This window comes from Paenibacillus sp. 203, assembly GCF_037027525.1.
Lineage (GTDB): Bacteria > Bacillota > Bacilli > Paenibacillales > Paenibacillaceae > Paenibacillus > Paenibacillus polymyxa_B.
The window spans coordinates 173014-230684 of the sequence record NZ_JAXCHD010000004.1; the positions used below are offsets into that span (position 1 = coordinate 173014).

Annotated in this window: 53 protein-coding genes and 1 riboswitch (2 of these 54 only partly in view); of the genes, 51 read left to right on the top strand and 2 right to left on the bottom strand. The window is 46.7% G+C overall.

The features are described 5' to 3' along the window. The 22 genes from WA407_RS10155 to WA407_RS10260 all read left to right on the top strand — a co-directional run. Window positions 1-41, top strand: the end of a protein-coding gene (locus tag WA407_RS10155; protein ID WP_336077306.1) for an XkdQ/YqbQ family protein. The gene continues 937 nt to the left of window position 1, outside the view; only the last 41 of its 978 coding nucleotides appear in the window; its start codon lies off the left edge, out of view; its stop codon occupies window positions 39-41. Beyond that, on the top strand, window positions 34-441 hold the full coding sequence (locus WA407_RS10160) for a hypothetical protein (RefSeq protein WP_254350949.1): 408 nt from the start codon (window positions 34-36) through the stop codon (window positions 439-441). The genes WA407_RS10155 and WA407_RS10160 overlap by 8 nt, the downstream gene beginning before the upstream one ends. Then, window positions 434-898 carry a DUF2634 domain-containing protein gene (locus WA407_RS10165; RefSeq protein WP_336077307.1) on the top strand — a complete coding sequence of 155 codons (465 nt, stop codon included), beginning with the start codon at window positions 434-436 and terminating at the stop codon, window positions 896-898. The genes WA407_RS10160 and WA407_RS10165 overlap by 8 nt, the downstream gene beginning before the upstream one ends. After that, window positions 898-2049: a baseplate J/gp47 family protein gene (locus tag WA407_RS10170; RefSeq protein WP_336077308.1), complete on the top strand. Its 1152-nt coding sequence runs from the start codon at window positions 898-900 to the stop codon at window positions 2047-2049. Before WA407_RS10165 ends, WA407_RS10170 begins: the two co-directional genes overlap by 1 nt. Next, on the top strand, window positions 2042-2716 hold the full coding sequence (locus WA407_RS10175) for a YmfQ family protein (RefSeq protein ID WP_069291309.1): 675 nt from the start codon (window positions 2042-2044) through the stop codon (window positions 2714-2716). The genes WA407_RS10170 and WA407_RS10175 overlap by 8 nt, the downstream gene beginning before the upstream one ends. A gap of 1 nt (window position 2717) precedes the next feature. Then, complete coding sequence (locus WA407_RS10180; protein ID WP_336077309.1) at window positions 2718-5309, top strand: hypothetical protein; 2592 nt, start codon at window positions 2718-2720, stop codon at window positions 5307-5309. A 12-nt stretch (window positions 5310-5321) separates the two neighbouring features. Further along, window positions 5322-5933 carry a hypothetical protein gene (locus WA407_RS10185; protein WP_336077310.1) on the top strand — a complete coding sequence of 204 codons (612 nt, stop codon included), beginning with the start codon at window positions 5322-5324 and terminating at the stop codon, window positions 5931-5933. Between the two features lie 61 nt (window positions 5934-5994). Further along, window positions 5995-6261 (top strand): hypothetical protein, encoded by a 267-nt coding sequence (locus tag WA407_RS10190; protein ID WP_235307579.1) that lies wholly within the window; start codon window positions 5995-5997, stop codon window positions 6259-6261. A gap of 41 nt (window positions 6262-6302) precedes the next feature. Continuing rightward, window positions 6303-6434, top strand: a complete 132-nt coding sequence (locus tag WA407_RS10195; RefSeq protein WP_268819832.1) for a hypothetical protein — start codon at window positions 6303-6305, stop codon at window positions 6432-6434. Window positions 6435-6486: 52 nt separating this feature from the next. After that, complete coding sequence (locus WA407_RS10200) at window positions 6487-7254, top strand: putative phage tail protein (protein ID WP_235307580.1); 768 nt, start codon at window positions 6487-6489, stop codon at window positions 7252-7254. Between the two features lie 41 nt (window positions 7255-7295). Then, a complete protein-coding gene (locus tag WA407_RS10205) occupies window positions 7296-7685 on the top strand; it encodes a phage tail-collar fiber domain-containing protein (protein WP_336077312.1) in 390 nt (129 codons plus the stop codon). A 15-nt stretch (window positions 7686-7700) separates the two neighbouring features. Further along, window positions 7701-8651 (top strand): phage tail protein, encoded by a 951-nt coding sequence (locus tag WA407_RS10210; RefSeq protein WP_235307582.1) that lies wholly within the window; start codon window positions 7701-7703, stop codon window positions 8649-8651. Window positions 8652-9052: 401 nt separating this feature from the next. Beyond that, window positions 9053-9499 carry a phage holin family protein gene (locus WA407_RS10215; RefSeq protein ID WP_235307583.1) on the top strand — a complete coding sequence of 149 codons (447 nt, stop codon included), beginning with the start codon at window positions 9053-9055 and terminating at the stop codon, window positions 9497-9499. A gap of 157 nt (window positions 9500-9656) precedes the next feature. Next, window positions 9657-10622 (top strand): glycoside hydrolase family 25 protein, encoded by a 966-nt coding sequence (locus WA407_RS10220; protein WP_235307584.1) that lies wholly within the window; start codon window positions 9657-9659, stop codon window positions 10620-10622. An 843-nt stretch (window positions 10623-11465) separates the two neighbouring features. Next, window positions 11466-13121: an ABC transporter substrate-binding protein gene (locus WA407_RS10225; protein ID WP_336077313.1), complete on the top strand. Its 1656-nt coding sequence runs from the start codon at window positions 11466-11468 to the stop codon at window positions 13119-13121. A 29-nt stretch (window positions 13122-13150) separates the two neighbouring features. Further along, the gene (locus WA407_RS10230; RefSeq protein ID WP_069291317.1) at window positions 13151-14155 is read left to right on the top strand and encodes an ABC transporter permease; all 1005 of its coding nucleotides are present in this window, start codon (window positions 13151-13153) and stop codon (window positions 14153-14155) included. Window positions 14156-14190: 35 nt separating this feature from the next. Next, window positions 14191-15102: a nickel transporter permease gene (nikC, locus tag WA407_RS10235; protein ID WP_103048940.1), complete on the top strand. Its 912-nt coding sequence runs from the start codon at window positions 14191-14193 to the stop codon at window positions 15100-15102. Window positions 15103-15336: 234 nt separating this feature from the next. Further along, on the top strand, window positions 15337-16479 hold the full coding sequence (locus tag WA407_RS10240) for a hypothetical protein (RefSeq protein ID WP_235307585.1): 1143 nt from the start codon (window positions 15337-15339) through the stop codon (window positions 16477-16479). Window positions 16480-16493: 14 nt separating this feature from the next. Continuing rightward, a complete protein-coding gene (locus WA407_RS10245) occupies window positions 16494-16883 on the top strand; it encodes a hypothetical protein (protein WP_185156333.1) in 390 nt (129 codons plus the stop codon). Window positions 16884-17187: 304 nt separating this feature from the next. Then, complete coding sequence (locus WA407_RS10250; protein ID WP_160790201.1) at window positions 17188-18603, top strand: deoxyguanosinetriphosphate triphosphohydrolase family protein; 1416 nt, start codon at window positions 17188-17190, stop codon at window positions 18601-18603. 69 nt (window positions 18604-18672) lie between these two features. Continuing rightward, window positions 18673-19617, top strand: a complete 945-nt coding sequence (locus WA407_RS10255) for an MsnO8 family LLM class oxidoreductase (RefSeq protein ID WP_336077467.1) — start codon at window positions 18673-18675, stop codon at window positions 19615-19617. Window positions 19618-19630: 13 nt separating this feature from the next. Beyond that, the gene (locus WA407_RS10260) at window positions 19631-20617 is read left to right on the top strand and encodes a TRM11 family SAM-dependent methyltransferase (RefSeq protein ID WP_336077314.1); all 987 of its coding nucleotides are present in this window, start codon (window positions 19631-19633) and stop codon (window positions 20615-20617) included. A 4-nt stretch (window positions 20618-20621) separates the two neighbouring features. On the opposite strand, the gene WA407_RS10265 is transcribed toward WA407_RS10260, so the two are convergent. Continuing rightward, complete coding sequence (locus tag WA407_RS10265; protein WP_336077315.1) at window positions 20622-21578, bottom strand: D-2-hydroxyacid dehydrogenase; 957 nt, start codon at window positions 21576-21578, stop codon at window positions 20622-20624. Window positions 21579-21806: 228 nt separating this feature from the next. On the opposite strand from WA407_RS10265, the gene thpR reads away from it, so the two are divergent. The 24 genes from thpR (at window position 21807) to WA407_RS10385 (ending at window position 53403) form a co-directional block, all read left to right on the top strand. Next, window positions 21807-22373, top strand: a complete 567-nt coding sequence (gene thpR, locus WA407_RS10270; RefSeq protein WP_235307589.1) for an RNA 2',3'-cyclic phosphodiesterase — start codon at window positions 21807-21809, stop codon at window positions 22371-22373. Between the two features lie 111 nt (window positions 22374-22484). Next, entirely contained in the window at window positions 22485-23297 is an 813-nt protein-coding gene (locus tag WA407_RS10275) for a cell wall hydrolase (protein ID WP_025720522.1), read from the top strand. Between the two features lie 135 nt (window positions 23298-23432). Beyond that, on the top strand, window positions 23433-24116 hold the full coding sequence (locus WA407_RS10280) for a metal-dependent hydrolase (protein ID WP_029516186.1): 684 nt from the start codon (window positions 23433-23435) through the stop codon (window positions 24114-24116). A gap of 462 nt (window positions 24117-24578) precedes the next feature. After that, a complete protein-coding gene (gltB, locus tag WA407_RS10285; protein ID WP_336077316.1) occupies window positions 24579-29177 on the top strand; it encodes a glutamate synthase large subunit in 4599 nt (1532 codons plus the stop codon). Between the two features lie 326 nt (window positions 29178-29503). After that, window positions 29504-31141 carry a sensor histidine kinase gene (locus WA407_RS10290; RefSeq protein WP_061830283.1) on the top strand — a complete coding sequence of 546 codons (1638 nt, stop codon included), beginning with the start codon at window positions 29504-29506 and terminating at the stop codon, window positions 31139-31141. 116 nt (window positions 31142-31257) lie between these two features. Continuing rightward, the gene (locus WA407_RS10295) at window positions 31258-31896 is read left to right on the top strand and encodes a response regulator (RefSeq protein WP_235307592.1); all 639 of its coding nucleotides are present in this window, start codon (window positions 31258-31260) and stop codon (window positions 31894-31896) included. A gap of 273 nt (window positions 31897-32169) precedes the next feature. Continuing rightward, on the top strand, window positions 32170-32913 hold the full coding sequence (locus WA407_RS10300) for a YveK family protein (RefSeq protein ID WP_235307593.1): 744 nt from the start codon (window positions 32170-32172) through the stop codon (window positions 32911-32913). Further along, window positions 32897-33535 carry a CpsD/CapB family tyrosine-protein kinase gene (locus tag WA407_RS10305; RefSeq protein ID WP_235307594.1) on the top strand — a complete coding sequence of 213 codons (639 nt, stop codon included), beginning with the start codon at window positions 32897-32899 and terminating at the stop codon, window positions 33533-33535. Before WA407_RS10300 ends, WA407_RS10305 begins: the two co-directional genes overlap by 17 nt. Before the next feature lie 39 nt (window positions 33536-33574). Beyond that, window positions 33575-34468, top strand: a complete 894-nt coding sequence (gene galU, locus WA407_RS10310) for a UTP--glucose-1-phosphate uridylyltransferase GalU (protein WP_013309151.1) — start codon at window positions 33575-33577, stop codon at window positions 34466-34468. 16 nt (window positions 34469-34484) lie between these two features. Further along, a complete protein-coding gene (locus WA407_RS10315) occupies window positions 34485-35183 on the top strand; it encodes a sugar transferase (RefSeq protein ID WP_013309152.1) in 699 nt (232 codons plus the stop codon). Beyond that, complete coding sequence (locus WA407_RS10320) at window positions 35183-36118, top strand: glycosyltransferase (RefSeq protein ID WP_336077317.1); 936 nt, start codon at window positions 35183-35185, stop codon at window positions 36116-36118. Before WA407_RS10315 ends, WA407_RS10320 begins: the two co-directional genes overlap by 1 nt. Window positions 36119-36128: 10 nt before the next feature. Then, window positions 36129-37466, top strand: coding sequence for an O-antigen ligase family protein (locus tag WA407_RS10325; RefSeq protein ID WP_250267660.1), 1338 nt, complete (start codon window positions 36129-36131; stop codon window positions 37464-37466). A 4-nt stretch (window positions 37467-37470) separates the two neighbouring features. Continuing rightward, the gene (locus tag WA407_RS10330; RefSeq protein ID WP_028543109.1) at window positions 37471-38241 is read left to right on the top strand and encodes a WecB/TagA/CpsF family glycosyltransferase; all 771 of its coding nucleotides are present in this window, start codon (window positions 37471-37473) and stop codon (window positions 38239-38241) included. Between the two features lie 5 nt (window positions 38242-38246). Then, a complete protein-coding gene (locus WA407_RS10335; protein WP_254329330.1) occupies window positions 38247-39689 on the top strand; it encodes an O-antigen ligase family protein in 1443 nt (480 codons plus the stop codon). A 5-nt stretch (window positions 39690-39694) separates the two neighbouring features. Next, complete coding sequence (locus WA407_RS10340; protein ID WP_061830278.1) at window positions 39695-41074, top strand: lipopolysaccharide biosynthesis protein; 1380 nt, start codon at window positions 39695-39697, stop codon at window positions 41072-41074. A 22-nt stretch (window positions 41075-41096) separates the two neighbouring features. Then, window positions 41097-41936: a glycosyltransferase family 2 protein gene (locus WA407_RS10345; RefSeq protein WP_023987421.1), complete on the top strand. Its 840-nt coding sequence runs from the start codon at window positions 41097-41099 to the stop codon at window positions 41934-41936. After that, window positions 41923-43110, top strand: a complete 1188-nt coding sequence (locus tag WA407_RS10350) for a glycosyltransferase family 4 protein (protein WP_336077318.1) — start codon at window positions 41923-41925, stop codon at window positions 43108-43110. The genes WA407_RS10345 and WA407_RS10350 overlap by 14 nt, the downstream gene beginning before the upstream one ends. Next, entirely contained in the window at window positions 43107-44255 is a 1149-nt protein-coding gene (locus tag WA407_RS10355) for a glycosyltransferase family 4 protein (protein ID WP_336077319.1), read from the top strand. Before WA407_RS10350 ends, WA407_RS10355 begins: the two co-directional genes overlap by 4 nt. Window positions 44256-44283: 28 nt before the next feature. Then, the gene (locus tag WA407_RS10360; RefSeq protein ID WP_023987424.1) at window positions 44284-45384 is read left to right on the top strand and encodes a glycosyltransferase; all 1101 of its coding nucleotides are present in this window, start codon (window positions 44284-44286) and stop codon (window positions 45382-45384) included. 5 nt (window positions 45385-45389) lie between these two features. Beyond that, window positions 45390-46718 carry a UDP-glucose dehydrogenase family protein gene (locus tag WA407_RS10365; RefSeq protein WP_336077320.1) on the top strand — a complete coding sequence of 443 codons (1329 nt, stop codon included), beginning with the start codon at window positions 45390-45392 and terminating at the stop codon, window positions 46716-46718. A gap of 643 nt (window positions 46719-47361) precedes the next feature. Beyond that, window positions 47362-48738, top strand: a complete 1377-nt coding sequence (locus tag WA407_RS10370; protein WP_013309163.1) for a sugar phosphate nucleotidyltransferase — start codon at window positions 47362-47364, stop codon at window positions 48736-48738. Between the two features lie 155 nt (window positions 48739-48893). Further along, a riboswitch (cyclic di-GMP riboswitch) is annotated at window positions 48894-48974 on the top strand. Window positions 48975-48987: 13 nt separating this feature from the next. Further along, complete coding sequence (locus WA407_RS10375) at window positions 48988-50562, top strand: glycosyl hydrolase (RefSeq protein WP_039269535.1); 1575 nt, start codon at window positions 48988-48990, stop codon at window positions 50560-50562. 48 nt (window positions 50563-50610) lie between these two features. Then, window positions 50611-52908, top strand: a complete 2298-nt coding sequence (locus WA407_RS10380) for a hypothetical protein (protein ID WP_336077321.1) — start codon at window positions 50611-50613, stop codon at window positions 52906-52908. Window positions 52909-53220: 312 nt separating this feature from the next. Beyond that, the gene (locus WA407_RS10385) at window positions 53221-53403 is read left to right on the top strand and encodes a hypothetical protein (RefSeq protein ID WP_039269538.1); all 183 of its coding nucleotides are present in this window, start codon (window positions 53221-53223) and stop codon (window positions 53401-53403) included. A gap of 53 nt (window positions 53404-53456) precedes the next feature. Here WA407_RS10385 and WA407_RS10390 read toward each other — a convergent pair whose 3' ends face one another. After that, the gene (locus WA407_RS10390) at window positions 53457-53825 is read right to left on the bottom strand and encodes a helix-turn-helix domain-containing protein (protein WP_039269539.1); all 369 of its coding nucleotides are present in this window, start codon (window positions 53823-53825) and stop codon (window positions 53457-53459) included. 327 nt (window positions 53826-54152) lie between these two features. On the opposite strand from WA407_RS10390, the gene WA407_RS10395 reads away from it, so the two are divergent. The 5 genes from WA407_RS10395 to gmd form a co-directional block, all read left to right on the top strand. Continuing rightward, entirely contained in the window at window positions 54153-54902 is a 750-nt protein-coding gene (locus WA407_RS10395) for a YveK family protein (RefSeq protein WP_069291330.1), read from the top strand. After that, the gene (locus WA407_RS10400) at window positions 54883-55569 is read left to right on the top strand and encodes a CpsD/CapB family tyrosine-protein kinase (protein WP_061830270.1); all 687 of its coding nucleotides are present in this window, start codon (window positions 54883-54885) and stop codon (window positions 55567-55569) included. Before WA407_RS10395 ends, WA407_RS10400 begins: the two co-directional genes overlap by 20 nt. Before the next feature lie 85 nt (window positions 55570-55654). Continuing rightward, on the top strand, window positions 55655-56353 hold the full coding sequence (locus WA407_RS10405) for a sugar transferase (protein WP_039269544.1): 699 nt from the start codon (window positions 55655-55657) through the stop codon (window positions 56351-56353). A gap of 36 nt (window positions 56354-56389) precedes the next feature. Further along, on the top strand, window positions 56390-57328 hold the full coding sequence (gene fcl / locus WA407_RS10410) for a GDP-L-fucose synthase (protein ID WP_039269546.1): 939 nt from the start codon (window positions 56390-56392) through the stop codon (window positions 57326-57328). Window positions 57329-57348: 20 nt separating this feature from the next. Further along, window positions 57349-57671 carry the 5' portion of a GDP-mannose 4,6-dehydratase gene (gene gmd, locus WA407_RS10415; RefSeq protein WP_013309172.1) on the top strand. Its footprint extends 667 nt past the window's final position, so 323 of the gene's 990 nt are visible here — the first part of the coding sequence; the start codon lies at window positions 57349-57351; its stop codon lies beyond the right edge, outside the window.

Here is a 57671-nt window from a genome sequence, read left to right on the forward strand (position 1 = left end):
GAACGTATGACGATGTGAAAAGGAGGTTTTACCTTGAATAAGGACCCCTATGGGCATTTGGCTACTGCGCTGCAATCTTCATTTCATAAGCATACCAAGCAAGCACTGAGTGGGGTAGGCGCGGTACTAGGAACGATCACCTCCACGGGACTCAAGCTGGACGATTTTAAACATGAGCTTCAGGATTATTTGGTCGCCGAGCTACCGGGGCTGCTGTCTGTACCACGTCATATGTATAAAGGCACCTCAACCGCAGTGGAATCGGAAAATTGGGAAGGCAAAGAGCTGAAAACTTCCTTTTATATCGGGGAAGACGAGCTGGAGGATGTGAATCTACGTTTGAACGAAGGTCTTAAGCCCGGAGATCGTGTACTTGCGGTTCGGGTGAATAGCGGTAACGATGTAGTTGTTGTGTGCAAGGTGGTGAGTGGACGTGGCTAATTTATTTCCCGAAACAGATGATATGATCTGGACAGACATGGATATGACCGACCCGGATGTACTGGAGGATAACCGCGCAGTATTTGGGCGAAGCTGGCGGTTTGATTTTGAAGCTGGTGAGTTTGTTATGAGCCCTAGCCGTAAAATCGTGACTACAGGCGAGAAAGAAGCCTGGGTACAGTGGTGTGAAAAAGCGATTCGCACTCCTCGCTACCGGCATGTGATCTATTCACCTGACTATGGTAGCGAGCTGGAGGAGCTGATTGGTAGCAGCTATGGGCACGGTGTGCAGGAAAGTGAAATTAAACGCATGGTCACGGAGGCGTTACTAGCAGATGCACGTACGGCTACTGTGGATCAATTCACGTTTCGCTGGGAAGGTGAGGCGTGCCATTTTAGCTGCCAGATTACGAACGTGCGAGATGAAACGGAAATTGTGGAAAGTGTGGTGATCTAATGGCAGACTTGCCGGAATATTTGGTAGACCAGACGGAAGAGGGAATTTTAAATCGGATGCTGGAAAAAGTGCCTTCGGACATGGATAAGTCCGAGGGCTCTTTTATTTGGGATGCGCAGGCGCCGGTAGCGTTTATGCTATCCGAAGCGGCAATCTGGGCGCAAGAGCTGCTGCGACGTGGCTTTGCCAGCACAGCAGCCAGCGACAACCCGGATTTTCGCTCGCCGGAGCTGGATTTGCGAACAGCAGAGCATGGGGTGACACGGCGAGAAGCGGTTGCCGCTTCAGGTATGGTCACGTTCACGGGCACAGCGGGAACGACTGTCCCGGCGGGAACCTTGGTGGCGACCCCGGCAGATGATGTATCCGGGGAAGCTTCCATTGAATATGCGACCACGGCATCGGTCACGCTGGATGAACAAGGTGCCGGGGAAGCAGCTATTCGGGCGGTTAATCCCGGGCGTAGCGGCAATGTGCCTGCGGGTGTCATCCAAGTGATGGCAACCCCGGTTAGCGGGGTGGCCTCTGTGATCAATACCGAGGAAACAAAAAGCGGCACAGACGTTGAGAGCGATCAGCTGTTGCTGGAGCGTTTTTATGCCAAGGTGCGGAACCAGGGCACAAGCGGCAACAAGGCGCAGTATACCCAGTGGGCGAATGAAATTGCCGGAGTGGGCGGTGTAGAGGTTGTTCCATTGTGGAAAGGACCTGGAACCGTAGGGTTATATGTACTGGATACGGACAAACGAGCAGCCAGCCCGGATATCGTGGCTGCGGTGCAAAAGTATATTGATCCGACGCAGGATGGGCAAGGAGAAGGGCTGGCACCAGCGGGTCCTGTGGTGACGATCATGCCAGCGACAGAAGTGGAAATTAACATCTCAGTCAAGGTACAGCGTACCAAAGAGAAGCCGTCCACATTGGATGAAATCAAAAAGCTGATCGAAAGCGGTGTGCGGAACTATTTGAAGCAGCTTGCTTTTTACAAGGAAGATCCGTTGGTACGATATACCCGGATTTCTGCTGTGCTGCTGGACATTCCGATTATTATTGATTTCTCTGAACTGAAAATCAATGGACAGAGCAATCAGAATATTGAGATTGGATCAGGTCAGGTGGCAGTGCTGGGGACGGTGAGCGTCAGTGAGTAACAATGGAACGAACAGCTTTGAAGATTTATTGAATAACCCAGACCAGGGAAAACGTGCAAACCGTAGTGACACTTTTGTTAATCGGGTAACTATAGAGGGAGATACAGTGGGCCAAATGAGCAGCGAGCGGGGACGCGAGCTGCTTTCCTATTTGCCTGCCTATTATGAAACCTCACGTGTGATGCGTTCCGATATGGATGCTAAAGGAAGCGAATTGGACGCCTTGTATCTTGCAATGGATGCAACGGTGGGACAGTTTTTTGTACGTACCGCCACATGGGGGTTGGAACGCTGGGAAATGGAGCTGGGGATCGAAACCGACCTGGCGAAGCCATTGGACCAACGGCGTGCTGTGGTGGAATCGAAGCTGCGAGGGGCAGGAACCTTTTCCGGCCGGCTTGTCAAAAATGTAGCTGAAGCGTACGACGGAGGCACGGTAGATGTCACTTTTCATCCCGCCGAATGGGGATTTACGGTCAAATTTATCGATACCATTGGGATTCCGCCCAACGTGGAAGACCTTAAAGCAGCCATCGAGGAGATCAAGCCCGCTCACATGGCGGTGGAGTACAAATTACGCTACCTGACCATTGCTGAAGTTGAGTCTATGACCCTCTATGAAATTGAACATACAACCCAGGATAGATATTTAGGAGGTGGCGCATAGCATGGCAAGCGAAAAGACACCAAATCTTGGCTTAAATCAAATTGACCGCACATCGCCCAAAACCACGTATTTTGACCTGGAGAAGTATTTGGATCAAAACTGGCGAGCTGTAGACGATTTCGCAGGTGATGTGAATGATGGTGTAAATGAGATCAAGAAGCGTCTGGATACAACAGAGCGTAAGGCGGTAACTCTCGAACCTGGGGTGCAAATTGTTCATGCGGAAAAGGCTGCCCCATTTTCGCTGACGGGGCTGAGCGGGCGTACGTTGGTGAATTTGTTGGGAAGATGGGGGAATTTGAGTAGCTTAAGGGGGGTAACACCGTATCAAGCTGATATAGCGCTAGATACTTTGAATAAAGGGACAATGCCTAATTCGTTAAAAGTAACGATCAAGCCTGGATATACCGTTGGAGTGGGGTTTTATAGTAATTTTAAATTTTTAGCTGGGAAATACTATGTTGCAATTGTAAGAGCTAAAGTAGGTAACGCTATAGATGCAGGAATCTCGGCTCCGAATGCTCTGGTAGAATCGAAAGTTGTAGTTACGGATAAGACTAACTTTGCTACGGCTTGGTTTAGGCTGGCACCTACTAGCGATATTATTACTAACATAGATTTGGTAACACAGGGTACTGTAGGACAGTATTCTTATTTTGAGGCTGCGCGTATCTATGAGATTTCTGCAGCAGAATATGCAGCATTAGCAACGATGACCGACGATCAAATTGACAACAAATATCCTTATGTAGATAGTGTAATGCCTGTACGTAATCCATACGCGGTCCGGTATGGGGAGAATTTGGCCCCACACTCTTTTTATTCTTGGGACACTGCGGTCGGAACACCTCTTATTAAAGATGATCGAAGTGTTGTTGTTTCTTCTTCAAATATAATGATATCTTCCATCTACCCATTAGTTCCGGGTCAGGCTTACACGGTTTCCGCTCAGTCGAGTGGACCAACGGGTAGAATACATGTAAATATGCAAAACGAGACTGCGGTTATCGGTAGTGTAACAGGTAGCGGAATTATATCTTATACATTCACAGTTCCGGCAGGTACTAAAGGTGTAGTGATCCGCTTGTTGGGCACATCCACTGCCGAAGTAACGATTTCAGACTTTATGTTCAACATCGGCAGTATTGCCAAACCATTCAAGCAGCATGAAGACTCCATGCTGGCACTGCAAACAGACCTATACGCCGATCCAGTTACAGGGGCTAATGCTGATACAGTGTTTGAATGTGATGGGCAATATTATAAAAGCAAACGTTGGCACAGTATGACGCTTGACGGCTCGCTACCCTGGGGTTACTTCGATTCAGCCGCAGGCTACAAAGTTGTACGGATACCTGCCACTAATGGAATGGTTGACAGTGAGAGGATAACAAAGTTTGACGGTAAGTTGGTTCAGCATGTTTTCCCGTTAAGCGGGCCGGATCAATCCCACCTTAGCCCAGAATCTGGTGTTGTGGGTCTGTCCATTTCTAGCGCAGACAGTGGATGGGGAGATAACTACACACCTACAACAGACGAAATAAAGGCGTATTTTATGGGCTGGAAGATGTATTTGGCTGGTCAAGGAGACGTTAGTAAGCCGTTTAACAATGAGGCAGTAGGGAAGGCGTGGTGTCCGCTTGATTCTATCTACGATTCGAACGGGACCGCAGCAACGCTGTACGTAACTACTTTGCCGACAACAGCGATAACATCCTTGTCGTACGTAAGATATGGAAATTGGTCGGCATACCAACTCGTATACAAACTCGCAACGCCTACAGCAGAGCCTATCATATCCGAAGGACAACTAACGTTCGTTGCGGGAGACAATCAGGTTGAAGTAGGTACGGGAATTGTGTTGCGCGAGCCTGCCGACGTATTTATGGAGACAGGAACTATGTTCGGCAACAGGATGAACATAAATAACGCCAGCTTTAGCGCGCGCTTGCTCAGGAACAGGTCTATACAACCGTTGACGGTATACAAAGATGGGGTCTTAGACACAAGATGGACTAAGGGCGTCGGATGGATCACGAGTGCGGGTACGTTATCGCAACTTTTGAATGCATCGGATAGCGACAGAGCATCGGCCTACAGTGTCACGTACTTTATGGTTGGTCTCTCACCCGTTGTGCCGTTCACAGGAATCTACGCAGCCAACGAAAAGACACTGCTGTTGGATTTGATAGACTGCGTGCAACAAGCAAATTTGCGCCTGTCTGTGGTGGAGAACAAAAAGGCGGACAAGGATAGCCCTTCCTGGATTACACCCACGTTGCTTAATGGCGTTACAGCAGAAACATCCTCAGTGGGTATGTGGCCTCAGTACCTTAAAATGTCAGATAATCTTATTAAGATGCACGGGTCAATAAAGGTACCGACTTCTAATGCAACCGTCACGTGTTTTAGGTTGCCGGAAGGATACAGGCCTAAAATCCTAACGGTATTAACCTGCGCAGCATCTGATGCGGTGTCCGCTGACAAAACTGCCGTAATTGCAATATCCTCTGACGGACGTGTTGAAGTAGTAGGCAGAGGGGGCTATGGTTGGATACGTTTAGATGCCGTTCAATTTATAGCAGAAGTTTAAGGAGGATAATATATGAAAGCAGTACCTAAAGTAAATACAGATGGCCTCTATCTGGAGGACAAGCTAGTGGACGATGCCTTTTCGGGTGTCGTCCCTTTTTATGCTCCATCTTCACTCATACTATCTGACACAGACCAGCAACAAGACATCTATGTGCGTACTACCGATAAATCGAGTGCCATTGATGAAGAGAATACAGAAACCAGCCCTGCTGGCTATACGGTTGGTATTCTAGTTCCACCGAGCTTATATCATCCTCTGTTTGATATTCAAGGCTGGTTGACCTATGAAGCAGAATATAACGAAACTCTGATTGAGGCACAAAAGAAGTACGAGAAAATTAGTAAGGAATCGCAAGCTTCATTTCAGAAGTTGCATGTTGAATGGCAAAACAAGCTGGAAAACGAACGTGGAGACGAACCTATATATTCTGCTCCGGCTTTTTCGACTCCAGAACGAAGAGACCCGACGACATTTTGGAGTGAAGGATTGAGTGAGGAAGCGGTTAAGGAACTGACACAAAAAGCAGAGCAACAGCCAAGTGAGACAGATCAATTGAAGCAGCGTATTGCAGATCTCGAAGTAACGCTGACCCAGCTCATGCTTGGTAACACAGGAAAATAACCATGTACTGACTCCTGTTTAGACGCAAAATTCTTATTTAAAAAGAGGTGAAGTCATAACTATGACTGCTTTAACAGAGACTCAATTGCGTATTTGTGCTTATGCTTGTGTTACCCGCTATGACCGGGGAGAAGGTAATATAGCAGCTATCATTGGATGCTACGCTTTAGATGAAAAACAACGTAAACAAGTGAAGGAAATGATTTTATCCCATCGTTCTGATCTGGTATTGGATAACGTAGAGGAATCGTCATCTATGGAGGTTTCCAGTGCACAGCGAGAACCGGTTAAATGGTATAGCTCTATTTTTCGTAAAAAAACGGTATAGAGCAGAGAGCAAAAATGCCTGTACTCAAAGGAGGAGCGAGCATGTATGAAAGAATGGATCTGATTATAATGGGTTTCTCCAAGCTGAAAATGAACAGACAAAGCAATCTTTTTATAACGATTCAATTTGGTCAGGGGGTAGAGCTGGGGATGGTGAGTATGGATGGATATTGACGAAAAAAAAGAATCTGTTATCCGAGATGTAACCGATGATTTTAGTAAACGAATGTTCAGTTCGCGGGGACCGGAGCTATTTTCCTATCTTCCTGCCTATTACGAAGCATCTCGTGTTATGCATGTCGATATGGAAGCAAAGGGTAGCGAACTAGATGCTCTATACCTTGCGCTAGATGATACGTTAGCCCAGTTTTTTGTTCGCACCGCCACTTGGGGGCTTGAACGCTGGGAAATGGAATTGGGTATCCCGATCCATTTGGAAAAGCCGCTGGAACAGCGGCGATCTGTTGTGGAGTCAAAACTTCGTGGAAGCGGCAAATTTTCAGGGGATTTAATACGGAAAATCATGAGCTCATTTGGTGTCGATGGGGAAGTGTATTTTTATCCGGTTGAGTATAAGTTTGGTATAAGCTTTGAAAATAGAATCCCTGAAAATATGATTGATTTCAAAAAGATCATCGAGGATATTAAGCCTGCTCATCTTGCTCTTTATATGAATAACAAAACAAGGCTTGCATTTCTTCATGAGAATGAAATGGTTTGTCGTATTCGATTACGTTCGAGAGTTCGCTTTTTTGGTGGGAAGCCATGGTATTTAGATGGTGTCGAGTTACTGAACGGAACAGCTTCTTTGTCCGGGTGGACAGAGGAACCTATGCGCTATTTAAACCGTACAAAAATGGTCATCAAGCATCGAATGGATCATCATCAGGAAGGCAGAATGATAATTCGAGACCATTATTGGAAGTTAGATGGAAGTATGAAGCTGGACGGTAGTCAGATGTTAAGCTCAACCGAGAAAGTTATTTCAGTCTAAACCAATATAACTTTTATTTAAAGATAGAAAGGATGGTAAGTATGGTAGAACAAGTTTTGACAGTTACGACTGCATATGCAAGGGAACAAATGGCTCGTGCCCGCGCTGAGGGAGGAACGCTGACAAAAGTAGTAAAAATGGCGTTTGGTAGCGGCGGTGTGGATCAAGCAGGGAAGCCACTGCCTTTGGATGGAACAGAACAGGTGTTAAAAAAGGAACTGGTTCAAAAGGATATTACGAGCTTTGAATTTATTGCTCCTGCAACAATTCGTTATACTTGCTCACTGGCAGAAAATGAATTGGTGGGTGAGACGATTAATGAGCTGGCTTTGGTAGATTCAGCGAAGAAGCTGACGGCCATCCGTACAATGAGCAACAAGATCAAAGATAGTGATATGGAGTTTGTTTTTGAAATTGAAGACATCTATTAAGGAGGATGAAGAAGTATGAGCATACAACAGCCACGCAGATTTGTTACTACCGACCAGGGACATGCAGACATCCTGAATGGACCGATTGATACGCTTTATGCTAACGATCAGGAATTGGCCGCACAGGTTGAAAATATCAAAAAGGACCCGGCTGGGAACGGTGTTGCTTCCAAGGAAGCGTTGGACAATCACGCCAGCAATACAGACCTCCATGTTACAGCAGCCAAGCAAGCGGTATGGAGTGCAGGAGAGGGAAATGCCAAACAATATACTAGGGATTATGCAGCACCTAAGGCGCATACGCATCCTGCAACGGATTTACCATCTGCTTCTACGCAGGCTAGGGGGATTGTACAGCTCGACACTTCTGTAAGCAGTGGAGCTACAGATCGGGCAGCTACACCGAGCGCCACCAAACAGGCATATGACCGGGCAAATGAGGCATACAGCCGGGCAGACCAAGCTTTTACGCAAGCCGTTGATTTTAAAAATAAAATTGTAGGCGCGATCAACGGCAAGTTCGGAGGCGCCAATCCTGACATGAGCAGCGATCAGATAGCAACAGTAATTACTAATGCACCTATAGTGAAATATGCCGAAGGGACAATAGTCCGGAATGGGGATAATATAAGTGTAAATGATGGCTATGATATAGGTCTACCTGCCACGGCTTCTGTATCGTATACAATTCCGGTGGCATTTACCGTAAGTAAAATATTTGTTTACTTGTTGGGATATGCGTACTTCCATTCCGGTGGTTGGAATGGCAAGACCATGCCGAGTGGAATCTCACTGGTAACCCCTAGTTCGAATGGTCGATTATCCAATGAGGTCGGTGAATTCATCGTAAGTATAAACTCAAGTAATCTACTTACGGTCACAATGAATATGAGTTCTGGCACTACGACAAGTTCAACCGGAAGGTATTATAAATTAAATAACATTCAATGGTGGGCAATCGGTTAAAGGAATTATGTGATGAAATCAACGATTGACGACGGCTTTGGACTTTATCCTCAATAAAAAAAGCTATTTAGGGAGCAGGTAGTTTTGCAGTTGGAATATGGACTCTATTTTTAGGCTGTCCTGACTTATGAGGGGAAGTGGCATCATGAATGAACAAATCTGAAAAGCCTTTGCAACCAAATTTGTACATCTTATCCTTGCTGACCGCCGTACTGTTGAAGACGCCAGAAGCATTGCATGAACTCATAAGGCTTATATTAAAGAAGTAGCGCCAGTTATACAGGTGGAAGAACGAGCGACATCGCAAAAATTACTCACACGCTCACACAGAGCGTGTTTTTTATGCCCTTGGACAACCAAGGGCATTCATTTTACACCTAGGTTCAAAAGGGGGAACAAACATGCATGAAAAGATCGATCAGATTTGGCTGGGGTTTTCCACGGGGACCTTGATCGGTTATTTTTTTGGGGGGTGGACCACAATGTTGACGTTGCTGTGGTGGATGGTCGTGATCGACTTTTTCACCGGATGGGCAGCGGCCTGGATTAATGGGGAGCTCAAAAGCCGCCAGGGGTATTACGGTATTTTTCGCAAGGTTACCGTGTTTTTGCTCATTACGGTAGCTCATCTAATCGACGGTATTCTCGGGGATGCACATTACTTCCGGGATGCCGTCGTTTTCTTTTATTTAGCGAACGAGCTGTTGTCCATTATTGAAAATGTGGGCAGAATGGGAGTGCCGATGCCGAATATTTTGCGGAATGCAGTAGCTATTTTTGAGTCCAAGTCGAGTGGAGAAAAAATAAAGCCAACCGACCCTTCCGACAAAAAAAATAAAGCTTCATAAAGTGCCGCCAGTGGCCACTACAAAATAGGCAGACTACCTTTTTGCCCTTTTTTCGGTGTAAAAGTGGAAAAGCCCAGACCGTATGGATGGTCCAAGCATATGGATAACAGAGACAAAGTGAGCTACAACATTATGAATGATAAGGAGGGAACGCCTTATGCAGAATCGCAGCCCTAACGCTGCCGAAGGCATTGACGTGTCCCGATATCAGGGAACAATTGATTGGAAGCGTGTACGAGCCGATGGTAAATCGTTTGCATTTATTAAAGCGAGTCAAGGACAGCGTTACGTCGATCCGACATTTATCACGAATGCAAAAGGGATCAAGGCAGCCGGGATTCTGCTGGGAGCTTACCATTTTGTAGATGCAACCACTGTAAATGCAGCAAAAGCGGAAGCCAGGCATTTCGCCGAGGTGCTGGATCAGGTGGGTGGTGCGAAAGCGCTGGACTTGCCAGCGGTAATGGATTACGAAAATAATCCGGGAGGGCTTAGCTCGGCCGCGATTCATGAGGTTGCGTTGGCATTTTTAACAGAATTTGAACGGGTAAGCGGCCGTAAGCCGATGGTATATACAGGGAATGCTTTTGCCGCCCATTTCAAAGCGCCATTGGGTAGTTATAAGCTGTGGATTGCACGTTATAGTACACGGGTGCCCGGCGACACCACAGCATGGAAGAACTGGGACTTTTGGCAATACAGCGATAGTGGACGGGTTGATGGAATTCAAGGGCCGGTTGACCTGAATGTATACGCCGGAACAGAGGCCGAGCTACGCCAAGCATTTGCAGGAGAAGAGGGGGATGAGCCAATGACAGCAGAGGAAAAAGCGGCATTTAAGGCCCTGCAGCAGCAGGTCGCCGCTCTTGAAAACAGCAAAGATGTGCTCAAGCAGACGTTGAATGAACAAAGCGCTTATATTAAAAAGGTAGATCAGCGGGTAGCTGAACTGGAGGCGCGTCAGGCTATGCCTGTACCGGCCTGGGCGAAGGAAGCGATGGCTGCCGCTGATGCATTTAATCCGGCAAGCCCGATTGTGGATGCGAAACTGCCAAGCAGTTACGATTTTTATCGCTTACTGGTCGTACTGAACCGTCTGGATGTGTTTAAAAAAAATAAATGACCTTTTGCAAATCATATGCCCGGAAGGGATTATTTTCATGTGAACCAAGCCATACACCTGAAACGTAAATTGACAGGCGGTTCAAAGGCAACCGCCTGCACTTATTGTAAAGTAATGTTCTTCATGATTTTTACATAAGCTGAACTCGAACGCTTTAAAAGTGTGAATCATTGGGTGAAAATGCAGCATGTCTACCAGCCCAATCGAGCTGTAAAGGCCCCTGTCTGTTTGTTTATTTCAGAACATACCTGGGAATTAGGATATAAAGGATGGGAATTGTATTGTAAGGGGGAAATGTTCACGCATAAAGTGCCTGGAGATCATTTCTCTATCGTAAAAGGAGCCCAAGCCGTGACTGTAGGTTTGGTGCTGAATACATTTTTGGGGTAAGATCATACTCCTGCTTGGAGGTTGAAGACCCCAAGCAGGAGTATTTATTTGATATGATTGTGTAAATTGGTTTGTAATATTAATTGACATGATGTATAAAAACATATGGTAATGTATGAAAAACCCCCTTGTCTGCTTCCAGATTTTATAGTAAAGTATCCAATAATCAACTTTGTTTGAGCATAATATTCACTGTTTGTGAGTATATATCACACTTTCACCACGACCTGACATACTCCTCTTTCTATTTATTACATCACATCTATTCATTACCCTATAGCATCCTCTTATACCACTAGATTATGAACACTTCTGTCCTACTACACCTATTTGATGAACTCGGAATTTGGGACCACAGCTTGAGGACAAGCTTGTCATGTCAATCTAAAGGAATTGGCATTCATCCGGTATCAACGAATTAACAATATATAAGGTGTGAAAGGGGTTTGCTGCATGAGCAAAAAGTATGCAAAACACAAAATCTGGACCGTTCTGCTGGTGCTTGCGCTAGGAGCTGTTTTGGCGCTTTCCGGTTGTGGGGGATCAGGTGAAGGAGCAAAGCCAGAGGCAGGGAAAACACCAAGCGGAGCAGGAGAGGGCGTGCAGGACACGCTCATTTATGGACGCGGCGGAGATTCCGTGGCGCTAGATCCTGCCATTGTGACTGAAAGCGAGTCGCTAAAAATCGGATTGCAAGTGTTCGACACACTGCTGGAATATAAGGAAAATACAACGGAGATCCAACCGGGGCTTGCAGAGAGCTGGGAAGTATCACCGGATGGACTGGTCTATACGTTCAAGCTGCGTCAGGGTGTGAAATTCCATGACGGAAGTGACTTTAACGCAGAAGCGGTTGTGTTTAACTTTGACCGCTGGGCTGATCCGAAAAGTCCATACAAATTTGAAGGTGACTCGTTTGACTATTATGATTCTATGTTTGGTCCTGAAGGAAGTAGGGTGATTAAGGAGGTTAAAGCGGTAGATGCGAACAGCGTCCAGTTTACACTAAACAAGCCGCAGGCGCCGTTTTTACAAAATATCGCTATGCCATCCTTTAGTATTTCAAGTCCCAAGGCTATTCAGGAGAAAAAGGCTGATTTCAAGAGTAATCCGGTCGGCACGGGGCCTTTTGTATTTAAGGAATGGAAACGGAACGATACCATCACGCTGGAGAAGAATCCAAACTATTGGAAAGAGGGGCAGCCGAAGCTGGCTAAGATCATTGTTCGTTCCATACCCGACAATACCGCACGATTTAATGCTCTGCAAAACGGGGAAATTGACCTGATGGAGGATTTGAACCCAGATGATGCAAAGCAGTTAGAGGGCAATAGCGAATTAGTGAAAATTGAACGTCCCTCCTTTAATGTGGCGTACATTGGCTTTAATTTAAAGAAAAAAACATTCAATAATCCCAAGGTGCGGCAGGCACTGAATCACGCAGTGAACAAGCAGGCTATTATTGATGCATTGTTTGCAGGGCAGGCTAAGCCTGCGGTCAATCCGATGCCACCTACGTTATGGGGGTACAACGATAGTATTCAGGACTACGTCTATGATCTGGATAAGGCTAAATCTTTGCTGGCGGAAGCGGGCTTTCCTAACGGGCTTCCCGAGCCTTTAACCTTCTATGCAATGCCCGTATCTCGTCCTTATATGCCTGACGGCAAAAAGGTGGCAGAGGCCATTCAAGCCGATTTTGAAAAAATAGGCGTCAAAGTAAACATCCAATCCCCGGAATGGGCTACGTATCTGGATGATCTTAAGGCGGGGAAAAAGGATGATCTGTACATGCTGGGTTGGAACGGGGACAATGGCGACCCGGATAATTTCCTTTACACATTGCTGGACAAGGATACGATTCCAGGCAATAACCGTAGTTTTTATGTGAATGAGGAACTCCACAAAATATTGGTGAAGGCGCAGGTTGAGGTCGATCAGGACAAGCGTGCGGAACTGTATAAACAAGCACAAGTGATTATTAAACAGGATGCCCCGTGGATTCCATTGGTTCACAGCACACCGCTGATGGCAGGTAAAGCGAATCTCAAGGGTTTTGTACCTTCTCCGGCAGGTATGGAAGCGTACGGAAATATTTATTTTGAATAGCCCAAACGCAAGTAGGCGGTGAATCTGATATGAACTCATATATTGTGAAAAGACTGGCTATATTGATTCCTGTATTACTGGGCATGACGCTCATCGTTTTTTCCATTATTCATGCCATTCCGGGAGATCCGGCGGAAACCATACTGGGAGATAAGGCTACGGAACAGTCCAAGCAGGCGCTACGTGAGCAATTGGGGCTGAATAAGCCGTGGTTACAGCAATATGGGACCTATTTAGGTGAGCTGGCACAAGGGGACTTGGGCGATTCCATTCGCACCAAGCAGCCGATTGCCCGGGAAATGGTCCCTTATCTGGCGGCTACGCTGGAGTTGACAGTAGCAAGCATGTTTTTTGCCGTTGTAGTCGGAATGAATGCCGGCATCGTGAGTGCCTGGAAGCGAAATTCCTGGTTTGACTATGTCAGCATGGTCATTGCACTGGTCGGAGTATCGATGCCGATTTTTTGGCTGGGCTTGATGGAGCAGTGGATCTTTGCAAATAAACTGCATTGGCTTCCTTCCATCGGACGCATGAATTCCCGTGATCCGGTGGAAGCTGTGACACATTTAGCCGTGATTGATGCGTTTATAGGTGGGCGTATGGATCAGGTATGGACCGTCATCAAGCATTTGATCCTGCCCAGTATCGCACTTGGAACGATTCCAATGGCGGTCATTGCGCGCATTACTCGTTCCAGCATGCTGGAGGTTATGGATGCGGACTATATCCGTACGGCTCGGGCGAAGGGGCTGGCATCTTTTCAAGTCGTGTACAAACATGCGCTTAAAAATGCTGCGATCCCCGTACTTACTGTCATCGGTCTTCAGACTGGATCACTACTGGGAGGCGCGGTACTGACAGAAACCATTTTTGCCTGGCCCGGCATCGGACGGTACATTTTTGAAGCGATCAGCTCGCGTGACTATCCGGTTATTCAAAGCGGAATTCTGATCATAGCGTTCCTGTTCGTCATCATTAATCTGATTGTCGATTTGCTGTACGCGGTGCTCGACCGGCGTATCCGTTATCAGTAATCAAGTCGTCAATTGTTCAAGGGGGAGCTTGTCCGATGTCACAATTTTCAATGGAACCCAACAACATACCGACGACACGCAGCACATTGGCGCATTTGCCTGTCGTGACTGGCCCTTGGAGAGACGCATGGAGGGCTTTCCGTCACAATAAAATGGCGTTCGTCGGCCTGAGCATTATTATCTTCTTTGTCATCATTGCTTTGATCGCGCCGTGGATTGCACCTTTTGACTATAAAGAGCAAAATTTGGTGAGCCGTTTGCAGCCTCCTTCTGCGGAGCATTGGTTCGGTACGGATGATCTCGGTCGAGATTTACTGACTCGCACGCTGTATGGAGCCAGAATCTCGTTGTGGGTCGGTTTCTTGTCTGTTATTGGTTCAATGATTGTAGGAACAGCCTTAGGTTTAATCGCAGGATTTTACGGAAAATGGGCAGATATGGCCATTTCGCGGCTATTCGACATTTTACTGGCATTTCCGGGGATTTTGCTGGCCATTGCTATTGTAGCCATTTTAGGGCCTTCATTGGAAAATGCGTTGTACGCCATTGCCATTGTCAATGTGCCAACGTATGGACGGTTAGTTCGCTCTAAGGTGCTGAGTGTCAAAACGGAGGAGTATATCACTTCTGCTAGAGCGCTTGGAGCCAATAATACACGAATCATCCTCCGCTATATTTTGCCTAACAGCCTGACACCAATCATCGTACAGGGAACGTTGGGGATCGGAACGGCCATCATTGAAGCGGCAGCGCTTGGATTTCTGGGCTTGGGTGCACAACCTCCTGAGCCAGAGTGGGGTAAAATGTTGTCCGATTCGCGGCAATATATCCAGAACGCGCCGTGGACAGTTATCTTTCCGGGGATATCTATCATGCTGACCGTATTGGGATTTAACCTGATGGGAGACGGCCTGCGGGATGTATTGGACCCGAGGGCAAAGCGTTAGAGCAAAAGTGGTGAGGTATATAAAACTGAGAAAGAGGTGTTCTCTGGCCTGAAGCAAATGGCTGGGGACCACCTTTTTTATATTAGATTTTCAAGTTCGATTCGAACTGAAAAAGTACAAGTTAAAAATATGTTTACTATTTAATATCTTTCTTATATATTAATATTTGGAAATTGGTTTTTTCATAAATTTTTCCTATATAGCTAGATTAAATTAACAGAGGAGATTACTTCAATGAGCATTTCATTAAGAATAGAACGCAAATCCGGTGGTGAACCAATCGAGTTTGTAAAAGGTGAGATCATTGGTTTTACTTATAAGAATAATAGTTCCATAAATCTTTCAGCTAAGTCTCCGAACTTGACTCATTCACTACATATTCGAAGCAAAATTCCGCTTCATTCGCTTCCTTCAGTTATAAACAATGCGGATAAATCCAACATGCTGTATACATGGGCAAACACAGAATATAAACCTGATAGTGAGGATTACTATCGCAAATGTAATATCCAAATCGTTAGAAATGAAAATACAATCCGAGATATTACGTTTACACACGCTTATGTAGATGAGTATCAAGAACTGATTGATACCAGCAAAGAGATTCTTGAGTTTGAACTTGTTTTAAAACAAAAAGAAGATCAATTGGGAAAAATTCAGTACAGTCCTCAGTTAAAACCTAAGGAAACAAGAGAAAAGGATCAGTCTGATGTCTCGCAAAAAGTACTGGAAGGCGCATATAGTAAGAATATGTTAGTGTATGCAGGAAATAATACTTTTCCGTTTGAAAATCCGATGGTAGAACTAGAAAAGACTTGGGTGCGAGGCGTAGAGAAGGTAAAGAAATCTACAGATACTGTAATACATTATCCTGATCGTAAAGCATTTGCATCAGTAGCTGTTCCTATAGCTCGAAAGAAGTACGGGGACATTACGGCCAATTTACTTCAACATTCACTTGATTACAACCCAGGAAATTTACACTTTAACGAATGGTCATATGAGGCGCAGCAAATTAAAAAATCTAAAGAACACATCGCAATAGTTAATGACGAAGTCAAAAAAGCTAATGCTAATAAAGCTAAAAGTTTTTCAAATAATGAATCTAAGGGATTAGAAAGTGATAAAGATTTATATAATGCTTTTCACAAGATGTATTATAAAATAAATGGAAACTACGTTGACGGGCAATGGAAAATTACTACAATATATTATGATAAATATAATTTTGAGTATAATTTTAAACAAATGTTTACTGGGAACAACAAACTTGGTTGGGCTGCAGCAAACCTAACAAATTTAATGGAATCATGGGGAACATTAAATGAGTATACGTCTTATGTAACAGTAACTGATACAAGAAAAGCTTGGAAGTGAGGTGTGAATTTTAGATGAAGCGTAGATATATCTTTATTTTGATCTTGATCTCTCTACTAGTTATAATTACTACTCTAATTTTCCTGGTGAATTCTGGGGATGATACGAAGTATAAATACCCATCAGGCAAAGATACCGTAGAATATTTTGGTGACGGGACTTTTCAAATTTTTAGAGGGGGGCCGGACGACCCTTTAATACTTTATAATCATCTTGCTGATCCAACGGAAAATACTGTTGATAATATTGTGTCATATAAGATAAAAAACAATATCGTATATGTGGTTGGTGAAAATAGCTTCATTAAGCTGGATTCAAGTACCAACACATACAAGCAAAAGAAACGGATTTCCGACTTTACTTCCGAAGATAGAGAAATATTCAATAAATTAATGGAAAAATAGAAGTTATCATAAGCAAAAACAAGTCTCGGGACATAGTTGGGACTTGTTTTTTTATTTCTCATCGTCTGACCACTGGCTTGACTTGATAGGCGATAATGCGCTCAGTCCATAAATCTAGCAGATTGGTTTCCAATTGAAAATCTATCCTCTAGTGGGAATGAGGTTCATTATGAATTCTTCCTACTCTTACGAATAGGTGGGGATAGTTTGATGCTTACATATATAACTGAAAGTCATGTGAGCTTTCATGAAGCGCGAAAAAAATGTATAATCACTCCAATTGAGTACGTAGGGAGTGGGCTTTATGACATGGCAGGACAAGAGAGAGCATCGGCAATTTGCGGAACAGACACGAAGCGACGCTTCACGGGCCGCATATGAACGGGACTACTCCCGTTTGATCCATTCACCGACTTTCCGGCGGTTGCAGGGTAAATCACAGGTATTTGGCGCAGGCACGGGCGATTATTACCGCACACGACTGACGCATTCTTTGGAGGTAGCGCAAATTGCGCGTGAAGCATCACGAAGCTTGCTGCGCCGTCATCCCGAAGTAGAGCTGGAACAGGCAGATAACGCAGGACTGATCATTGACCCTGAGGTGGTAGAATGTGCTTCCATTGCACATGACTTTGGGCATCCACCGTTCGGACACAAGGGAGAAGAGGTGCTGGACGGGATTTTGGATCAACTGATTGAAACAAAGGTAGAAAAGATATCCTCTGCCGGAGGCTTCACACCGGAGTCCAAGCGTGGACAGGAGGCCTATGCGCGTGAGCGACGAATTTATGAGCATTTTGAAGGGAACGCGCACAATTTCCGACTGATTATGTTTTTGGAGAAGCGTGAGAACGTGGATGGTTTGAATTTGTCGGACGCTGTGTTACTGGGGATCAACAAATACCCATACCCGGGGATTCTGAACAAAAAAGGGTTGTACCTGCATGAGTGGGAATACATACGTTCGATCCGCGAGGATTGGGGTATCCCTGATGGCAAAAAGACGCTAGAAGCCCAGCTTATGGACCTGTGCGACGATATCGCTTATTCTGCGCATGATCTGGAGGATGGGATTAAAGCTGGGAAAATCGAGGTGCACGAGCATTTCTTATATGATCCGTATTTAATTCGTCTGATTACGGAGAAAATCACCACGTTGGAGGATAGCTTCTGGCAAGGCTGGCAACTGGCTCAGATTGAGCAGAAGGTAGCGGCTGTGCTGAGCGAATTTTTGAAGGTGTGGAATGGCAAGATGCCGATGTGTGAACACGATTATTCCCGTACTCGCCGTGAAGTGAAGGCATACTGGGTCAGCCTGTTTGTCAGTAGCTTGGGTGTAATTGATGATGGAAATTGGAAAAAGGTAACCTTCGTGCGGGATGGAAGCGAAGATTTGGATATGCTGCGCACTGTGAGTGTGTTGAAAAGCTTTGCTTGGGTTACGATGATCCGCGATCTGCGCGTACAGCGACTGCAAAAACGGAGTGAGTGGATGCTTAGACGGCTGTGGCTGGCGTTTCTGGACCCAGAAACGTCCAAATCGATTATCCCAAGCGACTGGCTCCAGCGCTATGAGCGCGACCAAGCCAAGGCGAAACCGATCTGGACATGGGAGCATATGGTCATAGACTATATTGCAGGTATGACCGATGCTTTTGCTGAAAAAATCTATAATGAGTTATACGGTCTGAAGGTGGGTTCCATTTATGATCTGGATTGACCTTTAAATTTCCCCTATATAGTAGAAGGAACTGGTTTGTAATGGATAGCAGGAGGGAGGAATGTGTCTATGCAATCTCGGTCTTTATCTATAAAAAGGTTGAATCTCGGTGTGCTCGATATGGTGCCGTTGCTGCCCGGTAACCGTCCGGAGCAGGCGGTTCAACGAGCTGGTGAACTAGCGAGACAGGCAGAAGCATGGGGATATACACGCTACTGGACCTCGGAGCACCATGATATGGAGGGGCTGGCTTCCTCCAGCCCGGAAGTGCTGCTGTCGCATATCGGGGCAGTGACGAAGACCATTAAACTGGGTGCGGGCGCTATTTTGCTCCCGCATTATAGTCCAGTCAAGGTCGCGGAATGGTTTCATCTACTGGCCGCTCTATATCCTGGCAGAGTCGAATTGGGCCTGGGGAGAGCACCTGGTGGGGGACCTCATGCTTCGATGGCACTGAGCGGTAATTTTCTTCAACATGTGACGGAGCTGCCACAGACGATGGAAACTCTATTGGCTTTGCTGGAAGGTACTTACGAGTATGAACAGGTACCTGTGTTTGCCCGGCCGATGCCTGAACAGCCGCCAGCAGTGTGGATGCTAGGTACAAACCGAAAAAGTGCCGAATATGCCGCCCAGTATTCAACAGGCTATGTATTCGGTCAGTTTATGAGTGAACAGCAAACGGAAGAAATGCTAAGCATTTACCGCTCCAGCTTTCAGCCATCCAACCGGATGGACAAGCCACGTACCATGGTGGCTGTAGGAGCAGTATGTGCCTTGACAAATGAACTGGCGCAGCAATGGGCTGCTCAGATTTCATTGGGCGACCCGGCAATGCGAGCCAGCTGGCTAGTGGGAACGCCGTCGGATATTGCCGAACGGTTACGCGGCTTGCAGATTAAATATGATAATGATGAGTTTCTGTTGGTCACACCGATTCCCGATTATGAGCAGCGGCTTCACTCCTACCATCTAATAGCGGAGGCTGTAAATTCTAGCCTTGATTCCAAATGAAAAGAGATATGACATGAATAAACAGAAAACGAATATCGAAGAAATGAAACCAAGCTACATATATACCTATGCGTGTCATGAAACAGAGCGTGAGTTGTGTCTTTTGGAATTGAAATGCTTGTTCGGTCAGCCGCCCGTACAGGATTCCATCCTGTTGTCCCATCGGCGGCTGGAACCGGGGACGAGCCCGTTTATTCATCTTCGGCTGGATGTAATGACAGATGCGGGAACACTGGAAGAGCTATGCGAAGCAGCCTCTATGTTACAACTTGAGGAAGGAAAGACTTTCAAGGTGTTGTGCCTTAAAGAAGGTGACCATGAGGCCGACTATGACGAGCGGCGCGGGATCGAACGCCGAATTGGGGCACGCATTCATGGCCAGGCGCAAATGAAGACACCGGATATCACCCTTGGTGTTATTCGGATAGGAGAACGGTGGCTACTGGGCACGTGTCAGTATAGCGACAGATCGTGGCAGGAGCGTCGTCAAAAGCCGCAAAATTATTCTACTGGACTACCCGTTCTGGTAGCTAGGGCACTTGTGAATTTGGCAGCAACTGATCTAACAGCCGCAAAGGGAGAGTCAGGCTCATTGAAACTGCTAGACCCGTGTTGTGGTATGGGCAATGTAATGATTGAGGCATTGAGCATGGGGAAGGATATTCGCGGTTGTGATATCAACCCGTTGGCGGTGCGTGGGGCACGAGTGAATTTGCGTCATTTTGGATATGAAGAAGATCTAGTGAAGCTCGGGGATATGAATATGCTCGAAGGCACATACGATGCGGCCATATTGGATATGCCCTATAACCTGTGCTCCGTGCTCCCGGCGGATGAACAAAAGAAGATGCTGCGCAGTCTGAGACGCTTGGCCGCGCGGGCAGTGGTCGTGAGCACGGAGCCGATGGAAACATTGTTATCTGAGTCAGGCTGGACCCTTACGGAGCAATGCCGCATACATAAGACAGGTATGAGTCGGGAAATCTGGATCTGTAAGTAGCGTATTAATACTGAGTTTTGTAGTTAACCAAATTCAGCGGTAACTCCTGATCAGCGGCATAGGCATTCAAATTAGTAAGAAAAATATCCACCGCCCGTTCGGCATATTTGTCCGTATCGCCTGCAATATGCGGTGTGATCAAGACATGGTCCAGACTCCATAGCGGATGTGAAGCAGGTAGCGGTTCTTCCTCGAATACATCCAGTCCGGCAAAGGCAATATGCTTTTGTTCCAAAGAGCGAACAAGCGCATCCGTATGAACGGTGCCACCGCGACCTACATTAATGAAGAAGGCACCCTTACGCATAGCTGCAAATGCTTTTTCGTCAAAGAAGTGATGGGTTTCCTCAGTGAATGGCAATATATTTACCACGATATCCGCTGCTCTCAATGCTTCGTGTAGTTGTTCGTTAGTATACATGTGCTCTACATGGGGAGCTTCCTTGCCAGAACGGCGAACTCCGATCACCCGCATGCCAAAGGCTTCTGCAATCCGCGCTGTTTCCCGGCCAATTTCGCCAACGCCTGTAATCAACAGCGTTTTACCACGTAATTCCGTCAGTTGGCCTTTCGGTGGCTGCCATGTTTTCTGACGTTGCAAGAGAGCTGCTTGCTGTAAATAACGTGTATGCGATAGCAACATTCCAAAGATCTGCTCTGTAATTGGAATTGCATGCACACCACTTGTATTCGTTAGTAAAATGTTACGCTTCTCCAATTCGGTAAGCGGTAGCTTATCAATCCCAGCCGACCAGGTTTGTATCCATTTCAGCTTGCTGTCTGGATGTAATGCCTCTTCGGCAATATGCTTGGACCAGCCTAGAATAACCTCGGCCTCCCGGATTTGTCTAGACTCCAATGACTGAGCTTTGCCAATAATCAACTCGTAGCCCGGAGCCGTTGCACGAACTTGTTTTTTTTGCTCTTCCGTAAGTTGATGTAAGCTTAAAATGTTTCCCATAGTTCATAGCCTCCTCGATTTTTGATTCCTTGGAGTTTCCAATATATTCTGGCGAACCATCCTTTCAAGAATAACAGATTGCCGAAAAAATTGCATAAGGAGGGTAAAAAAACGCTCGCAGTGTCACAATATATAACAACAAATGGCTTTACCCTGATCAGGGACAAACCAAACAGCTACTTTTTGAGATATCCACAATTATCTATTAGGAAAGGAGGTAATAGGTTGATGAAAAATGAATCGCAAAGACTTTTTACAGCTATTGCTCTTCCGAATGAGCATAAGAAGAAGTTACATTATTGGGTAGAGCAGGATTTAAAAGACCTGACTTTTCGCAAATGGAGTGATTTCAGAGATTATCACGTGACACTTCAGTTTTTGGGTGATGTGGAGACCTCGGTTATACCGAAACTTGAGCAGGTTTTAGTTCAAGCTGCAGCTGAGCATGACCCCTTCACACTCAGCATCGGAGAAGCAGGTTTTTTTGGCCGTGAAGAATTTCCGCGTGTACTGTGGAGGGGAGTGACCGGGCAGCGTGATTCACTGGATCAACTGTACCAGTCCATACTCCAGGCTACCGAACCGCTGGGTTTTAAACCCGAGGAGCGACCTTATCGACCTCATATCACCCTAGCACGTTCGTACACAGGAAAGCATGCTATTCCACCGTCTATTTGGCAGCCAAATGACCGATGCAGCGAGCCATGGAAAGTGGGAGAATTTGTTTTATATACAACCCGAATGGGTCAAAAACCAATGTACCATATAATTCAAACATTCCCATTAATGAGGTGAATGCCTTGATCTATCAGCGAATTTAGTGATATAGTGTTTCAGCGTTATTCAAAAAGCGCATTTTAGGTTACATATCTGAGGAATGTGCTTATAGTTAACGGGAGGAACATTATGGAAATCGTTAAAGAACATCGTTGGTTTGCACCTCTATTGAGTGTGCTGCTTGTTTGTATATTGGGGATAGGCCTCTACGCTGAGGTTCAGCAAACACAGAAAAATCATAAAAATACACCTATGCAATCTCTGAGCTGGTCAGGGAACTCTTCGTCTCCTACATATGGCGACAGGATGGGGACCCATAACGGGTCAAACAGGACAAGCCCCATCTTTGTCGCTGCTCATGGGCAGTCAAGCTGGAAAGAAATCATGCCGACTCCGTTACCCGCTTCCCAGATGAAGCAGGCGGAACAAGCCCGGAATAACGTTGCTACAGGCAAGAAAAAGCCTGAGGTCCAGCATAGCAAGTCCGCAATCCTAACCCCTCCTACAACCATCTACTTTACGAAGACAAAAATGCTCACGCAGGATGACAAGGCGTTGTCTACCTGGAGCTATCCTGTCTCCGCTAAAGAACTGCTCCTGCTGCAAAAAATAGTGATGGCAGAAGCAGAAGGCGAACCGTACGAAGGCAAAGTGGCAGTTGCCAACGTTGTCTTAAACCGGCTGCGGTCAGCCCCATTTCCCGATACGATTCAGGCAGTGATTTATCAAAAAGCGCAATTTAGTCCGGTCGCGAACGGGCGTCTTCGTCGTGTTCAGCCCAACCAGGACAGCATCCGTGCGGTTACTGCTGCTTTGAACGGCCATAAAGCCGTGCCTGATAACACCTGTTTTTTCCTGTCGCTTACGTTGGCCCAGGACCTTACGGTTCATCATTCGCGTACGAAGGTGAAAACTATCGGTCATCATACCTTCTACAAATAACAGCCCTTTCTAAACAATAGGGTTCAGCTTTGTGAACGAATTTTAGGGTACTGGTGAAGCCAGTATGCAAAAGAGGTATAATAGGTAAAGGAAAGTAACCAAAATAATGAAAGTGACAAAGGAGGCGTAGATGATATGAAAATCACATATTATGGACATTCAGTTGTACTGGTAGAGGCAGAGGGGAAACGGATTATTATTGATCCTTTTTTGACGGGAAATCCTAAAGCAACCGTACAGGCCGAGGATATTCAGGTGGATGCCGTGTTGTTGACACACGGTCATGCCGATCATTTTGGAGATGCTGTTGAAATTGCCAAGCGCAATGATTGTCCAGTAATCGCGGTCGCGGAACTGGCCGAATATTGTTCATCCTTGGGAGCCAAAGCTCACGGTATGAATCTGGGTGGAGGTCACCACTTTGACGGTTTCCATGTGAAATTCACGCTTGCATTCCACAGCTCATCTTTGACGGTGGACGGGCAAACCATTTACATGGGAGAGCCGGCGGGGATCTTATTGACCATGGGAGGCCAAACCTTTTTCCATGCAGGGGATACTGGCCTGTTTGGCGATATGCGTCTCATTGGCGAAACTAACTCCATCGATGCTGCGGTATTGCCCATCGGAGATGGTTATACGATGGGACCGGAGGATGCACTGCTGGCAGCAAAATGGCTGCGTGCAAGCCGCGTAATACCGGTGCATTACAATACGTTCCCGGGTATTGAGCAGGACGGAGACGGCTTCTGCGATCGTCTGCACAAAGAAGGTATTGAAGGGAAAGCATTGAAGCCCGGCGAAAGTCTCGAATTTTAATACGGATATCTAATTTACGGGAATACACTTGATGGTCTATAAACTCATCAAATCTCCTTTGTCAGCCTTTTCTGTTCCTTAGAGGAATAGGAAAGGCTGTTTTTTAAAAGTGAATATTTATACATAAAAATGAGATATTTTTGCATTGATACGTTGAAGCTGTAATGTAAAAGATTTATTATCACAATCATAAAAACTTTGAATTGCTAACATGATAGGTCAATGATAAAATGATAGAACTAATTAGATTCATCAGTGGAATCGACGTATTTTTCAAGTCAAGCCATTGCATAATTATTGAAAAACATACGCATTCGGCGGACCGTACCGCCTTGAATACGTCACGTGTTTTGTCCCCCATTCCTCGTAGTTGTTCTTTGAGTTACCTCTTGTCGCCACTGTCTTCTATTCGGCCGCCTGTATTTAGGCCAGCATGACTTTATAACAGAAAGGTTGCGTTCCATGAGACAGACAGGTTTACCACCCAAACAGGGACTATATGATCCCCAATTCGAAAAAGACGCCTGCGGCATGGGCTTTGTTGCCCACATCAAGGGAAAACCATCGCACAATATTGTAAGTCAGGCTTTGACCATGCTCGTGAATATGGAGCATCGGGGCGGTCAGGGAAGTGAACCAAACTCCGGTGACGGAGCAGGGATCATGATTCAAGTTCCTCATCTGTTTTTTCAAGAGGAAGCGGAGCGATTGGGCTTTAAATTGCCAAAGGCCGGACATTATGGCGTGGGTATGCTTTTTGTATCCAATGATCCAAAAGTTCGTGAGGTGCATGAGCAGAAGCTAAGAGATATCATCGTGGACGAAGGTCAAAATTGTTTGGGTTTTCGCGATGTTCCAACTTATGACGAAATGCTGGGTAAATCGGCAAAAGCAGCTAAACCAGGCGTGCGTCAGGTATTCATCGGTCGCAGTAGCGATTTGAAGGAAGAGCTGGACTTCGAACGGAAACTGTATGTCATTCGCAAACGTACAGAGCTTGCTATTCGCTATAACCAAGAGGATGAGAACGGTGAGTCGTTCTATATTCCAAGTTTGTCATGTCGCAAGGTTGTATACAAAGGAATGCTCACAACCGAGCAGGTAGGCAAATTTTATTTGGATTTGCAGGATGAGCGGGTGACATCGGCGATCGCGCTGGTCCATTCCCGTTTTAGCACGAATACGTTCCCGAGCTGGGATCGTGCGCATCCTTATCGTTTTATGATTCACAACGGCGAAATTAATACTATGCGCGGCAACGTGAACTGGATGCATGCTCGCCAGGCGCAGTTTGAAAGCGAAGCGTTTGGCGGAGATATCAAGAAGGTAAAACCAGTCATTAACCCAGATGGCTCAGATACAGCCATGTTTGATAATACACTAGAGTTTCTGTATCTGAGCGGACGTTCCCTTCCTCATGTAGCCATGATGATGGTGCCGGAACCTTGGAACAAGCATGAAACCATGGACCCGAAGAAACGAGCATTTTATGAATATCACAGCACCATGATGGAGCCGTGGGACGGACCTGCTGCGATGGCGTTTACAGATGGTATCCAAATCGGGGCGATTCTCGACCGCAACGGTCTGCGTCCTGCACGTTACTATGTGACCAAGGACGATCTGATCGCACTGTCTTCAGAGGCGGGCGTATTGGATATTGCTCCTGAAAATGTGCTCTATAAGGATCGTCTCCGTCCGGGTCGTATGCTGCTGGTTGATACTCAAGAAGGCCGTATCGTTTCTGACGAAGAGTTAAAGGAACGTATTGCTTCCGAGGAACCTTATCAGCAATGGCTGGATGAGCACTTGGTTGATCTGGATGAGCTGCCGGAAGCACTGGAACAGCCGGAGCCTAAACATGAAAATGTAAATCAGCTTCAGCTTGCGTTTGGATATACGTTTGAAGAACTGCGCAAAATTCTGGAGCCGATGGCACTTACAGGTGCAGAACCGATTGGTTCAATGGGGTACGATGCCCCATTGGCGGTGCTGTCTGACCGTCCGCAACGTTTGTACAATTACTTTAAACAAATGTTTGCCCAAGTCACGAACCCGCCGATTGACGCCATTCGTGAAGAGATTGTAACGTCAACCGCAACCACGATTGGACCAGAGCGCAATTTACTGCATCCAGAACCGGAAAGCTGTCGTCAGATTCGTTTGGATTCGCCGGTGTTGTCGAATGAGGAGTTTGCCAAAATTCGCCACGTACACCGTCCTGGCTTCAAATCGATGACGATTCCGATCTTCTTTGAAGCGAAGGAAGGCGCTGAGGGCTTACGCAAGGCGCTGGAAGGATTGTTTGAGGCGGCTGACCGTGTCATTGACAAAGGTCATAACATCCTGATTTTGTCCGACCGTGGAGTGGATGCGGAAAATGCGGCCATTCCGGCGTTGCTAGCTGTTTCCAGCCTGCATCACCATCTGATTAAGCAGGGTACACGCACACGTGTGAGCATTTTGCTGGAGTCCGGGGAGCCAAGGGATATTCACCATTATGCGGTGCTGCTTGGCTACGGTGTGAGCGCGGTTAATCCGTATCTGGCTTTTGAAACGCTGGATGTCATGATTCAGCAGGGCTTGTTGCGCGGCATCTCGCACGAAAAGGCAGTTAAAAATTATATTAAAGCGGCAACGAAGGGTGTCGTTAAAATATTGTCCAAAATGGGTATTTCCACGATTCAGTCGTACCGTGGAGCACAAATTTTTGAGGCTGTAGGTCTGAAACAGGATTTTGTTGACCGTTATTTCACCTGGACACCTTCCCGCATTGGCGGTATTGGTCTGGAGGAAGTGACTACGGAAGCGCTGGTTCATCATAATCGTGCTTTCACTGACAAGGACGGCAACGACAAAGTACTGGATTCGGGCGGCGACTATCAATGGCGTAACGATGGGGAAGAGCATTTGTTTAACCCGCAAACGGTGCATTTGCTCCAGCAGTCGGTACGCTCGGGAGACTACGAGCTTTACAAGAAGTACGCCAAGCTGGTACAGGGTGAATCTGAACAGTATTTGACGATCCGCTCCATGCTTCAGTTAAAGCCTTCGGGTGAGCCTGTGCCGCTGGAAGAAGTGGAATCCGCTGCATCCATTATGCGTCGTTTCAAGACAGGAGCCATGTCCTTTGGCTCGATCAGTCAGGAAGCGCATGAAGATATGGCGATTGCGATGAATCGGATCGGTGGCAAGAGCAATACGGGTGAAGGTGGGGAGAACCCAGCACGTTTCATACCGGATGCCAATGGCGATTCTCGCCGCAGTTCGATTAAGCAGGTAGCGTCGGGCCGATTCGGTGTAACATCGAATTACTTGGTGAATGCCGACGAAATTCAGATCAAAATGGCGCAAGGCGCGAAGCCGGGCGAAGGTGGACAACTGCCAGGACGTAAGGTATACCCTTGGGTCGCTGAGGTACGTGGTTCTACGCCAGGAGTAGGTTTGATTTCACCACCGCCGCATCACGATATTTATTCTATCGAGGATTTGGCAGAGCTCATCTATGATCTCAAAAACGCCAATCCGCGTGCTGACATTAACGTGAAACTGGTGTCAGAAGTAGGCGTAGGCACGATTGCTACAGGGGTAGCAAAAGGTCGAGCTGACATTATTTTGGTCAGCGGTTATGACGGTGGTACAGGCGCTTCCCCGCAAGGCTCCATCCGCCATGCGGGTATGCCTTGGGAGCTGGGCCTGGCGGAGACGCATCAGACGCTGATGCTAAACAACCTGCGCGACCGCGTGGTATTGGAGACAGATGGCAAGATGCTGTCTGGCCGCGATTTGGTAGTAGCTGCCCTGTTGGGCGCGGAAGAATACGGCTTCTCTACAGCGCCGCTCGTAGCGTTGGGCTGTATTATGATGCGGGTATGCCAAATGGATACATGTCCGGTTGGTGTGGCTACGCAGAATCCGGAGCTACGCAAAAATTATATGGGCGATCCTGCCCATGTGGTGAATTTTATGCGTTTCATCGCAGAAGATGTCCGTGAAATTATGGCGGAATTGGGCTTCCGTACGATTCAGGAAATGATTGGACGTACGGATTGTCTGGATACCGTGAACGCCGATTCGCACTGGAAGAAGAAGGGCGTAGACCTGAGCTTGCTGTTGCATGTTCCTGAGTTGGAAGAAGGTAGTGTACGTTACCGCGTACAACGCCAAAATCACGGTCTGGAAGAAACACTCGACATGCAACAGCTCGTACCGATGGCTGCGGAAGCGCTGGAGAACGGAAAGCCTGTTGAGGGTACCTTACCTATTACAAACGTGAATCGGGCGGTAGGAACGATTCTGGGCAGCGAGGTCACCCGTAAGTATGGAGCGGCGGGTCTGCCTGAGGATACGATTCGCTTTAACTTTATTGGATCGGCAGGTCAGAGCTTCGGGGCATTTATTCCGAAAGGCATCACGCTGAGCGTGGAAGGCGATAGCAATGACTATGTCGGTAAAGGGCTATCTGGTGGTAAGGTTATTGTGAAAAAGTCTCACAAAGCGACCTTTAAGGCAGAAGAGAACATTATTATCGGAAATACAGCTTTGTATGGAGCCACCAGCGGTGAAGCTTACATTAGCGGAATCGCAGGCGAGCGCTTTGCCGTTCGGAACTCCGGCGCACGTATTGTAGTTGAGGGCGTTGGTGATCATGGTTGCGAATATATGACGGGCGGACGTGTAGCTGTATTGGGTGGAACCGGACGGAATTTTGGAGCCGGAATGTCCGGAGGTATTGCCTATGTCTATGACCCTGAGGGGACGTTCCTGAGCCGTTGTAATCTGGAAATGGTGTTGCTGGAAGGTGTGGAAGATCCTGCAGAAGCAGCGGATTTGCGCGGCTTGATTCAACGCCATGTCACTTACACGGGTAGTGAAGCGGGACAACGTATTTTGGATGATTGGCAGACTGCGATTCAGCAGTTTGTACGAGTGATTCCAAAGGATTACAAGCGTATGGTTGAACAGATCCAAAAAGAAGAGGCAACTGGTTTGAGCGGAGATGAAGCTCTGTTGGCAGCATTTGAAGCCAATATGCGTGAATTGGCGCGTGCCGGGGGTTAAAATGTAGACTACCAAATTTACTAAAAAAGGACTCGCTGAATACCACTGTTATAATCACGGTGGTACCAGCAAGTCTTTTTTAGGTTACTAAAATGTGATTTATTTCCTTGACAAACGTCATAAATTCTGACATTACCCCCAAAATGTTTTCCTGAAACGGTAAATATGTTATAAAAAGTACCAAATTTTTTGGAATGTAACCGTTTACGTAAGAGTTTATGTCTTGTTATTTATTTTTGGATTGGTTATGATTTTTTTAGAGTACACAAACACAAACAAACCTAATATGCCCATCGTCCCTTCAAAACACAGAATAGGGTGACAGGATGAAGTTGAGGAAGTCAGCAGAAGACCAAATGATTTTTTTATACCGTTATGTATCACTATCTTTAACGTCACTTGTTTTTCTGTTCGAATCATCTAGATTAATCGTGTGGCAGAAGCTATTACTGATTGGTTTTCTATTTTTATCCGTTACAGCATTTACTTGGATTTACCGTAAATACAGACTTCATGATATGGTATTGAAATGTAGCATTGCACTAGAAACAGCAGGAATCATTTTGTTGTTGTTCCCAACCGGAGGGATGGATAGCCCGTTCAAATGGTATGTGATTACCCCCATGCTGGTGGCTTGTGCTCATCTGTCTATGAGATACAGTTGGACACTCCTCCTTTCTTATATCGGCTTGGTGCTTACATTTTGTTATATCTTTTTTACACCAGGTCAATATTTTTTGTGGGATCTTATATTGCAGAACATCAATTTGTTTCTGGTACTGATCGCAACTACGATGGCAATGCAGGTTATCGGCGTCATGAAGGACGAACTGAAGGTGGCTAAAGAACAAGCCAATGAGACGATGGATCATATCAAGTCGATTTACCACATCATGGAGACGACCAGCCACAATGAGGCTTTAAATCTCGGTCAGGTCATCTCGGACTATACGGTCAAGCTAACCAAGCAGAGCCGTGCATTTTTCTGGCTGGATAGTCAGGAGGAGGATGCACCGGAAAGCAGCCAGACAGGCTGGACGGTAGAGGAGGAGGAGCAGCTATTCGAGGAGCTGGGGAATTATCGGGAGGAATTCAGGGAAGAGCGTGAACCATTTTTTAGACATCTGCCAGAATGGGGCGATTTCCTCATGATTACCGTACCGATGACGACCCGTTTTGTAGCGACGATTGGCCTCAAGCTGGGCCCGGATCAAAGTCTGACAGGAAGACGCTGGCTCGTGCAACAACTGATATTCTTGGCTGAGCTGAGCGCTGTGTTCTTGGAGCGCTATGAGCTGGAGCGTATTGAAAATCAGCTGATTGTGACGAATGAGCAGAACCGGATTGCAAATGAAATGCATGACAATGTTTCTCAAAGTCTTTTTGGTATTGTGTACGCAACGCATTCTCTCCGGCAAACCTGGTGTCATCAGCCAAAGGAGCAGGTGGAGGAGCAAATTGATCTAATTCAGCAATCAGCCAACCAAGCGGTTAGAGAGCTGAAAGGGGCGATTCATAGTTTAAGTTCGAAAAAAAGCGGAGGCTCAACTTGGTTAGGGACGGTGAAAAGTCATCTTCATACACTCTCCAAGCTGAACCATGTACAAATTGATTTTGACATTCATGGTGATCATTATTCACTTCCGTATTTGTACCAAAAGGCTTTATTCCGCATCATTTCCGAAGCGGCGGGGAACGCAATCCGTCATGGATTGGCCAAGCGGATTGATGTGAAGTTAAAATTGACGCCCCAAGTGATTAGACTGTCTATTCATGACGACGGAGTAGGGTTTGAGACGGCGAGAATGGTAGCAGGAGGTGAGGCGGTCAGTGCAGGCGGGGGCCTGGGCATGATGAATATGGAATATTTAGCTCAATCGATGGGAGGCGAATTTGATATTTCAAGTCGAATCGGAGAGGGAACACAGATCCGATTGTCCATTCCGGTAAATGCTTATGAATGAGGATTTTGCAAAATCCTCGAATAAAATGTGTGAACATTCTGCAATACAAAATCTGCGGTAACAATCGGATACATAGGGATTATGCAAATCCTGAACTGTAGACAGGAGGCCGAATCATGAAAATTGTCATTGTCGATGATCATCCTTTAGTACGGAAAGGACTCGCTGCGGTTATATCCATGCAGCCCAATGTTCAGTTTGCGGGAGAGGCCCAGAATCAACAGGAAGCACTTATGGTGATTGAGGAAACAGATCCGGATCTGGTGCTGCTGGATTTGAAACTAGCTGATGAATCGGGGCTGGATATTATCAAGATAGCGCGCGGACGCGGTTTCAGAAGCAAATTTATTTTGCTGACTTCTTCCGCAACACGTGAAGATTTTCTAAAAGCAGAGGAAGCTTCCGTGGACGGTTATGTGCTTAAGGAAGCATTGCCTGAGGAACTAATTTACGCGATTCATCTTGTCAACAAAGGACGCAAATATTATGATCCGGCTATTCTCGAAAACAAGCTGCGTGAAGATGCGGGCAATCTGACCGACGACCTGACGCCAAAGGAAAAGGAAGTGCTGGTCGAGCTGGGACAAGGAGCTTGCAATCGTGAAATTGCATCCCGGTTATTTATCAGTGAGTTCACAGTCAAAAAGCATGTCAGTCAGATACTGGCCAAGCTGCGGCTGGCGGATCGTACGCAGGCAGCATTGTATGCCAATGCCATCGGTCTGGCGAAGTACGAGCCAACAATGATGCGCTGACTCTATAAGCTACGCTGCACTTTCATGTGCGAGTGGAAAGAAAAGCCTCAAAATCACTAAGTTTTGTGATTTTGAGGCTTTTTTCGATTTATTTTTCCATAATCGACAAAGCATGGTACAAAAGTATACCATGCCGTATCCGAAAGTATACATTTCCCTCCCCCCATAGTGAGGGAGAAAGTGCCATTCGGTTCCATGTCGTTCACAGAGCCAATTGTTACAATAAAGTCATACTTAAATATGAAGAGAAATTGTGTAGGAGGGAGGATTTTTGTGGAGAAAACCATTTTGGATTATCTAGTCCTGATCAAAAGAAGATTGTGGCTGATCGCAATTTTTGTCATTCTCTCATGTGTAACAACATACTTTGTGAGCGACAATGTCGTGAAGCCAGTCTATTCCGCTTCAAGCCAACTGCTGGTTAATCATATTTCCGCCAAGCAGGGGAGCAACAATCTGAACGACGTCAACACAAGTCTTAATTTGGTGGAAAGCTACAAGCAAATTCTCACTTCACCTAAAATTATGGACGCTGTTGTAGAGGCTCATCCTGAGTTCGGTTTGACGCAGCAGAAGTTGGCAGAGAAACTGCAGATTAAATCCTCGGATAAAAGTCAGGTTATCGGTTTGACGTTTGAGGCAGGGAGCTATCCACAGGCCGCAGCGGTTGTAAACGCGGTAACCCAGAAATTTGTACAGACAGTTCCGGGATTGATGGAATTGAATAATGTGAAAATTTTAAATGAAGCGGACCCTCAGGCCAATCCTGACCCGATTAATGGGAACCCACTCATGAATATTGCGATTAGTTTTCTCGTATCGCTGATGATTGCATTGGGCACGATTGTGTTCCTGGAAAGCATTAACGGTACGCTGCGCTCGGAGAAAGAAGCGGACGCGGACATCGGTATTCCGGTAATTGCATCGATTCCAGTCATTCGCAAGAAGGACGTCGATGGAGCAGCCGGAAATTCCAAAGAACGGGTAGGGGAGCGTAAATATGCTGCGATTGAATGACATGTTGATTACAGAAAGTAATCCATCATCGTATATCTCGGAATCATTTCGATCCCTCCGTACATACATCCGGCAGCAGGTGATTGGGCAAAAGGACCGTGGCACGGTTCTATTGTTGACCTCGCCGGAAAGCGGAGCGGGTAAAACAACACTGCTCGCCAACATCGGAGTTTCCTTTGCACAAGAAGGCAAGAAGGTGGCTCTGGTGGATTGCAATCTGCATAAACCAGCGCTGCACGAGATATTCGGAATGGAGAATACCGGAGGTCTATCGGCTTATTTGCGCGGTGGGACTTCTTCCAAGTCTATCGTTAGGCATGGTGGTCTGGAGCTATCGGTTGTTCCCGGTGGAGACACCCTGTACAACGCAGCAGATCTGCTCGGTAGCGAACGTATGGCTGAGCTACTGGAAGAACTCAAACGTGAATATGACATCATTTTACTCGATTCGGCTCCGGCGCTGAATTATACGGATGCTCGCCTGATTGCAGGCTTAACGGATGGTGTGATTCTCGTTGCTAGACATGGTCGTACCAAACGGGAAGATCTACGTAAAACAAAGCAACTCATGGAGCAAGCCAGTGCGACGCTGGTTGGAATTGTGATGAATCAGGTGAAGTAAGCAACACCAAAATTCGATGAAGCAAGGAGAATGAGTGCGATGACGAAAAGAGTGAAAAAGGCCATTATTCCAGCAGCAGGGTTAGGTACGCGCTTCCTCCCTGCCACAAAAGCGATGCCTAAGGAAATGCTTCCAATTATCAACAAGCCTACGATTCAATATATCGTGGAAGAAGCGATTGCTTCTGGTATTGAGGACATTATTATCGTTACGGGTAAAGGCAAACGTGCCATTGAGGACCACTTTGACAACGCATTTGAGCTGGAATCCAAACTGCTCGAGGACGGTAAGCTGAAGCTTCTGGAGGAAGTACAGCGTTCATCGGGAGTGGAAATTCACTACATTCGCCAAAAAGAACCCAAAGGTCTCGGACATGCGGTATGGTGCGCAAGACGCTTTATCGGGGACGAGCCGTTTGGTGTGCTGCTGGGCGATGATATCGTAACAGGTCAGAAGCCTTGCCTTCGTCAGCTGATGGATCAGTATGAGGAAACTCAAAATTCGGTTATCGGTGTGCAGCGGGTACCGCAAGAATTTACGAACCGGTACGGCATCATTGAACCGGATCAGCAGGACGGACGCTTGTACCGAGTGAATAATTTTATTGAAAAACCGGCTCCAGGCACAGCGCCATCCGATTTGGCCATTATGGGTCGCTACGTGTTCTCGCCGAAAATTTTCAAATATCTTGATCTTCAAGAAAAAGGAGCTGGCGGCGAAATTCAGTTGACGGATGCGATCCAAAAGCTGAATCAGAGTGAGCGTGTGTACGCCTATGATTTTGAAGGCACACGTTATGACGTAGGTGAACGTCTTGGATATATTCTAACCACACTTGAATTTGCACTTGCCAGCGATGATTTGAAGTATCCGGTTATGGAGGCCATGAATGAATGGTTGAAAAAGACCGAGAAAGCAACCACGGCAGGTTGAGAGGGGGTACGTCAGCATGAGCATGGAAAATTTACCGGAGGACGGCGAGGCTGTCATGTCAGGTAAAGCGTTTTACATGCCATACGGAAATACACAAATTCAGGATAAAACGTCCTACCTGGTCACAAAACGCCTCCTTGATATGCTGCTGTCGTTCGTGGGCTTGATCGTCTTGCTTCCGCTTTTTGTAGTGGTAGGCGTTTTGATTAAGCTCGAAGACCCAAAGGGAAGCGTGTTTTTCAAGCAAACTCGGGTGGGCAAGAATGAGAAGTTATTCGATATGTATAAATTCCGTTCAATGGTGTCCAATGCTGAGGAACTGAAAAAGGACTTGATGGAGCTGAATGAAGTGAGCGGCGCCATGTTCAAAATTAAAAACGATCCTCGGATCACGAAAATTGGCAGTTTTCTGCGCAAGACGAGTATTGATGAGATTCCGCAGCTGTGGAACGTGTTGGTCGGCGACATGACTTTAGTCGGTCCGCGTCCGCCGTTGCCCAGCGAGGTCGAACAATATTCCGATTATGATAAGCAACGCCTGATTGTAACACCGGGATGTACGGGTTACTGGCAGGTGAGCGCACGTAACAGTGTAGGCTTCGAAGAAATGGTGCAAATGGATTTGAAGTATATTCATGTTCGCAATACGTGGCTCGATTTGAAAATCATCATGAAAACAGGCGTTAAAATGCTGTTCTCCAAGGATGCTTACTGATGGATGCATTCAAGCGATGTCCCGCAGTGTCCGTCGTTATTTGCACCTATAACCGGGCGGACCTGCTGGAGAAAACGTTAATGTCCCTGCTGGAACTGGAAGACCTTGCACTGGCTGAGATCATTGTGGTCGATAACCGATCCACTGATCATACAGCAGCGACGATCAAAAGGTTCACCGTCGCCCATGGTCAGAATATCCATCTCCGATATCATTATGAGCGCGAACAAGGACTGTCTGCTGCTCGTAATGCAGGCATTACGTTATCAAGAGCGGAAGTCATTGCTTTTCTCGATGATGATGCAATTCCGTGTGTTACATGGTTGCAAACGATTATGTCAGCATTCGGGAACAATCCTGAGCTGACGGCTATGGGTGGGAAAATTGACCCTATGTTTGAGACGGAACGACCGGGTTGGCTGACAGGCCCGCTTGAACTGCCTTACACGATTATTGATCTGGGCAAAGCCGTTCGTGAATATCCGTCGGGACTGAATCCATTTGGAGCGAATATGGCGATGCGCAAAACGGCTTTTGCCGCCGTTATGTTCCCGCTTCATCTAGGCAGAAAGGGAGATATCCTTCTATCTGGTGAAGAATCGTGGGTTTTCGAGCAAATTCGTAAAAATGGTGGAACGATTATGTATCATCCACACATGTCTGTGGAACATTTTGTGCCGGCTTCACGGTTAACGAAAGAATGGATCATGAACCGCTACTATTGTCAGGGCATGTCTAACGCTGCTCAGGCCGTAGGTCTGAGCGGTAACGCGATGCTGATGGCGAAGACGGCAGCCAAAGTGTTATACATCACTGTGGATTCCCTGCTGGCGCGTAGTGAGGGCAGGAAGCTGTTGAACCGGTGCAGGCTTGAAAGTATCCGTGGGACGCTGGATACACTGCGCAACCGGAAAAGCGAGTCAGCTGCGGGGTGAAAGATGGAACATGAGTAACTATCCTTGGACTACTAGAATAAACACCATACAGCATGTTTTTATTTTTCTACTGGGCGCTCTTGCTGTAGGAATTGCGGCTACCTATCAGCCGGTGGTCAGTATTGCGGCGGTATGTTTACTGCTCTTGCTGGCTGTTTCCATACATCATCCGGAGCGCATCAGCTACGCTGTTTTGCTAAGTACAGCAGTCTCAGTCGATTCTCTGTATCAGGGTGGCGTGTTCGGTATTGAGATTTTGTCATTGTACAAATTGGGCATTTTGGCTCTGCTGGTGCCGTGTATGCTCGTGTATGGCATACGTCTCAAGTTCAGCTATCCGGTCTGGGCATTGGTGATCATGCTGGGGATCACATTTGGATTTTCAGCATGGCTGCCTTTGTTAACTACCTCGATTGCCGTCAAGGCGTTCGTCGGTTTATCACTCCCTTTCTTTTTTTTACTGATCCAGTGGAAAAAGGATGTGGCAGAAAAGCATATCCGACTGATCAGTTTGTTGCCCATTATTAGTGTGGTCATTGGACTGGGTTTGCAGCTTCTAGGGCTGCATTCGTTTACGGATGTGGAATTTACGGGCGCAGTCAGAGTACAAGGAGCGAATATACCGCCGCATCTGGCAATGCTCTCCTTTCTCGGAATTGCTGTCTCTCTAATTGAGGTTAAGCGTAAACCCAAGCAAGCCGCTTTTTATTACACTGTGTTGGCACTGAACTTTCTGATTCTGATCGCCACCGGTACACGTGGACCGATTCTGGCATTGTTATTAATGTTTGCTGTGTATCTGTTTGATATTGCCCGTCAGTACCTCAAGGGGAAAGTCAATTATTTGCTACCGCTGGCCGGATCGTTTTTGGTTGCTCTGGGGGCGGTGGCCCTGCAATGGAACAATTTAAAAAAACGCTCCTTCGAACGGGAGACCGATACAGGCATTGACCTGTCGGGACGCTCGGAGGCATGGGAATATTTTTTGAACAGAGTACATGATTACCCTTGGTCAGGGAGAGGTCTTGGCGCGGTAACGGTCGCGAACGACGGGACATTATTCAATGGCTTTGTTGTACCGCATAACGAGTATATACGCTTTTATTTTGACACGGGATATATCGGTTGCGGGCTATTAATGCTTTCATTGCTGATCGTGTTCGCTCTCATTTACCGGTCGCTTGCCAAGTCTATCAAACCTTATTTTGCAAGCTTAATTGCAGGCTTTCTGATCTACTCGTTTTCAGATAATACGTTGTCGACGGTTCAGATGATTATTCCATTTTGCTGGTATTTGAACGCGTTATACCAGACATCTACTCAAACCGATTTTCGCAAAGAGAAGTGATACGATGAGCAGAGTGAACATGTTCGATGTCAACTTTGATAATTACGATTTTAATGATCTACTCGAATTTATAGATACTTCTATTGAACATCAGCGTCATTCCTACATTTTGACCTGTAATGTCGATCATGTGATCAAGCTTCGCAAGGATGATGAATTCCGCAAGGTGTATTCGGATGCCGGAGCTGTAGTGGCCGATGGGATGCCTATCATATGGGCGTCCAAGTTACTGAAAAAACCCCTCAAACAAAAGGTGTCCGGGTCAGATTTGTTCACTCGGCTGGGAGAGGCTTTTGAGGATCGAGGCTATCGTTTATTTTTTCTGGGTGCAGCTGACGGTATTCCTGAGAAGGCTATGCTCAATCTCCAGGAATCTTATCCGAACATGAATGTGGTGGGCTGTTACTCTCCTTCTTATGGCTTTGAGAAAAACGAGGAGGAGAATAGGCACATTATCCAACTGCTTCAAGAGGCTCGCCCGGACATCGTTTTTGTAGGTGTAGGCGCACCTAAACAGGAAAAATGGATCTACAGATATTATGAGACTTACCGTGCTCCGATTTCGATTGGGGTGGGAGCGACCTTTGATTTCCTGTCGGGAAATGTGAAAAGAGCACCGGAGCTGATGCAGAAGACGGGATTTGAATGGTTCTGGAGGTTGTCTCAGGAGCCTAAACGATTGTGGAAAAGATATTTGATTGAGGATTCCCAATTTCTCGTTCTGCTGTTTAAGGAGATGTTCAAGCGGAAGCGGATGAAGGGAGGTCAGGGGTGAGAAACATGAGTCGGTTGGCAGATCAGCAGATTTCCGTTTGGCTAGGAAATCGGCGTGGAATCAGCATGATCGGCATGGGATTGCTGGCTTGTATACTGCCACTCGCCATCGGATTTGTCAGCGCCAAGATGAATCCCACCATGAGCCAGCAGGGAGCCATATTGCTGGCGCTCGTTTTTCCGGCCTTCCTGCTGGCGATCCTGCAATCGCGGCTACTGATTCCTTACACACTGGCAGTGTGGGCAGTAGGCCCGGAAATCCGCCGCATTGCGGATTGGATGGAGGGAACATATCACTCGGTTTCCTTGTTGAGCGTGGCACCGCTGCTGGTAAGCAGTATGTTGATTATTCCTGTGTTGCGAGGCATTCATCAGGCGGAAAAACCCTTGACCCGAATTGCTGTATTTTTCGGCATAGAATTGGCCTACGGAAGTGTGGTCGGGTTATTCAAAAATGGTATTGTTTTTGCTTATGATTTAGCCAATTATGTGGTTCCTTTGATCCTGTTGCCTTATCTTGCGATTAAGCCCATGAAGGCGAAGGAGCTGGACCGACTGCTGTATTCATATGCCAACATTGCTGTTCTTGTGGCAATTTACGGCATTATCCAGTACTTGACGGTGCCTCCGTGGGATGCATTTTGGATGAATCATGTAGAAATGAATTCCATTGGTGTTCCAGAACCACTTCAAATCAGAGTATTTTCTTCCATGAACTCGCCCGGTCCCTGCGCTATTTTCCTGGCGATGGCACTTGTACCCATGCTAATGGAAAAACGTTGGCGCGGCACATTGGGATGGATCGGAATCTTGCTGACGGTCGTTTGTCTCTTAATCACGCTGGTACGTTCAGCCTGGCTAATTGCCTTCGTCATGTTGCTGGCTTACATTCTCAGTTCATCTTCCAAGGGAAAGTGGAAAACCTTGTTTCAACTAGCTCTAGTTGGCCTTCTTCTCTACATCATTGTTCCAAAACTTCCAGGGGCAGAAGGTTTGGTGGCTCGCATGCAGACGCTGACGGATATTCAGCAGGATCATTCGTACAATGAACGTTTGGATTTACTGCATACGATGCTTCCGGCGATTGCTAGCAATCCGGTCGGGCAGGGGATCGGGAGTGTAGGAATCGGAACCAAGCTTGATAACGGCGGCGATCTCGGCGAACTTGGGATTATGGATAATGGATATATCGCCATTTTCCTCACCTTCGGTATTTTCGGGGCATTCTTTTTCTTCGGTGGTCTGTTCGTTATCATCAAGCGCCTTCTCGCCCGTATTGCCGAACGAGATGCCAGTCAGCCTTATATCAGACTGGCGTTGGCTACGTGGGCCGGAGCTGTAGCCAGTCTCATATCAGATAATGGTTTCCCCGGTATGCGCGGCTATCTGATCTGGATGATGATCGGAATAGGACTATGGGCAAAAGATGTCATCGCGGAAAGAAGGTAAAGGCTGTGCAAAACTTACAAGCATTATCCGCACCTGTCCGGACACTATGGTCCACAGTGATTCGGTTTGCCAAAAGCAAGGATAACAGCTCTGCAGCAGTAAAAACGATGATATTCAGTATGCTGATTCTCGTCGTGAATATGCTGACTGGTGTGCTAACGGCACGATTCCTGGGTCCTACTGGACGCGGGGAACAGACAGCGATGGTGAACTGGTCCCAATTTCTCGCCTTCTGCATGAGCTTCGGTGTCCCGTCTGCATTGATTTACAATGCGAAAAGGAAACCGGAGGAAACGGGCAAGCTGTATGGTCTGGCCTTGCTGCTGGCTACCATGTTCGGGGGCTTGGCGACACTCGTCGGAGTTTTTCTAATTCCTTATTGGCTGCGCTCTTTTTCTTCATCGGTCATACTTTTCGCGCAGTGCTCCATGATGATGTGTCCGCTCATAGCGATTTCACAGATCAATAATGCATTGCTTCAAGTTCGCTCGGAATATAAGCAGTACAATTTATTCCGGTATCTGGTACCGCTGAGTACACTGCTGGGTCTAGCGATTCTGATCTTAACCGGAAATATGAATCCGTACACCTCGGCATTGGCCTATTTACTGCCAGGCTTGCCGATTTATATCGGTGTCACGATACGAATGATTCGGCTGTACAAACCAAAGGTAAAGAACAGCTGGACGCAATTTAAAAATCTCTTTACCTACGGTATGGGTTCATACGGAAATGATCTCATGGGGCAGGTTTCCACTTATATTGATCAGATTTTGATTGCGGGTCTGCTCAGACCCGCTGATCTCGGTTTATATGCAGTAGCGGTCAGCTTGGCCAGGATGGTGAATGTATTTTCTACCTCGATCATTGTCGTGCTGTTTCCCAAAGCCTCTGGTCTGAATAAGGAAGAGGCGGTGGCCATAACATTTCGGGCATTTCGAGTGACATCAACGGCAACCTTTCTGGCTGCGGCGATGCTGATGCTGATTGCTCCGTTCGTATTTACATTGTTATATGGTCAAGAGTTTAAACAAGCGCTCACGGTATTCCGGTTCTTGGTGCTTGAGGTTGCTATCAGTGGAGGGACCATGGTGCTGGCACAACAATTTATGGCGTTGGGTAAGCCCAAACTGGTTACCATTCTACAGGGTGTCGGATTGGCGCTCGTCATTCCATTGCTGTCCATACTCGTGCCGAGATATGGATTGACGGGTGCAGGGATAGCAATGCTGTCTTCGGGGATTTTACGGTTCATTTTCATTTTATGTAATGTTAAATTCGTTCTAAAAATGAAGATTCCAAGACTGCTTATTTCCAAACAAGATTTTCAATGGCTCCGATCAACGATGTCACACTACATCCGGAAAAAGCCAGTTAACGGTTAGATAAAGAAGGAGGCACCCGCTAATGAACCACATGTCTAGCGTTCCCGCGGACAACCGGATATCCGTAGTTATTATCGCTCAGGATGATGGCACTCGAATCACAGCCGCCATTAAATCCTGCAAGCCCTTTGCGGACGATATCGTCGTCATTGACGGAGGGAGCAAGGACAATACGATTCAGGTAGCTGAATCCTTGGGCTGTCGGGTGTTTTCTAACCCGTGGCCGGGTTATGCCAAGCAGCGCATGTTTGGTGTTGAAAAAGCGGAATTTGATTGGATATTCCTGATTGATACGGACGAAGTAGTGGATGCAGAGTTGCTTGGAGACTTGTTGAAAGTAAAGGAAACGCTCCACGATCCGGCCAAAGCATATTCCGTATTTCGGATTGGCGATTTTCTCGGCAAATGGATGAATAAAGGCGAATATCTGGTTCGTTTGTACAATCGTCGTATTTATGGCATTACGAATAGTCTTGTTCATGAAATGCCGGATGTAGCCTCTTCCCAGATTGTCAATCTGGAGGGCGTGTTATGGCACTACGGCTTCCGCAGCATCAGTGATCATATGACCCGTTTTAATAAATATACAGATCTGGAAGCAGAGACGGCATTTAACAAAGGAAGATCCTTTCGGATTACCAGACTGTTGTGGCGGCCTCCTGCCCGCTTTGTGCAGAAGTATTTTGTCCAAGGCTTATACCGCAAGGGATTGGCGGGTTTTGCCGTAGCCGTTTTCTGGGTGATGTATGAGTTTCTCGTCTGCTTCAAGCATTATGAGCTAACCAAGCGGCGAAAAAAGATAGAAATCGTGGATGACGGACATACCGAGCAGAAAGGAGAAACCAGCTATGTCGTACAATAACGGATTTCGTATTGCGGCAACGGGGTTGAGCTGGCCGTCTTTGCAGCCAGGAGGCCTCAACACATATTTCAAATCGATCTGTGAGCAGCTTACGCTAGAGCGCAATACGTTGGATGCTCTAATCTGTAGTGACGAGCAGCCGCAAGCGCCCGACCGTATTCGGATTCATACGATTGGCAGCAAGCAGCAATCCATCTGGAAGCGCCGGGAGCTAATGCAAAAATATGCAGCAGAGTTGTTCGACAAGCAACCGATGGATATATTGTATTCCCATTTTGCCCCCTATAGTGTCGGGCCAGCGCTGGAGGCGAAAAAAAGAGGAATCCCGGTAGTTACCACCTTTCACGGACCGTGGACGGAGGAAATGAAGATTGAAGGACAGGGCATCAAGCATTTTCTAAAAACGACGTTGGCTAAATCCATTGAAATGAAGGCCTACGGTCTGTCGGATAAATTTATAGTGCTAAGCGAGACTTTTCGGGATATTTTGCATGAGCACTATAAGGTTCCACTCAGCAAAATTCATATTATTCCTGGTGCGGCGAATGTAGAAAGGTTCCACCCGGCAGATGATCAAGAAGCGGTGCGGAAGCGCCTGAATTTGCCGCAAAATGCGACGATTGTGCTAACCGTTCGTCGTCTTGTTAATCGAATGGGACTGCTACAGCTACTCGAAGCATGGCGACGAGTAACCGAGCGTCATCCTGATCATCTGCTGCTGATTGGAGGGAAGGGCCCCTTGATGGAGGAATTGGCTTCCAAGGTAGCGGAATACAATCTTCATAACCATGTAAGGCTGCTCGGTTATGTGTCGGATGAGGAGCTTCCCCTGTACCACCAAGCATCGAATTTGTTCGTCGTACCTACACAGGCGCTTGAAGGTTTCGGTCTGATCACGGTGGAGGCAATGGCTTCGGGACTGCCAGTGCTGGCGACTCCTGTGGGTGGCAACAAGGAGATTTTAAGAGGATTCCGTCCCGAGCTTTTGTTTAAGGGAACGGATAGTGAAGCCATTGCTGAAGGGTTGCTGCGTGTGCTGGATCATCGTGAACTTCTACCGAATGCAAGGGAATGCCGGGACCATGTCCTGAGCAGATATACATGGGGACATGTAGCGGAGCAGGTGGAAGAGGTGTTCCGACAGGTCCTTGATAGAAAGGCGGCGGCGAAATGATGAGAGTAGCTTATATTGACCATACGGCAAGATGGAGCGGCGGCGAAGTCGCTTTGTACAACATACTGACGAATATCGGGGAACATATCGACCCGCTCGTTATTTTGGCAGAGGAGGGCGATTTGGCAGATCGGCTTCGGCAGCGTGATATTGATGTGCGCATCGTTCCATTGGACGATTCGATTCGCAATCGGGGACGGAATGCCGTGAATCTAGGTGCGCCTGCAGCAGCTTTTCGTTTGCTGGCTTACGGTAGAAAACTTGCGCCCTTGCTGCGTGCGGAAAAGGTCGTGTGCGTTCACACGAACTCGCTCAAGTCTGCACTGTATGGTACAGTAGCCGCCAAATCGGCGAAGCTGCCCTTGATCTGGCATATCCGTGACCACATCGGTCCGCCGTACCTGAAGCCGATTGTGGCCAAAGGGATTCGGCTGATGTCCCGCTTTTTGCCCAATGGAGTGATTGCTAATTCCAAGTCCACGCTGAGTGCGTTGGAGTTACCCCCGGACAAAAAGACGCTTGTTGTTTATTCCGCTTTTGCTAAAGCAATTACAGCACGTGACACGGCTGCCCATGTACGTGGTGATGACTCGTTTAACGTCGTATTGGTCGGCAGATTGGCGGAATGGAAGGGACAGCATATTTTACTGGAAGCAGCACGCTCCTTTTTACCGGATCAGCGCGTGAAATTCTGGCTGGCTGGAGATGCGTTGTTCGGAGAAGAGGAATACAAGCAACGATTAGAGTCCACGATGCGCGAATACGGGTTGGCTAACGTCAATCTGCTGGGACACGTCGATGACATTCAAGGCCTGATGCAGCGTTGTGATTTGCTGATTCATACCTCTATTACACCGGAACCATTCGGTCAGGTCATTATTGAAGGCATGGCTGCGGGTCTCCCCGTGATTGCTTCCAATGAGGGTGGACCCAAGGAAACGGTGGTACCCCATGAAACCGGGCTGCTTATTGAACCGGGTAATCCGGCTAAGCTGGAAGAAGCCATCCGCTGGATGTTGGAGCATCCACAAGAACGTCAGCAGATGGGTGAGAGAGGGATGGAACGGGTCAAGAAGCATTTTGTCATCGAGAACACAGTTAAGGATATAGTTCATTACTATAAGGGTTTGTTGGCAGGAGTCTGACCGACATTCGCGTTAAAGGATGATTCTGATGAAAATAGCGATAGCACACGATTACTTAATCCAAATGGGCGGAGCGGAAAGGGTAGTAGAGGTATTCCACGATATGTATCCGGAGGCTCCTATCTTCACAACGGTGTTCAGCGACGACCGCCTGTCGCGTAACTTGAAGGATGCGGATATTAGAGCCACTTGGCTACAAAAAGTCCCAGGAGTGAAGGACAACTTCAAAGGAGTGCTGCCGCTGTATCCCATTGCTATCCGTGATTTTGATTTTAGGGATTTCGACATTGTTTTAAGCTCCAGCAGTGCATTTATGAAAAGCATCCAGGTACCCAAACATACGTTTCACATTTGTTATTGTCACACACCGATGCGGTTTGCCTGGGATTACGATACATATATGGCCCGGCAGTCCAAATCCAACCTGCTCAAAAACATGCTCAAGCTGTACATGAACCGGTTGAAAACATGGGATGCCAAAACTTCTCGCAACGTAGACCAGTTTGTCGCCAACTCTTCGGTTGTTAAACGAAGAATTTTGCACTATTACCAAAGGGATTCGGATGTGATTTTCCCACCTATTAATACATCCCGTTTTAAACGCGCTACAAACATCGGTGACTACTACCTGATCGTATCCCGATTGGTGTCCTACAAGCGCATCGATCTCGCGATCGAAGCATTCAAACGTAACGGTCTCAAGCTGCGCATTGTGGGTGAAGGACCGGACCGTAAACGACTCGAAGGTATGGCTGCCCCGAACATTGAGTTCCTCGGCAGGCTTGAGGATGAAGAGGTTAACAAGCTGATGGCAGAATGCCGAGCGCTCGTTTTTCCGGGTGAAGAGGACTTCGGTATTACGCCTTTGGAGGCGAATGCGGCCGGACGGCCTGTCATCGCTTTTCAGGGTGGGGGAGCGCTGGATACGATTGTTCCTCATGTGAACGGCGTATTTTTCCGCAAGCATCAAGTAGAGGATGTGCTGGAGGCCGTCGAAAAGGTTGAGCAACATGCGTGGAATGTGGACGATATCATTACCCATGCCCGCAAATTTGATGAAGAAAACTTCAAGGATCAATTAAAAAAGTATGTAGAACAAGCCTATGTGAACTTTCTAAAAGGAGGATGAACGGAATGAAGCTGGCTGTAATCGGTACTGGATACGTTGGGCTCGTCTCGGGTGTATGTTTTGCGCAAAAAGGTAATGAGGTGATTTGTGTCGATCTGGAGCAGCACAAAATCGACATGTTGAACCGGGCAGAATCTCCGATTTATGAACCGGGTATTGAGGAATTGATCGCGTTGAATCTGGAAGCAGGCCGGTTGGAGTTCACCTCGGATTTGGTCGATGCGGTACGCCGCTCGGATATCGTAATTTTGGCGGTAGGTACCCCTTCTCTGGCTAACGGTGAGGCGAATTTGTCATACATTGAACAGGCGGCCGCTGATGTTGGGAAAGCCATGAACGGGTATAAGATTATTATGACCAAGAGTACTGTACCTGTCGGAACGAACGAAAAGATTAAGGACGTGTTGGCTCGTCACACGAGTTTGTCTTTCGATATCGTCTCCGCGCCGGAGTTCCTGAGAGAAGGCTCAGCCATCAATGATACGCTTTATCCGGATCGCATCATTATTGGTTTGGACAATACAGGATTGCGTGAAACCATGGTCACTCTGCATCAGGTGTTCACGGATAAAATCTATGTGACGGATATCCGTAGTGCTGAAATGATCAAATACGCGTCCAATGCGTTTCTGGCAACTAAAATTTCGTTCATTAACGAAATCGCTAATATTTGCGAAAAGGTTGGCGCCGATGTAACCTGTGTGGCTGACGGTATGGGGATGGACAAACGGATTGGCTCCTCTTTCCTACAAGCAGGGATCGGGTATGGTGGCTCTTGCTTTCCAAAAGACACAAATGCGCTTATCCAAATTGCAGGTAATGTAGACTATGAATTTAAGTTGTTGAAATCGGTGGTCGAGGTGAATACCGACCAGCGCTTTATGATTGTATCCAAGCTGCGCGAATCGCTGGGTCAACTGAACGGTGTGTCCATTGGCATTTGGGGCCTCGCCTTCAAGCCAAATACAGATGACATCCGCGAAGCTCCAGCACTGGAAATCGTAGAAACGCTCATTCAGGCAGGCGCTATTGTCAAACTGTATGATCCCATTGCGATGGATAAATTCAAGGAGCGCGTGGATCACCCGAATATTATGTGGTGCTCATCCCCACAGGAAGCCGCTGAAGGTAGCGACGCTGTGTGCCTGTTGACCGATTGGGAAGAGTTCAAAAAAGTCGATCTCGTACAACTGGCCTCCATTTTGCGCAAGCCGGTTCTCATTGACGGTCGTAACGTATTCGCTGAGGAACAGATCCAAGGCTCCGGGCTGGAATACTACTCCGTGGGTCGTCCGCGGATGAGTGGGTGGAACAGAGATAAAGTGGAAGTTTAAAAAGTGACTGTGGCGGGGGTGGAGACGCTACACGTGCAGATTGTTCTTCCGATTGCTGTTACCCCCGGATTTTCTGGATTATATAAAACATTCAAAGGTTAAAATCCGGGGATAAAGGCAAACGCTGACGCTTCTTCAGAACAATTCTGCCCGCTCCGCTGCTTTTCGCCGTTGAATCACAGTTTTTAAACTCCCACCTTATGGGGGGAGTAGGAAGGGCGTATCGGAAGGAGCGGCGCGGTTGAAGCCGCTCCTTCCGATCAAGTACGCCATTGCGGTTGCCGAAGGCAATCTGGGCAAGGCGTTACGAAACCTCGATTACTTGAAGCTTGCAAGCACAGCGGGCAAGCTCTGAGTTCTCGAACATTTTACAGGCTGACCGGACTTAATAATGTCCGGTCGTGCCTTTTGCACCACAAGGTATGATCGGGTATGATGCATTTTTGAGTAGCGCAGGGATGGATTTGAATCTGGAGAAGCGGAGCGTTCGCCTTTGATGTGGTATTCTTACATTTAAATGTCTTATACAATCCAAAGAATCCCACGGCAACAGCGATCGTAAGATCAAATCCAGTCCGTAGCGGGTAGTCAACTCATCATTCAGAACGATCATCCAACCAATATAGAGAGGAAGTGGAGAGTTATGAAGCTCGTACTTTTGTCTGGTGGTTCCGGTAAAAGATTATGGCCTTTGTCCAACGATTCCCGTTCCAAACAATTTTTGAAGGTACTGGAGAGCCCGGAGGGGATTTCGGAATCCATGGTACAGCGGGTATGGAGACAATTGGGAGACAACGGATTATCAGAATCCTCGTTTATTGCGACAGGGAGAGCACAGGTCGAAATGATCCAGAGTCAGGTCGGGCCGAATACGCGCATCATTGTTGAGCCGGAACGCAGAGACACCTTTCCTGCGATTGCGCTGACAGCGACTTATCTATATTCCATTGCTGGTGTTTCCCCTGATGAAATTATAGCTATATTGCCTGTAGATCCTTATGTTGAGGATGCTTTCTTCGCTTCCGTAGCCCAGCTGGAACATACACTCCAGGAGAGTGAAGGCAAGCTTGCTTTAATCGGGGTTGTCCCTTCCTATCCTTCAGAGAAATATGGTTACATTATTCCGAAAAACGATGCCACCCAAGGTAGCACTGGCTACCGCGAAGTGAGCCATTTTCAAGAGAAACCCGACCGGGAGCAGGCGGAGCGTCTGATTGAACGCAATGCTCTATGGAACTGCGGGGTTTTTGCATTCAAATTAAGTTATTTGCTGGATATCTTGGCATCCAAGGGTTTGCCGCTGAATTATGAAGAAATGCAAAAGCAATACGCATCTCTGGAAAAAATCAGCTTTGACTATGAAGTAGTCGAGAAGGAAAAGGATATCGTAGTTCTTCCGTATGATGGTTTTTGGAAGGATTTGGGCACCTGGAATACGCTCACAGAAGAAATGTCTAATCAACAAGTGGGCAGAGGTGTAGTAACGGAGGATTGCGTCAATACGAGTCTTATTAACGAGTTAGACATTCCTGTGGCGATCATTGGAACGAATGATCTGATTGTAGCTGCTAGCCCGGATGGTATTCTTGTGACCAATAAGGCTGAAAGTCCTCGCATTAAGGAAGTGCTCAAGGCTCATGATCAGCGTCCAATGTATGAAGAACGTCGTTGGGGGCAGTATCGGGTTGTGGATTATGTCAAATATGACGAGGGTAACGAGGTATTGACCAAACGAATCCGCGTACGGAAAGGCAAAAATATCAGCTATCAGCTTCATTTCAAACGGAGTGAAATTTGGACCATTATTAGTGGTGAGGCGGAAATTATTTTGAATGAGAAGCTGCACAAAGTAAAAGCTGGTGATGTAGTTCGCATTCCTGAAGGAACGAAGCATAGCATTTTGGCTGTGACCGATGTGGATTTTATTGAGGTGCAGACTGGTTCTGAATTGGTTGAAGAGGATATTGTACGCTTTTGTATGGATTGGAATGAAATTTCCCGTCACCAATTTATCTCATAATTGTTTTCGTAAAAACGAAAAAAAGACGAATTCATGAAAATTCATAGCCCGAACTGTCGAAATTGGGCGAAAACCTGTAAATTCATGAACATGACCTATTAAATTTTGGTAAAAAAAAGTCGATACTTAGGGTAAGAAGGAATCCAAACTCCTTCCAACGATAAACGCAGCCCTGTCGAAAGGCAGGTACGCAAAGCTAAAGGGCCTTCTACAAGGATGGCAGCCTGGCTACCGAAAGGAAGAGCGAAAGTGAGATTCTATTTTATTCCTCTGTATCGACTGATACGTCATGTACTCCCCGTTGTTATGCTTTTTTCATTGTTGCCCGTCGGTTTTGGTGATTCTCTGTCTGTGGCGAATGCCGCTTCATTACAACCTGTTAATTCGGACGCTTCTACTCAGGCCCGTGAACTATACAATTATTTACTCAACATCTCAGGGAAAAAAATAGTCACCGGTCAGCATGATTATTTGGAAAGTCCGGATGAATTAAGTAACAAGGTCCAAAAAATCAGTCAGGCATATGTTGGTCTGCACGGCTATGAGATGGGTGCCATCTCTGGTCAATCCGACACTACAGAAGCAGCACAACGTAAAAATGTCGTCGATAGTGCTATCCGTTGGAGCAGATCCGGTGGTATTGTGACGATGACTTTTCATGAAGCGCTACCGGGTAGGCCACTGACTTGGGCCAATGTACAGGCGAAAGTAAGTCAGGCAGAGTTCAACAAATACGTGACCCCAGGTACTACGCAGTATAACCTCCTCATTGCCGATCTGGATAAGGTCGCTGTATCATTAAAGCAGCTTCGTGATGCAGGGGTTCCGGTTTTGTGGAGACCTTACCACGAAATGAATGGTGACTGGTTCTGGTGGGGAAACAAAACTAATTTTAATCAGCTATGGAATATCATGTACGACCGTTTTACAAACACACATCAATTGAACAATCTGCTGTGGGTATGGAGTCCGAATGCGCCCAATTCGTATACCGTCCCGTATACCCCGAAATACCCGGGGGATGACAAAGTGGACATTTTGGCAGTAGACATTTACAACAATGATTTTAAGCAAAGTCATTACGAAGGTCTGCTCGGGCTGGCACGGAATAAGCCGATTGCTATTGGGGAGCACGGTGAGATGCCTAGTTCTGAGGTGTTGCAGGCTCAGCCTAAATGGGTATACTCCATGACTTGGGGCAAGATGCTGACCGAGAATAACACAACAAACCAAATACAGGATTATATGAATGATTCGAAGAGTTTGACACGGGATGATGTGAAAAATGGGCTGGCAGCAATCGAACAACCTGGGACAGATGTACCGACCTTACCGGACGAGGGACAAAGTGAGCCTATCCCGGCTCCGACTCCTCCTTCCGTCCCTGATGTGGTATATGTGAACGGGCTGCAGGGCGAATATTTTAACAATATGAATTTGAATGGAAGTCCTGCTTTGATCCGTACAGATAGCAAGCTGGACTACAACTGGCGCGCCATTGCAGCTGATCCAAAGGTGAATGCCGATCAGTTCTCGGTTCGCTGGACGGGGAAAATCAAACCACAATATAGCGAGACCTATACGTTCACAACGATATCCGATGATGGTATTCGCGTATGGGTAGACGGCAAGTTGGTGATTGACAGCTGGTTCAAACAAAGCTGGACGGAGCGTAAAGGCAGTATTACTTTGGAAGCAGGCAAAATGGTAGATTTAAAAGTGGAATACTATGATGAAAAAGGCGACGCGATGGCACGTCTAATGTGGGAAAGTCAGCATGAAGCGAAAGCGGTGATTCCCGGAAACGCTTTGTTTCTTCCTTGATTGATACTCTTTCCCGGTCTAAAAATATGAGGAGAGAGGGTGGATCATATGATAAAAAAATGGTTATCCCATAGGTATACAATCGTTTTATCTGGACTATTAGCGGTCGTAGCTATAGCGATGATCGCTTGGTTTATATACACGCCTTCAAGAAGCGCAGAATTGCAGACGGATAAAGTAGCGGCTGCCAGTCCAGTATGGAAGCTGGGTCAGAGGGATGACTCTTCAGCGGAATTCAAAGGTATGGTCGGTAGGGATAATATCGACATTTCTACAGCAGCTACCTCTACCGAATCGTCTGCTAAAGGAGCATTGTCAGCGTTGTCGGTAGCAGAAGAGAGTACAACAGTTCCGGTATTGCTCAGCAGTGGAGATATTCCTCCCGGTTTGAATGCGTCCACGAACCCTGAACTGACACTCCAGTATAAGCTGAATCAGATTCCTCCCAATGGTATGATATTCCGTGTTCGGATTTTGGATGCGGGCAAAGCAGTCCCGCAAATGGCTGTATTTTCAAATCATCAGTTGTCCGGTATTATTCAGATTGCCGGGGTATCCGGTACTGGGAGTGCTTTTAATTTCAAAAACAACTACGAGTTATATATACCCAAAGAGCAATTGCAAAGCGGTGTTAACGTACTCAAGCTAAAGACAGCGCGCTGCCTATACTGCTCCTCTGCAGAAGATAAAAATGTGTGGTGGACTTGGGATGACTTGAGCTTGGAGACGTTAGCTTCACCTGCGGCCGAACCGGTACACGGTAAATATATACTGACCGGAACAAATGTGAACAATAAAGAATTTTATTATGATCAGGGTGCAGTTAAGCATTTACCATACGTTCTCAAGTGGCTGGGCATTGCTTATAGTGGCAACGTCATGAGGGTGACCTGTGCCAGTAATGTGGGCAAGGCATGTACAGACGTGGATGATTACTATCAAACGTTAAAGCAGTATAATATGCAATCGTCTGCTTTGTATTTATATACAGGTGATATTAAGCTGCAAAAAGATGGTTCTCTGCCAGAGACGGCCAAGCAAAAGTTGCGCGATTATGTAAAAAAATACGGTTCTTATCTTCAATATTATGAAGTAGATAACGAACCTGGCTTATTTAATCGCTCCAAGGCGGTAAATCTGGCTGTGGCCAAGTGGTTGAATACAGAAGGCAAGCAATTGGCACCGCATCTCAAAACCGTAGCACCGGGCTGGGCCTACTGGCCAACGTACTCTACCAAAGCGTGCAAAAATCAAACCAGTGGTACGCAAAAATGCGGTGACCCAGATGGATGGGAACGGGACCCGGCGCAACGTAAACAGCTGGAGGAAGTCACCGACCTGACCAATGGACACGCCTATGGTGAATCGTATAATGAAGAGGGCGGGGGCAGCTTCGTCCAAAATTTGAAAACCTTCGGCGGTTCGAGCAATGGATTGGCGAAAAAGATGCTGAACACAGAGTTCGGCACCAATGATACGCATCGAGACAATCCAGATTACGGGGCTAGTCAGCCACAAGCAGCCGCATTCGATCGGATTATGCGTTCGCAAATCGGGTTTGCCGATATGTTTATCCAGCACGCTGCTTTTTATAAAGATTATACGCTGTTTAAAACAGGCTTCGATCTGCAAAGTCATAACCCGGCCAACACAGAAATTTATCCGTTCGGGCAAGGACAGGACACCCGCGTTAAGATCATGAGACGCTTGAGCTTAGCCTATGCCACCCATGGAAAACCTCTGACGTATACAGTGCTGAATCCAGAGGATACCAAGGACAAGATGGTCTATGTTCGTGCGGTGGATACGTCCAAGCTTAAACCGCTGGCAGGTAGCGGCGCTACTTCAGACAAATTGCTGGTGAATCTAGTGAATTTCGAAGCTACCCCGCAGACCGTTCGTGTACGGGTAACGATGCCGAAAGCCGGTTTGTACACGGGTGAACGTTTTGGAGCGGGTTCTACTTACAGTCAGGCACAGCGTTCCATATCAGGGCTCAAGGCTTCTCCTGCCCTTGATTTTGAAGAAAAGCTGGGTCCTGGCGAAGCGGTACAATATATTTTGGAATTAAAAAGTACAGATCAGACCGCAGCTTCAGCCCCAACAGGGGTGAAGGCTGCTTCTGTTCAGGATGGGGCGGTAAAGATTAATTGGCTTCAGGCAGAAGGCGTATCTTCCTATGATGTGCTGCGTGCTGACGGGACCGACGGGGCCTATCAGGTGATTGCCTCGCAAGTAGCGGGAAGCACGTATACAGACCGCACAGTAAAAGCTGGAGGCCACTATGTCTACAAAGTCCGGGCGACCGGAGGCACTCAGGTTTCCCAGGCAGCCGAGGTCGCTTAATAACAGATCGGAATGTATATAGGACCTGAGTTAACGAATACCTAACATCATTTCGAAATAAAACAAAAAAGAACCTATCAGGAGAAAATAGGACCTGACAGGTTCTTTTTTGTTGGAAAATCGTTCTGATTTTCCAATACTTTACGTATAATGAAGAAAAAAATAAGAAAATCCTTTTATATTCTCGTCATAAGACGACAACATTGCAGGTATGTATTCATATATAATAGTTTTGTTCATGACTATACATACATGGTTTTGTAGGAAATCTCTTTCCGGTGACCAAGAATAATAAAGTGAGGTTAGTGCTGAATGAACAAGGAGACAGAATTAGGGGTGAACAACCCTCTTTTTCAAAACAACGCACGGAAAGTAGACAAAGCCGCTATCGACTTGGACATCCGGGACATTTTGCTCCAATGTGGGTTCACGATGCCAGAATGGCTAGAAAACGACACTGATGGAACCACATACCGGAAGGACAAGCGCGAGTAAATTCCAACGGCTGGTCTTACTTGAGCGAGACGTGAAGCAATCGGAAGCTTTCTTTATTCCATCATTCGTTCCATTCGGACAAATGCAATAAAACGTTTGGCTTCTTCCTCAGACAAGGTACGTCCGTCAATGGTCAGGTTGAAACGTTGCAGAATATCCTCGTCGGACAGTTCAAGCTGGTCCACAAATTCCCTCACATCTGAATCCAATATTGCCGCCGGATGGGTCGTACGTCCCACCAAGTAGTCAATCGTTACCCCGAAAATATCAGCGAGCTTGGTCAGGATCTCAAAATCTGGCTTGCGCCTATTTTTTTCATAGTGAGAAAGAGCTGCCCGCGTAATTCCGAGGGATTGCGCTAGTTCCTCTTGTTTTAATCCCTTATGTTCTCGTAATTCAGCGATGCGGGTGCCATAATTCATCTGTTTTTCCTCCTGAAGGCAAGGTTAAGAAAGGTAAAAAAGCAATTTTACGCTTGACAAGATACGTTTTGTATCATAAATTAGTTATGTAAGTTACATAACGTATCTTTATTTCATAGTTTTCACTTATGTCTTCGTTTATATACCCTAAGAGGCCACCGATGATTGAGCATTTTGTGCTTATTCGCTGGCTGGACCTTCTATGCGCTATTATACAACATTTTACTATAGATTAGAGGGTCATGCATCGTTCTTTTCCCCGTTATGCAGAGGATCAGTACAAGCGTTATTGCATCGAAAACAAGTCAATCAGGGAGGACTGGTCTTGTGCAGTTGAAAGAGTACATCCGTTTGATCCGTAAAAGAATGTGGTTGATTGGTAGCATCGTACTGCTGGTATGTACTGTAGTGGGCATAAAAAATGTATATTTTACCCCGCAGATTTATGAAGCTACCGCAAAGCTCATTATCAACCAGACGCCACGACCGGATCGTGCAGGTGTCGTTGATTACAGTGTAGTTCAAACGAATATAGCCTTAACGAACTCCTATAAGCAAATTATGATCTCCTCGGCGATTATGGATCAGGTGGTCGCCAGCTTCCCCGACCTTAAGGTCACTCCGTCAGCTTTGGCGCAAAAATTAAGAGTGAACACCGCAGGTGATTCACAGGTCATGGATGTAACAATCCGCGATTTATCGTATACGAAGGCTGTAAAAACCGTCAATGCGGTAGCCAAAGTATTCAAACGGCAAATTCCCTCTATCATGAAAATGGACAATGTCACCATCCTAAGCGAAGCCAGTCTGAATGATCCAGCAGTTCCCGTGAATAGTAATCCCGCTATACAGATATTTATTGCTTTTGCCACCTCTTTATTGTTGGGAATAGGTTTGGCATTTTTGCTGGAGGTACTGGATGATACATTTAAGAATGAAGAGGATATTGAAAAAGAACTCGGTCTGCCTACCCTATCCCTGATTACGAAAATGAAAAAAGAAGATAAACGCTCTGACAGCTCCACTACAACTCCTAAACAGGTAGGTGAAGGGCAATATGCCGCGATTAATCAATAATCAGCTCGTTACATCCCTACATGCTCAGTCTTCCGTTTCGGAGGAGTACCGCATGCTTCGCACTAATATCCAGTTTTCTTCTATAGACGAGCCGATTGAGGTTATGATGGTGGCGTCCGCTCAAGCGGGTGAAGGGAGAACGGTCACGATTAGCAATTTGGCTGTAACCTATGCGCAAGAGGGGAAAAAGGTGCTGATTATGGATATGGATCTGCGCCGCTCCTCCTTGCACCATATGTTTGGTTTGCGTAATCATACAGGGCTGACACGGGTGCTTGCCAATCAACAGGCATGGCAGGATGTGGTTCAGGAAACCGGGATTGACCATCTGCATGCAATTACAGCCGGACCGAACCCGCCCAATCCGTCCGAGATGCTCAGTTCCCGTAGAATGAATGCTCTGCTGGTTGAGCTAAAAGAACATTATGACGTGATCTTAATGGATACGCCGCCGTTGCTGTCCTTTCCGGATGGCTTAATTATAAGCGCTATGTGTGACGGAGTCATTCTGGTGGTGCAGGCAGGGAAGGTCAAAAAGGATGTCGTCAAAAAAGCAAAAGCGAATTTGGAAAGAGTAAAGGCGCGCATTCTGGGTGTAGTACTTAATAATGTGAAGCGTTCGAATACCCGCGCCGAGAGGGGTATGGAGGAACGCAATCTGACATGAATAAAAAGGAGGAGAATGAGAGTATATAAAATTCTTTTAACAATGTATAAATAATAATTATCAATAAGGAGCGAGGTGATGAGACGTGTCTTCTTCCCGCTCGAACGAGGCCGAAGTGCTGGGCGCGTCAGTGGATGTATATTCGGTCGCTCATGGGCTTGAACGGCGGCAAGGATGGAACGTATACCCGTTCGTGAAGCGAAGCATGGATATTATATTGTCTTTCATTGGAATCATCGTGCTATGCCCGGTATTTCTGCTTGTCATTCTGCTGATTAAGCTGGAGGACCCAAAAGGCAGTGCATTATTTTATCAAGTACGTATTGGGAAAAATGAGCGTCCGTTTCGCATGATCAAATTTCGTTCCATGGTGTCTGATGCCGAAGCCAGATTGTCTGCACTGCTGGTGGAAAATGAAATTGAGGGTGCGATGTTCAAAATGCGGGACGATCCCCGAATTACCCGTGTGGGTCGCTTTCTTCGCAGAACGAGCATCGACGAGCTGCCACAACTGTTCAATGTACTGCGTGGGCAGATGAGTCTGGTAGGACCCAGACCCCCGTTGCCAAGAGAAGTCCATAATTACACAGTGAGGGATAAGCTGCGTCTGACGGTTACACCAGGCTGCACCGGTCTATGGCAGATCAGCGGTCGTAATCATCTAAGCTTTAACCAGATGGTAGAACTGGATTTGGAGTACATATCCAGACGCAGTTTCCGCACAGATATGATCATTATGCTGAAAACATTTCGTGTGCTGCTAGGCTCCAAGGATGCGTATTAAAGTCTTTCATTTTCACAAAGAAGGTAGGGGATAAGTATGGATCTTCATTCCAACATATATGTAGCAGGGCATAACGGACTGGTGGGTTCCGCTATTGTCCGAGCGCTTCAGAATGCGGGTTACCGTCATATTATTACTCGCACAAGCCGTGAACTGGATCTACGCAATAAAGAGGCCGTAGATCATTTTTTTGAAACAGAGCCTGTGGATTATGTATTTCTGGCAGCGGCCAAGGTTGGTGGGATTTTGGCGAATAACGAATATCCGGCTGATTTTATCCGTGACAATCTGCTTATACAAACGAATGTGATTGATGCGGCATACCGGGCGAATGTAGGCAAGCTGTTATTCCTCGGCTCTACCTGTATCTATCCTAAATTTGCTCCGCAGCCGTTGCGAGAAGAATATCTGCTTACGGGTGAACTGGAGCCTACTAATGAGGCCTATGCGATTGCTAAAATTGCCGGGATTAAAATGTGTCAGTCTTACAACCGTCAGTATGGAACTCGGTTTATTTCTGTGATGCCGACGAATTTATACGGTCCGGGCGACAATTTTGATCTCCAGACCTCTCATGTGCTACCTGCGCTCATCCGCAAGTTTCATGAAGCCAAGCTGAATCAATCTCCGACTGTAGAAGTATGGGGCTCTGGTACGCCGCGCCGAGAATTTCTTCATTCTGATGATCTGGCTGAAGCCTGTCTGTTCCTGATGAACAATTATGAGGGAAATGAAATTGTAAATATCGGCGTAGGTGAGGATATCTCCATTCGTGAGCTGGCTGAACGAGTGAAGAATGTAGTCGGCTATGAGGGAGAAATTACCTATAACACCTCCGCCCCTGATGGAACGCCGCGTAAGTTGGTAGATGTATCCCGTATTTCCGGACTGGGCTGGTCGGCGCGTATTTCACTAGAAGAGGGATTAAAGTCTGTGTATCAGGCATTTCAAGGCCTGGATCTGGTTGAACAATAAAAAACGGTGGGGGAATTGGAATGAAAAAAGCGCTGATCACAGGGATTACCGGACAAGACGGGTCCTATCTGGCTGAGTTACTGCTGTCGAAGGATTATGAGGTATACGGGGTGCGCAGACGAACCAGCACACCGAACTTTGAAAATGTAGCGCATATCCAGAATGACATTCATTGGCTTTCCGGCGATATGACCGATCTGGCTTCATTGATCGAAGCCGTCCGTCAGTCCGACCCGGATGAGGTCTACAACTTGGCTGCTCAATCCTTTGTAGCGGCCTCGTGGCCGCAGCCGTTGGCTACAGGGCAGATTACAGCGCTATCTGTCACCAATATGCTGGAGGC

Bases quoted from the DNA above. Each gene is read 5' to 3' on its own strand.
- fcl (WP_039269546.1), top strand. From the start codon at position 56,390: ATGGATCTTCATTCCAACATATATGTAGCAGGGCATAACGGACTGGTG.
- WA407_RS10185 (WP_336077310.1), top strand. From the start codon at position 5,322: ATGAAAGCAGTACCTAAAGTAAATACAGATGGCCTCTATCTGGAGGAC.
- WA407_RS10355 (WP_336077319.1), top strand. From the start codon at position 43,107: ATGATGAGAGTAGCTTATATTGACCATACGGCAAGATGGAGCGGCGGC.
- WA407_RS10245 (WP_185156333.1), top strand. From the start codon at position 16,494: ATGAAGCGTAGATATATCTTTATTTTGATCTTGATCTCTCTACTAGTT.
- WA407_RS10385 (WP_039269538.1), top strand. From the start codon at position 53,221: ATGAACAAGGAGACAGAATTAGGGGTGAACAACCCTCTTTTTCAAAAC.
- WA407_RS10200 (WP_235307580.1), top strand. From the start codon at position 6,487: ATGTTCAGTTCGCGGGGACCGGAGCTATTTTCCTATCTTCCTGCCTAT.
- WA407_RS10350 (WP_336077318.1), top strand. From the start codon at position 41,923: ATGTCGTACAATAACGGATTTCGTATTGCGGCAACGGGGTTGAGCTGG.
- WA407_RS10240 (WP_235307585.1), top strand. From the start codon at position 15,337: ATGAGCATTTCATTAAGAATAGAACGCAAATCCGGTGGTGAACCAATC.
- WA407_RS10205 (WP_336077312.1), top strand. From the start codon at position 7,296: ATGGTAGAACAAGTTTTGACAGTTACGACTGCATATGCAAGGGAACAA.
- WA407_RS10180 (WP_336077309.1), top strand. From the start codon at position 2,718: ATGGCAAGCGAAAAGACACCAAATCTTGGCTTAAATCAAATTGACCGC.
- WA407_RS10345 (WP_023987421.1), top strand. From the start codon at position 41,097: ATGAACCACATGTCTAGCGTTCCCGCGGACAACCGGATATCCGTAGTT.
- WA407_RS10360 (WP_023987424.1), top strand. From the start codon at position 44,284: ATGAAAATAGCGATAGCACACGATTACTTAATCCAAATGGGCGGAGCG.
- WA407_RS10275 (WP_025720522.1), top strand. From the start codon at position 22,485: ATGGAAATCGTTAAAGAACATCGTTGGTTTGCACCTCTATTGAGTGTG.
- gltB (WP_336077316.1), top strand. From the start codon at position 24,579: ATGAGACAGACAGGTTTACCACCCAAACAGGGACTATATGATCCCCAA.
- WA407_RS10250 (WP_160790201.1), top strand. From the start codon at position 17,188: ATGACATGGCAGGACAAGAGAGAGCATCGGCAATTTGCGGAACAGACA.
- WA407_RS10280 (WP_029516186.1), top strand. From the start codon at position 23,433: ATGAAAATCACATATTATGGACATTCAGTTGTACTGGTAGAGGCAGAG.
- WA407_RS10390 (WP_039269539.1), bottom strand. From the start codon at position 53,825: ATGAATTATGGCACCCGCATCGCTGAATTACGAGAACATAAGGGATTA.
- WA407_RS10290 (WP_061830283.1), top strand. From the start codon at position 29,504: ATGAAGTTGAGGAAGTCAGCAGAAGACCAAATGATTTTTTTATACCGT.
- WA407_RS10260 (WP_336077314.1), top strand. From the start codon at position 19,631: ATGAATAAACAGAAAACGAATATCGAAGAAATGAAACCAAGCTACATA.
- galU (WP_013309151.1), top strand. From the start codon at position 33,575: ATGACGAAAAGAGTGAAAAAGGCCATTATTCCAGCAGCAGGGTTAGGT.
- WA407_RS10380 (WP_336077321.1), top strand. From the start codon at position 50,611: ATGATAAAAAAATGGTTATCCCATAGGTATACAATCGTTTTATCTGGA.
- WA407_RS10320 (WP_336077317.1), top strand. From the start codon at position 35,183: ATGGATGCATTCAAGCGATGTCCCGCAGTGTCCGTCGTTATTTGCACC.
- WA407_RS10170 (WP_336077308.1), top strand. From the start codon at position 898: ATGGCAGACTTGCCGGAATATTTGGTAGACCAGACGGAAGAGGGAATT.
- WA407_RS10325 (WP_250267660.1), top strand. From the start codon at position 36,129: ATGAGTAACTATCCTTGGACTACTAGAATAAACACCATACAGCATGTT.
- WA407_RS10400 (WP_061830270.1), top strand. From the start codon at position 54,883: ATGCCGCGATTAATCAATAATCAGCTCGTTACATCCCTACATGCTCAG.
- WA407_RS10295 (WP_235307592.1), top strand. From the start codon at position 31,258: ATGAAAATTGTCATTGTCGATGATCATCCTTTAGTACGGAAAGGACTC.
- nikC (WP_103048940.1), top strand. From the start codon at position 14,191: ATGTCACAATTTTCAATGGAACCCAACAACATACCGACGACACGCAGC.
- WA407_RS10305 (WP_235307594.1), top strand. From the start codon at position 32,897: ATGCTGCGATTGAATGACATGTTGATTACAGAAAGTAATCCATCATCG.
- WA407_RS10225 (WP_336077313.1), top strand. From the start codon at position 11,466: ATGAGCAAAAAGTATGCAAAACACAAAATCTGGACCGTTCTGCTGGTG.
- WA407_RS10215 (WP_235307583.1), top strand. From the start codon at position 9,053: ATGCATGAAAAGATCGATCAGATTTGGCTGGGGTTTTCCACGGGGACC.
- WA407_RS10190 (WP_235307579.1), top strand. From the start codon at position 5,995: ATGACTGCTTTAACAGAGACTCAATTGCGTATTTGTGCTTATGCTTGT.
- WA407_RS10220 (WP_235307584.1), top strand. From the start codon at position 9,657: ATGCAGAATCGCAGCCCTAACGCTGCCGAAGGCATTGACGTGTCCCGA.
- WA407_RS10335 (WP_254329330.1), top strand. From the start codon at position 38,247: ATGAGTCGGTTGGCAGATCAGCAGATTTCCGTTTGGCTAGGAAATCGG.
- WA407_RS10315 (WP_013309152.1), top strand. From the start codon at position 34,485: ATGAGCATGGAAAATTTACCGGAGGACGGCGAGGCTGTCATGTCAGGT.
- WA407_RS10195 (WP_268819832.1), top strand. From the start codon at position 6,303: ATGTATGAAAGAATGGATCTGATTATAATGGGTTTCTCCAAGCTGAAA.
- WA407_RS10330 (WP_028543109.1), top strand. From the start codon at position 37,471: ATGAGCAGAGTGAACATGTTCGATGTCAACTTTGATAATTACGATTTT.
- WA407_RS10365 (WP_336077320.1), top strand. From the start codon at position 45,390: ATGAAGCTGGCTGTAATCGGTACTGGATACGTTGGGCTCGTCTCGGGT.
- WA407_RS10230 (WP_069291317.1), top strand. From the start codon at position 13,151: ATGAACTCATATATTGTGAAAAGACTGGCTATATTGATTCCTGTATTA.
- WA407_RS10265 (WP_336077315.1), bottom strand. From the start codon at position 21,578: ATGGGAAACATTTTAAGCTTACATCAACTTACGGAAGAGCAAAAAAAA.
- WA407_RS10210 (WP_235307582.1), top strand. From the start codon at position 7,701: ATGAGCATACAACAGCCACGCAGATTTGTTACTACCGACCAGGGACAT.
- thpR (WP_235307589.1), top strand. From the start codon at position 21,807: ATGAAAAATGAATCGCAAAGACTTTTTACAGCTATTGCTCTTCCGAAT.
- WA407_RS10370 (WP_013309163.1), top strand. From the start codon at position 47,362: ATGAAGCTCGTACTTTTGTCTGGTGGTTCCGGTAAAAGATTATGGCCT.
- WA407_RS10255 (WP_336077467.1), top strand. From the start codon at position 18,673: ATGCAATCTCGGTCTTTATCTATAAAAAGGTTGAATCTCGGTGTGCTC.